The following is a 57,671-nucleotide window of genomic DNA, read 5'->3' as shown; positions in this document are numbered from 1 at the left end:
CAAAAGAAAATACAGGTTTCGTATTCGTAAGAACAGATTTGGAAGGGCATCCTCAAGTCGAAGCAGACGTTAATTACGTTGTGGCTACAGAAAGAGGAACAACATTAGAAAAACTGGGAGTAAAGATCACAACTTGTGAGCATATTTTAGCGGCTTTGGTAGGATGTGATATTGATAATGCCATTCTTGAAATGGATGCTTCCGAACCGCCGATCTTAGACGGTTCTTCAAAATTCTTTGTAGAAGCAATCGAAAGCGTAGGAGTAGTGGAGCAAAATATAGCAAGAGAATATCTTGTGGTAAAAGAAGTTCTTACTTACAGCGATCCCGCTACAGGATCTGAGATCACTATTATTCCTTCAGATACCTATGAAGTAACAACAATGGTAGATTTCGGGACTAAAGTTTTGGGAACTCAAAATGCTACGCTTAAAAATATTTCTGAGTTTAAAGAAGAAATTTCATCGGCAAGAACATTCAGCTTCTTACACGAGCTGGAAATGCTTTTGGATCACGGTTTGATCAAAGGTGGAGATATTTCCAATGCGATTGTTTATGTAGATAAAGATCTTACACCGGAAACTACAGAAAAACTAAAGAAAGCTTTTGGTAAAGATAACGTATCGATAAGACCAAACGGAATTCTTGATAATTTGAACTTAAACTATCCCAACGAAGCTGCAAGACACAAATTACTCGATGTGATTGGTGATCTGGCTTTGGCAGGAGTGAAAATAAAAGGAAAAGTAATTGCCAACAAACCGGGACATTACGTAAACACACAGTTTGCAAAAAAACTGAACCGTCAGTGGAAACTGCAGAAAAAGAAAAATGTTCCAGATTTTGATTTAACAAAAGAACCGGTTTTCGATATCAACGGAATCATGAGACTGATGCCTCACAGACCGCCGTTCTTATTGATTGATAAAATTCTTGAGCTTTCAGATTCTCACGTTGTAGGTCTTAAAAATGTTACAATGAACGAACCTTTCTTCGTTGGACATTTCCCGAAAGAACCCGTAATGCCTGGAGTTTTACAGGTAGAAGCTTTGGCACAGACCGGAGGAATTCTTGTTTTGGCAAGCGTTCCGGATCCGGAAAATTACTCTACGTACTTTATTAAAATAGATAAAGTAAAATTCAAGAGAAAAGTAATTCCGGGAGATACGCTTATTTTCAAGATTGAATTGATAGAGCCTATCAGAAGAGGAATTGTTCATATGCAGGGTTATGGTTACGTAGGAGATACAGTAGCGGTAGAAGCAGAACTTATGGCCCAAGTTGCAAAAAATAAAGTTGATTAAATGATTCATCAATTAGCAGCCGTAGATAAACGTGCGAAAATCAGCAAAAATGTAATCGTAGAACCTTTTACTACAATTGCAGGGGACGTGGAAATTGGCGAAGGAACATGGATTGGTCCCAATGTTACCATTATGGATGGTGCAAGAATCGGTAAAAATTGCAGAATTTTTCCGGGAACGGTAATTTCTGCGATTCCTCAGGATTTGAAATTTGATGGTGAAGATACGCAGGTAATTATCGGCGATGAAACAACGATCAGAGAATGTGTAACGGTAAACAGGGGAACAAAAGCTCTCGGTTTCACCAAAATCGGAAAAAACTGCCTTATTATGGCAACTTCCCACATTGCTCATGATTGCGTGATCGGAGATCATGTAATCATCGTAAACGGTTGTGGTATTGCAGGTCATGTGGAAATCGGGGATTATACCGTGATGGGTGGTCTGTCGGCTGTTCATCAGTTCGGGAAGATCGGAAAACACGTGATGATTTCGGGAGGAACTCTGGTAAGAAAAGATATTCCACCTTATGTAAAAGTAGCGAGAGAGCCGATGTCTTATGCAGGAATTAATTCAGTAGGTTTAAGAAGAAGAGGATTTACCAACGAAAAAATCTTTGAAATTCAGAAAATTTACAGAGCAATTTTCCAGATGAAGATGAATGTTTCTCAGGCTTTGCTTTACATCGAAAAAGAAATGCTTCCGACGGCTGAAAGAGATGAAATCCTTCAGTTTATCCAGAATTCTCCTCGAGGAATCGTGAAAGGATACGGAACAGGGAAGGAAAGAGAATAATAAAGAAAAGTTTAGCTCAGTTATCAATGAAAAGTCTGATTTTTGTTTTAATGTGTTTTACAGCATCTTTTTTGTCCGGACAACAGACAGAAGGATTAAAAACGGAAAAAACAGCCAAGACTTCTATTCTGGAAAGAAGACTGCCTTCAAAATCCAATGACAGCATTGCTAAACATAATCTTAATGATATTCTGAAACAGAATAATTCCGGCGGAAACTCAATTTTTGGAACCGCAAATCCCTATCATTCCGAGATCCAGACGAATGTGAACAGGCTGAATAATAATGTGAATTCATTCAATAATAATGTTTTCAACAGACTGCCAACTCAGGGAGAAGGAATACAATTTAACAAAAGAAAATAAAAAATATATAATAAATTAATGGCAACAAGTAACGATATCAGAAAAGGACTTTGCATCGAATACAGCAACGATATTTATAAAGTTATCGAATTCCTTCACGTAAAACCGGGAAAAGGTCCTGCTTTCGTTAGAACAAAATTAAAATCTGTAACCAACGGTAAAGTAATCGACAATACTTTCTCTGCAGGTCACAAAATTGAAGAAGTAAAGGTAATTACCAGAAAATTCCAGTATCTTTATGATGATGAGAACGGATTTCACTTCATGAATAATGATGACTTCTCTCAATTATATTTAAATAAAGAAATGATTGAAAACTCAAACCTTATGAAAGCAGGTGAAGAAGTAACCATCATTTTGAAAGAAGTGGACGAAACTCCGCTTTCTGCAGAACTTCCGCAATCTGTTTACCTTGATGTAATAGAAGCAGATCCGGGAGTAAAAGGAAACACAGCAACCAACGCTCTTAAAAATGCAATCGTAGAAACAGGAGCAAGAGTAATGGTTCCTCTGTTCATTGAGCCGGGAGACAAAATCAAAGTAAGCACAGAAGACGGTTCTTACTTAGAAAGAGTAAAAGAATAATTATTCACAAATAATATGAGGCTGGAAGTATAACAACTTTCAGCTTTCATTTTTTATGGCAGCCTTGTAGTTTACCCTGAGCTTGTCGAAGGGGCAGTCGGGCTGCGATTAAAGTTGGAAAAACAAAGCCGTGTCAGGATTTTAAGACACCGTTGAAAATTTAAAACATCATTTAAAAAAATATGACGTTTCATCAACCCCAAAAACTGAAAACCATTGCCGAACTTATCGGGGCAAAATTTGTAGGTTCAGAAGACTTCGAAGTATTGGGAACGAACGAAATTCACATGGTAAAAGCCGGTGAAATCGTTTTTGTTAACCATCCGAAATATTACGATAAAGCATTAAATTCTGCTGCGACGATTATTTTAATTGATAAAGAAGTGGAATGTCCAGAGGGAAAAGCACTGTTGGTTTCCGAAGACCCTTTCAGAGATTTCAATAAAATCAATACCCACTTTACAAGAATTTATAACTTCACCGAAGAACTTCATGATGTCGAAATAGGAGAGGGAACAAAAATTCATGCTTCTGCGGTTATCGGAAATAATGTGAAAATAGGAAAAAATACCCTGATTTTTCCTAATGTTGTCATTGGCGACAGAACCGTAATTGGCGACAATGTAGTGATTCAGTCCAATACTGTTCTAGGAGGCGATGCTTTTTATTACAGAAAACTGAACGGCAATTTCGACCGCCTGATTTCGGTAGGAAACGTAGTGATCGAAAACAATGTAGAGATCGGAAACGGTTGTACAATCGACAGAGGAGTTACAGATTCTACCATTATCGGAGAAGGTTCCGTTCTGGATAATCAGATCCAGATCGGGCACGATACCGTTATCGGAAAAAAATGTCTTATCGCTTCTCAGGTCGGTATTGCAGGATGCTGCGTTATCGGTGATGAGGTTACCTTATGGGGACAGGTCGGCATTGCTTCAGGAAATAAAATCGAGAGCGGAGCTGTATTATTAGGGAAAACCGGAGTAAACAGAGACCTCGAAAAAGGAACTTACATCGGGATGTTTGCAGAAGATTTTAAAACGTATCTTAAAAAAGAAGTCAAACTGAGAAATCTCAAATAAACAAATTAGTTAGATTTATCTTTAATCAAAGAAATTTAATTAAATTTGTGTGCATTTAAAAAAGTAATAAATAAATTAAATAAATAATAAAATGTCAATTTTAGTAAACAAAGATTCTAAAGTAATTGTACAAGGATTTACAGGGAACGAAGGTACTTTCCACGCAAGCCAGATGATCGAATACGGAACTAACGTAGTAGGTGGTGTTACTCCGGGAAAAGGAGGAAGCGAGCACTTAGGGAAGCCTGTATTCAATACGGTAGCAGATGCTGTAGAAAAAGCCGGAGCTAACGTAAGTATCATTTTCGTACCGCCTGCATTTGCTGCTGACGCTATTATGGAAGCTGCTGAAGCAGGAATCAAAGTAATTGTATGTATTACTGAAGGTATTCCTGTAGCGGATATGGTGAAAGTAAAATCTTACATTGCTGACAGAGACTGCAGATTAATCGGTCCGAACTGCCCGGGAATCATTACTTCTGAAGAAGCTAAAATTGGGATTATGCCAGGTTTCGTTTTCAAAAAAGGTAAAGTAGGTATCGTTTCTAAATCAGGAACTCTTACTTACGAAGCTGCAGATCAGGTAGTAAGAGCGGGTTACGGTATCTCTACAGCAATCGGTATCGGTGGAGACCCGATCATCGGAACAACTACAAGAGAAGCTTTGGAATTATTCATCAACGATCCTGAAACTGAAGCGGTTGTAATGATCGGAGAAATCGGTGGAGGTCTTGAAGCTGAAGCAGCAAGATGGTACAAAGCAAGTGGTTCTACAAAGCCAGTTGTAGGTTTCATCGCAGGACAGACTGCTCCAAAAGGTAGAACAATGGGTCACGCAGGTGCAATCGTAGGCGGAGCAGAAGATACAGCTCAGGCTAAGATGGAAATCATGAGAGAAAACGGAATTAACGTGGTAGACTCTCCTGCAGACATCGGTGCTACTGTTGCAAAAATTCTAGGATAACATAAAACATAACGATATGAAAAAATTTTTATTAGCCTCTGCATTGGCACTTTCTACCATGTCTTTCGCACAGATCGATTTTGGCAGCACAAGATTCGGTGTTACTGTAGGAGGAAACTATTCCCGAGTGAAGAATGCTCACAATCCTTCCGGACCGAGATATACCGTTCAGGCAGGAGTATTGGCTTTAATACCGATAGGTTCAGCCAACCAGTTTTTCATACAGCCTGAAGTAGTTTACTTTGGAGCAGGAGAAACAGGAAAGGATAAGGATGCTAAAAACTATCCCGGTTATGATGCGGTATACGCAAATAACTATCTGAGTGTACCGATCTCGTTTAAAGGGTATTTTTCTGAATCTGAATCTGAATTTTTTGGGTTAATAGGTTCCAGATTTAATTTTTTATTAAGTCAGAACGTTAAAAACGCACCTAAGATCTACTACACAAAAGATCAGATTGATCCGAATTATCCTAATGTAAACGGTAAAGCGAGTTCATTTAACTTTGGAATAGGACTAGGAGTAGGATATAGTTATAAAAGACAGCTTGAACTTACGGCAAAATATGATTTCGGAGTTACGAATACATATCCTGGCCTTGATCAGGAGCCGAAAGGGACCAATAAAGGAAAGTCTGAGCAGGTTCTTAGTGTAAGCTTAAGCTACATCTTCAAATAAAAATTGATTCTAATCAAAACATAAAAACTCCCGAAACTTAATGTTTCGGGAGTTTTTTTATTTAAAAATTCTGTTTAAAACTTATCCTTTAATCCATTTCCAGATTTCCTTCAGAGTCGCTTTATTTCCGTACATTAAAATTCCTACACGGTAAATTTTACCTGCCAGAAATATCATAAAAAGAGTCGTTCCTAAAAGCAAGCCAATAGACAGCGCAATCTGCCACGCCGGAACTCCGTAAGGAATTCTCGCGATCATTGCCACAGGAGACGTAAACGGAATAATAGAAAGCCAGAATCCTAAAGGACCATCCGGATTATTCATTAGCGTAAAACTTCCGTACATTCCAAGCATTAAAGGCAGTACAGCAAACAAGGTGAACTGCTGTGTCTCTGTTTCGTTATCTACAGCAGAACCGATTGCGGCATAAATTGAACTGTAAAAGATATATCCCAAAAGGAAAAATGTTATAAAAACGAAAATAATTAATGGGAAATTCAGTTCCAGTAAACTGTGTGAAATCTGGGTTCCCATCTGTAAAATATCAAATTTTTCAGCAACACCTTCATTTCCGGGAATATTTTTAGGAATAGCAGAAAATCCGGTATTCAGCACCAAAGCTCCGATAACCGACATGGTGATCCAAACGATAAATTGAGTAAGTGCAACCATTGTTACCCCCAGAATTTTACCCATCATCAGTTCAAAAGGTTTTACCGAAGAAATAATAATTTCCACAACACGGTTGTTTTTCTCTTCCAGTACGCTTCTCATCACCCTAACTCCGTAAATAATGATAAACATAAAAGTAACGTACATTAAAAGCATACTCAGAACACTTTTCACGCCGAAAGCAAGATCAGAATCTTCTTTGTTATTTTCCGAGACGTTAATTGTTTTTAAATTGAAACTTTTATCCAGATTATCAAGCTGTAGCTCAGCAATGCCCAGTTTCTTTATTTTTTCTTTTTTGATGACTTCGTTAATGTCCGAAACAATCTTCTGCTTCGTATCGAACCCGATTTTATTGTTGATGATAAGTCTCGTATTCTTTTCCAGTTCATCAAAATTCTGATCTTTCAGTTCAGGCAGAACCAAAATCCCGTCTAAAGATTCATTGTTCTTAAGATTATTGATTTTTGACTTTTCATCTGCCGCAGAAACAAAAACATAGTTCAGTTTATCATTCGATTTCAGTTGATTTTTAAACAGACCGTTTTTGTCAACTACTTCAATAATGCTGTGAGATTCATTTGCCTTAAACATCAAACCGATAACAGCACCAAAACCCAGTAAAAGAATCGGAGCTAAAAGCGTTAATATGATGAAAGATTTTTTCTTAACCTGCGTAAGAAATTCTCTTTTTGTAATTAAAAAAATGTTATTCATAATTAAGAATTATTGCTTACCGCATTAATAAACACCTCGTTCATACTCGGAATTTTTTCATCGAATGACCTTACTTTTCCTACTTTTATCAGATCCAGAAGAATATGATTCTGGTCGGCTTCATTTTTCAGATCAAAAGAAAGTAAATTGTTTTCATTACTAATATTGAAAATTTCATATTTATTTCTGAAAGCCTCCAGTTGAGAATCATTGACATCAGAAACCGTGATCCCAAAAATATTTTTCTTGAATTTCTCGCGTACATCGAAAACCCTTCCGTCGATAATTTTTTTTGAGTTATTAATCAGAGCCACATAATCGCACATTTCCTCAACACTTTCCATTCGGTGAGTAGAAAGGATGATGGTAGTTCCGTTATTCTTAAGATCAATAATCTGGTCTTTAATTAAATTGGCATTCACAGGATCAAAACCCGAAAAAGGTTCATCAAGAATCAATAAATGCGGACGGTGAAGAACAGTAACCACAAACTGGATTTTCTGCGCCATTCCTTTTGACAGCTCAGACAGCTTTTTCTTCCACCATTGGTCGATGTGAAGTTTATCAAACCATTTTTTTGCCTCAGTTAAAGCATCATTCTTTTTCATGCCTTTCAACTCTCCGAAGTAGAGAAGCTGATCTCCAACCGTCATGTTTTTATACAGCCCGCGTTCTTCAGGCATATATCCGATATCTTTGATGTGATCCGGATTAAGCTTTTGTCCGTTGATCTGTATTTCTCCGGAATCCGCCTGTGTAATCTGATTGATGATCCGGATAAAAGAAGTTTTTCCGGCTCCGTTCGGACCTAAAAGCCCATAAACACTTCCTTTCGGAACATGGATGCTGAAATCATCCAAAGCTACCTTTTTACCTGCGTTATAGGTCTTTCTAATATGTTCAGCTTTTAGCATTAATTTGTTTTTATAATTAGGATAAAAATGTTCCGAAAGTTACGGAATAATTAAGCTAAAAGAAAAAATCCTGATGATTATCAGGATTTAAATTATTGTTTCATAATCTGCGTGACTTTCATTGTATTGTCACTCAGAATATATCGGATTAAATATTTACCCGGCTTTAATTTTTCAATATTAATCTCTCCGGAATTCATGTTGACTGAATAACTTGCAACCTGCGTACCTAAAATCGAATAGAAAATCACACTTCGGATTTTCAGGTTAGGATCTTTAGCCTTTACGATAAGGAAATCCTTTGCCGGATTAGGATAAGCAACAAGCACTCCGTCATCAGACTTCTGAGAGAAGGAAGCCGGCTCTTTAATCTGCGCTTTCATATTGTTGGAAAATCCAACAAATGCGCCTAAAAAGATAAACAAAAGTAAAAGTTTTCTCATCAAATTATAATTTCTAAGGGATATTTTAACAAAAATAATTAATTCTGCAATTCTACGCAATAGTTTTTTATATAAGTTGTAGTAAATTTGCATTAAATTTCATTCAAAAAGTATTCCAAAATGATACATTCAAGAAATAGAAGGCTGAGAGTAAACGAATCTGTAAGAAGTCTGGTAAGAGAATGTTCTCTTACAACCAACGATTTTGTAATGCCGATCTTCGTAATGGAGGGCGAAAATAAAGAAGAACCGATCCCGTCGATGCCGGGAATTTTCAGAAGGAGTATTGATCTGACGGTGAAAGAATGTAAGGAATTATTTTCTTTAGGTGTAAAAGCGGTTAATCTTTATATGAAGGTTTCAGAAGACCTGAAGGACAATACCGGAAAAGAAGCATGGAATAAAAACGGACTGATGCAGAACACGATCAGGGCGATCAAAGATGCGCTTCCCGAAATGGTAGTAATGCCCGATGTTGCTTTAGATCCGTATTCTATTTACGGTCACGACGGAATTATCGAAAACGGAAAAATTGTAAATGATGCTACAAACGATGCTTTGGCAAGAATGTCAGTGTCACACGCAGAAGCCGGAGCAGACATTGTGGCACCAAGTGATATGATGGATGGCAGAGTTCAGGTCATTCGTGAAGCATTGGAAGACAGCGGATTTACCGATGTGGGTATTTTAAGCTATGCTGCAAAATATGCAAGTTCTTTCTACGGACCTTTCAGAAGTGCATTAGACAGTGCACCGAAAGATAATATGGAAATTCCTAAGGATAAAAAAACATATCAGATGGATTTTCATAATTCCAGAGAAGCGTTGAACGAAGTTTTTAAGGATATTGAAGAAGGAGCCGACATTATCATGATTAAACCGGGACTTCCGTATCTGGATATTGTTTCTAAAGTACGTGAAGCGATTGATCTTCCGATTGCGGTTTACAACGTGAGCGGAGAATATGCTATGGTAAAAGCGGCTGCGCAAAACGGATGGCTGGATAATGACAAAACTATCATCGAAAGCTTAACCTGCTTTAAAAGAGCCGGAGCAGATATGATTTTCACGTATTTCGCGAAAGAAGCTGCAATGATTTTGAACAGATAATTTTTTCAAATTATACTTTAAATAAAAAACATTTCGGATCGAAATGTTTTTATCAATAGAAACGGGCTTTAGCCCGTTTTTTATTGATGAACTCCAAATTAGGCTTTAACCAAAACTTATTTTGAAACCAAAGAAAATGAATGACGATTATAAACTTTGGCTAAAACCCGATTATAAGAATATCAGGAAATATTAAAATCTTTTCCTTTCGTAAATTTTGCAGCAAAAGGAGCCTGATTTCCTGTATATTTCAGGACAAAATTCTTTTTTGTGTCCGTATCAACATTGGCTTTCACTTCAACATCCTGTGTCTGGAAACTCACATCAAGATTTACTCCCGCGTCTTTTTCAAGATTAATTTCCACACTTTCTGCATAAAATAAAGAAGTACTCAGATAATTAAATTTGATATTCTTCCTGTATGATCTGGATTCGTTTTGTGTAAATTCAGAATATTTTCTAAGGATTTCTATTCCGGGAGAATCTATGTTGGTGATTCTGGATTTTGTAACCCCATTTACCTTTACAGAAAAATCTTTCGCATTTTTAATGTCGCCTTTAATTCCGATATTGAAAAGAGAGGGAAGAGCAAGTCCGAATTCAATCATGCTGTCTTTCGTAAATTCAAAATCAGGAATCAGAGCCGGAAATTTCTGAACATTCATCAGTTGATTTTTAACCGTACTTAACTGGTCGCTGCCAAATAAATAGCCTATGAGATTATTATTCGTGGTTCTCCAGTTTCTTCCGTTCCATTCGTAGATTTCACAAAGCAAAGTATCGGTGGAAGAATGCGGAAGCAGATCCATATCCTGCCATTTGAAAACTTCTTTCGCATAAGGTCTTCGGTTGATGATGTTTACACCAAGATCTAAAGCTAAAAGCTCGGTAAGCTGTTGATTATTTTCCATAGTAATAATAAGTGTTGATGAAAGTCTAAAATTATGGAAATAAAATAAAGTTTTTAAAAATTTTGAGTTAAATATTATTCGAAGAATCTTTAAACGATGTATTAAAATTTCACAAAACTTTCAAGTCCATTTTGTAATCTAAAATTTGAATTCAAAAAAACTTTATCTTTGCCCTTATGATTTTACGCGGAGAAAACTTAATCAAAGAATACGGTCCTAAAAAAGTAGTAAAAGGCGTTTCTGTACAGGTTCAGCAGGGAGAAATTGTGGGTTTGCTTGGTCCGAACGGAGCAGGAAAAACCACTTCGTTTTATATGATTGTCGGTTTGGTTAAGCCTACTTCCGGAAAAATTTTCCTCGACAAACAGGAAATTACAACCGATGCGATGTACCGCAGAGCTCAGAAAGGTATTGGTTATCTGGCTCAGGAAGCGTCTGTTTTCCGTAAACTTTCCGTAGAAGACAATATCATGGGCGTTTTACAGTTAACCAAGCTTTCAAAGCGCGAACAGCAGATGAAATGCGATGAGCTGATTGAAGAATTTTCCTTACAGCATGTCCGTAAAAACCGTGGAGACCTTTTGTCAGGAGGGGAAAGACGTAGAACAGAGATCGCAAGATGTCTTGCCACTGATCCGAGTTTTATTCTTCTGGATGAACCTTTCGCTGGAGTAGACCCGATTGCGGTAGAAGATATCCAAAAAATCGTAAGAAGTCTTACGGATAAAAACATCGGAATCCTCATTACCGACCACAACGTACAGCAGACTCTGGCAATTACCAACAAAACATACATCATGTTCGAAGGAAGAATCCTGAAAGAAGGACTTCCGGAAGAACTGGCAAACGATCCGCAGGTAAGAGAAGCTTATTTAGGAGAAAACTTCGTTTACCAGAGTATTTTTGATAAGCCGAACAAGAAAAGCTATGCTTACAATATCTGGGCTGGAAATTTCGATTCTAAAACCCAGTTTCAGAATTTTGTGGATGAAAATTTTGCGCAGTTTGATGATCTCAGATTGCTGTATGGCTTTGAAGACATCAGTTTTGCCTCATTGGGGAATTCCGAAATTCAGCATATTTTCAATGATGTGGTGGATAAAAATGCCAACAATTCTTTTGTGTTTCAGAAGAAAGAGATTAATTCAATGTATTCTTTAGAGCAGGCAGAATCAGACTCAAAAGCAGCGAGTAAACCTGAGTTGCATTACCTTACAACTTACGTATTCGAAAATTAAATTAAAGCAATTATTTGCTGAAAAATAGAATAAAACGTACCTTTTTCTCTGTAAAACGGTACGTTTTTTATTTAAAATCATCGTATGGCAAAACCTTTCAACAGAACTGTCACCTTATTCGGAATCTATAAACAGCTTGTTCCTTTCATCAGACCGTATCGTTTGATGATCTACGGAACGCTATTTCTAACCTTTTTAGGAGCTTTGGCGGCGCAGGTCAATCCTTTGGTTTTAAAATACACGGTAGATGAGGTAACCAAACTTACACATCTTCCGCATCCGATGTCGGAAGGAATTCATATTCTCGTTATCATCTCCGTTATATTATTGGGAAAAGAACTGCTGAACATCTTCATCAATTTCGGACAGAAATTCTATGGCGAAAAGATCAGAATTAATGTAAGTTCTATTCTCGCACAATCTGCCATCGACAAAATTTTAACTTACAGAGTTGCCTATTTTAATGATGAAAACCACGAATCCGGAAAATTGCAGATCAGAATAGACAGAGGAATTGAAAGTCTAACACGACTGGTGCAGAACTTTTTTATCGATATGCTGCCTTTGTTTTCCAACGCGATTATTGCTTTAATCATCATGTATCTGCAAAATGTATATGTGGGAATTGTTTCCACCATCATTGTTCCGATCTATTTTTATGTAAGCTCATTACAGGCGAAGAAGTTAAGCGGAGTACGACGAACTCTGCGAAACCAGCGTGAACAGAAAACTTCAGGACTTTTAAATTTAATCAACTCCATCATGGTGATTAAAAGTTTTGTCCGCGAAAAATTCGAAGGAAAAAAACAGTACGACTTGCAGATGCAGTTGATGGAGAGTCAGATGTTTACAAGAAAAACAAATTTTATTTATGATGGTTTAAAAACATTCATTGAACAGTTCGGAGTGGTTTTGATAATCCTTCTGACGGTTTACCTAGTTCTCGATCAGCAGATGACCATCGGAGCGATTATGCTTCACATCATGCTTTTCAATAATGTTTCGGCTCCCATTCGACAACTGCACAGAATTTATGATGATATGAATGATGCGATGATTTATGCAGAAGGTTATTTTGATATTTTAAATGCAGACGACGAAAAAGAACCGAACGGTAATTTTGTAGAAAAAGAAATCAAAGGAAATTTTGAACTGAAAAACATCAATTTCACGTATCCAAACGGGACACAGGCTTTACACGATGTTTCCATGAAATTTGAAAACGGAAAAACCACTGCTTTGGTCGGATTAAGTGGCGCAGGAAAATCAACGATTATCAATCTTCTGTGCAAATTTTACCTTCCCGATTCCGGAGAAATTCTTTTGGATGGGGTAGATCTCAATCATTTCGACAATACTTTTCTGAGAAACGATCTGGGATTGGTACTTCAGAAGAACCATATTTTTCAGGGAAGTATCGAAGACAATATCCGATACGGAAATATGAATGCTACTTTCGAAGAAATTGAGGAAGCGGCTAAAAAAGCCTATCTGCATGAACAGATTTTAGATTTACCCGAAAAATATAATCACGATGCAACGCAACTTTCGGGAGGACAACAGCAGAGAATTGCCATCGCCAGATTATTCTTAAAAAATCCTCCGATTATTTTCCTTGATGAACCAACGGCGAGCCTCGATGCCATCGCCACAGAACAGATCAAAAATTCTCTGGATGCGATAAAAGAAGGCAGAACCGTAATTATTATTTCCCATTCTTTATCGCAGATTTTAGATTCAGATAAAATTTATGTGATGAAAAAAGGCAGAGTTGTGGAAAGCGGAACGCACGATGAACTGGTACAGATCAACGGAACCTACAGAGAAATTTTTGATGCCTCTGCAAGAAGTTTAAATCTGGATAAATTGGTTAATACTTATAATGATAAAAGATAAAAGATAAAAGATAAAAGATAAAAGATAAAAGATAAAAGATAAAAGATAAAAGATAAAAGATAAAAGATAACTTTGCTAAAACACTAAAACACTAAAACACTAAAACACTAAAACACTCCGACCTTCATACCCAATGAACTATCATTACCTCAAAAAACTCGACCGCGTCACCGCAATTCTTACACAATTACAGTCGAAACCGCTTGTAAGAGCGCAGGATCTGGCTGCAAAATTTGATGTGAGTGTAAGAACCATTTACCGCGACGTAAAAACACTGGAAAATGCCGGAATTCCGATCATTGGTGAAGCAGGAAGCGGTTATTCTCTGATGGATGGCTACAAATTGCCACCTGTTATGTTTACCAAAGAAGAAGTTCTGAGTTTCATCACCGCCGAAAAACTGATGCAGAAATTTTCACATCAGAGTTTGGGAAATCATTATCAGACCGCGATGGAAAAAGTGCGTTCCGTTTTAAAATTTTCCGACAGAAATTTAATCCAGAATATTGAAAATCAGATTGATATTTTTCAGTATCATGCCGAAACCGAAGATACCATAAAAGATGTTCTTCCGACAATTTTAGAAAGTATTGGAGAAAAACGGCAGTTACTTATAGAGTATAAAACTGTTGATGATAAAATTTCAACGAGAACCATCGAAGCTGTTGGCGTTTTCTTTGAATTCAATTATTGGTACATCATGGCTTACTGTACCTTGAGAAATGACTTTCGGCAATTTCGTATTGACCGGATTTTAAAGATTTCGAAAACCCATAATCCGTTTTTAGGAGAGTATGGGCAGATTAATGATTACAGACAAAGCAGCAACGGCAATAAAACACGCGTAAGACTTTTGGTGGAGAAAAAGATCATGACTTTTCTGGTCAATTCCAAAAAATACTACGGTCTAACCAAAGAAATTGATGCCGAAAACGGAATGGTAGAACTCACTTTCGAAACAGAATCCATCAAAGACGGATTTCCGCGCTGGCTGATTACTTTTGCAGATTATGCAACAATTTTAGAACCCGAAACCCTCAAAGTACAACTCAATGATTTGTTGTCAAAGATTGCGGACAAGCATCAATAAAAACCCCAACAATTGCTATTGAGGTTTCAATAATTTAAAAATGATAAACTTAAATTTTTATTTTTTGCCGCAAAAGAAGCAAATGATTAACACTTTAGTTATTTTAAGCTTAATGATTAATATAAAAAGAACACATAAGTTAACAAAAATCAAAGATTCCTTTTGCAAACCTTTTGAAATATCTTAATAAATTCTATAAAGTCTTTTGCGGTTAAATTTAAAATTAGCTTAAACAAACTTCATGTTTAAAGAAGAACGGATCCGCAGATCATAAAAGTTCGTTAAAATTTAATCTATGAGACGCATCTCCGCTCTTTTTCCTTACTGCGGTTTCGTGAGAGAATCAATGATTTCAGTTTGAACAAAGGCATTAACGAACCGAAAATCTCTCCCAAAAAAAAGGCGGTTCAATTCCCAAAGCTCTTAAATAAACATACCCTTGTCCACGGTGATGAATTTCATTATCAACAAAATACAGAATATTCTGATACACAGGGAATTCATACTGTCCGAATAAATTAAAAGTCTCCTGAAAACGCTCCTCCGAAATCTGCGCAAAATAATGATTGATCGTTTCCGTTTCTTCGTCCCACTTTTTCAGAAGCTCCTCCTTCGTTTTCGGCACAAAACCTTCTTCATTGTAAGCTTCCATATTCTTGTCGACAATCCCCTTCAAAGCAGGTCCGCCAATGCTGATTAACTCAACCGCTAACTTTGCGAACGGTCTCATTCCCGCAATCGAAAATTCAAATAAATCCTTTTCAGGAAACGCTTCGATCACTCTTCTCGTTAAATTTCTGTGACCCTGCCAATGTTCTAATAATTGTTCCGAAGTCATAAACTGTTTTGTGATGGTTGCTGTAGTTGTCATAGTTTTAATGTTGTTTGTTATTGTTGATACAAAGATAAACCGCGGTGATGACAACAGTTTGTCAGTAGGATTTTCAGGATAAAAATTTTTTTCTTTTTAAAATAATTTTTAATATTTCTCCGTTAGATAATCATACTTAAAGCAATGTTAGGTAGATAAATAATTTGAGGGTGACCGGTTTTTAATCGGTCATTTTTTATTTAAAAACAAAAAATCCAGGTTAATATAACAGTTAGCATTAGCGATGTCATCCTGAGCGCGAAGCAGTCGAAGGATCTTTATTTTTTAAGAAGCTGTTTCCAGCTTTCCGCACTCGCTATTTACAAAGTTTGGGCTGCGGCGGCTTTGCCGCCGCAGCCCAAACTTTGTAAATGAGCTCAGACAAATGCTGCAATCTGGGCTAGGTCGCAGCCGGAATCACAAATGTAAAGTTCCTTAAACTCAAAATTTGTAAACCTAATTTTAAAAAACTAATTTAGTCCTATGAAAATTTATACAAAAACAGGAGATAAAGGTCAGACCGCTTTGTACGGCGGAACAAGAGTTTCAAAAGCAAGTGCAAGAGTCGACAGTTACGGAAATATAGACGAGCTGAATTCCTTCATCGGAATCGCCAAAAGCCATATTGAAGATGAAGAAGTGTTAAGACAACTGAAAAAAATCCAGTTCGATTTATTTACTGTAGGTTCCGAAGCGGCAACTCCCGTGGATAAACTCATGTTGGCAAACGGAAAATCGCGGCTTCCTTTAATCATTTCAGATGCCGAAATCGAAGAACTCGAAAACTGGATGGATGCTTTTGACGAAAAATGCGAACCGCTCCAGTATTTTATTCTTCCCGGAGGCGGAAAAGCAGCAACATTTTTACATGCAGCACGTACAATCTGCAGAAGAGCAGAACGTTCTTTGGTATTCTTAAACGAATCGGAAGAAGTACGTCCGGAACTTATTAAATACCTGAACAGACTTTCCGACTATCTTTTCGTTCTGGCAAGATACATTTCAAAAATCAACAACGAACCGGAAGAATACTGGAACCCGAATGAAAGATAAAGTACTGCTTTTCATCAACGGAGATCCTCCCAAATCTTTTCCCAACATTGAAGAATACCGTCTCATTGCCTGTACAGACGGTGCTTTTCATTATCTTAAGAACCTGAATTTCCCTTTAGATAAGCTGGATTTTATTTCCGGGGATTTCGACTCGCATTCCGGCTCGGATGAAAATATATATGAAGACAAATTCATTTATACGCCCGATCAGGATAAAACGGATTTTCAGAAAGCTTTGGAAATTATTGCAGAAAAAGACTTTAAAAAAGTAGATGTTTTCGGTGGAAGTGGAGGAGAACAGGATCATTTTCTGGGAAATCTTACCGTGGCTTTTGGTTTTAAAGATCAATTCGATATCAAATTCTATGATGAATTTTCCGAGTATTATTTTATTCCGAAACAATTTGCTGTAACAGGAGTGAAAGACAAAATGATTTCTTTGTATCCGTTTCCTGCAGTTGAAAATATTACGACCAAAGGTCTGAACTGGGCTTTAACCAATGGAAATTTAGATATTACTTCCAGAATCGGAACACGAAATTTTGCTGTGGAAGATGAAGTTTCTATTCAATATGAAACAGGAGATTTGCTGATTTTTGTTGGGAAAAACTATTTGTAGTGTAAACACTAATTGCACGAATGTTTTCACAAATTGCACAAATTTATTTTTGTAATTAAGAATAAATAATGAACTAATTGAATCAATAGGAAAGTACTTTGCTCAGTTTTCTAATTGCTAATGTTTTCACAAATTGCACGAGCTTGATTTTATAAAAAAAATAATAAAGTTATCCGCATCAATAGGAACGGGCTTTAGCCCGTTTTCAAATTAAAAAACATCAACTGGCTTTAGCCAAGACATAAAATATCAAACCCGAACATCGGTGTAGATTCGTGAAATATGTGAGAAAATAAAAATGAAAAACCTCATCAAAATATCATTCCTGGCCATCACATTACTCTGTGTTTTCTCCTGCAAGACACAGCAATTTTCCACACCCGAATTTGGAAAAAGAGAAGCAGGAAAAGATATTCAGATTAAAAAAGTCAACAATTTCAGAACGGTTGGAAACATCAGAAATATTGACGGAAGAACCCTGAAAGAAGGAAAACTGTACAGAAGCGGAAATTTATATAAACTGAAAAATACTTCTTTTAAACAAATTGAAAATTTAGGCATCAGAGAAATTATCGATCTTCGGAATTCAAAGGAAATTGCAAAGAAGCCCGATCATCTTCCGGAAGGAATTGTTTACAAAAATTATTCAGCGTTTGAAGACAAAGGCGATCAGTTGGATCAGGCAAAGAAATTGGTCTTAAAAGGAAAAGTCAACGGTGCAGATGCGGACAAAAGAATGCATGATTTTTATAAAGACTACGTTACGGAAAACCCAGAAATCATAAGAAAAATTATCACAGAAATTTTAGAATCAGATCAGCCTGTTTTATATCACTGCACCGCAGGGAAAGACAGAACCGGAATCACAACCGCTCTCATTCTTACGATTTTAAAATTCGATAAAGAAACCATTTACAACGATTATCTTTTATCCAATAATTACAGGAAAAAATTAATCGATAAAAGACTTCATCTCGCCCATAACCTGCATTTTATCTACCCGAAAATGGACATTACAGTTCTCGAGAAATTAAGCTGGATAGAAACCGCTTATCTGGATGCCGCTTTTAATGAAATTAACAACAAATACGGTTCTATAGACCGATATATTCAAGAGGTTTTAAAAATTTCTGAAAATAAAAGGCAGGAATATATTCTCAAGTTTACATATTGATAATCTAGCTTTATTTTCTTCAATAAAATCCATTAAAATTTATAATAATTTTAACGCTAAAAAACCAAACTTTTTTAGCAATTTTGCATTCTTAATTCACTTGTTTAGAAATGAAAATAAAGTACTCGGAACTTATTGATCAGACGTTGTATTTCCCGACCGAGGAATTCAATGTTTCTGAGAACAATTTGTTGTTTCACGACATTCCTTTAATGGATGTTGTTGAAAAATTTGGCACCCCGCTAAAAATTAGCTACCTGCCGAGAATTTCTCAAAATATCCAGAAGGCAAAAAGCTGGTTCAGGGAAGCCTTTGAGAAAACCGATTATAAAAAGAATTATAGATATTGCTATTGTACAAAATCCAGTCATTTTAAATTTGTATTGGAAGAGGCTTTAAGAAACGACATTTCCATAGAAACTTCTTCAGCCTATGACATGGATATCGTAAAATCTCTTTACAAAGAAGGAAAAGTAACGAAAGATATAGAAGTAATCTGCAACGGTTTCAAAACAGACGATTATCTGGCGAAAATTTCGGAGATGATTAACAGCGGTTTTGAAAATATTACCCCGATTCTGGATAATTACCGTGAGCTGGATAAACTTACAGAAAGCATTGATACCACTTTCGATATCGGAATCAGAATCGCTTCTGAGGAAGAACCGAAGTTCGAATTTTATACCTCAAGATTAGGAATCGGATACAAAGATATCATTCCTTACTACAGCCAGAAAATTGCAGAGCATCCGAATGCAAGACTGAAAATGCTTCATTTCTTCATCAATACCGGAATCAAAGACACAGCCTATTACTGGAACGAATTGTATAAATGTCTTCGTGTATACGCGCGTCTGAAGAAAATTGCTCCGGAAGTCAACTCTCTGAATATCGGAGGAGGTTTCCCGATCAAAACATCTTTGCAGTTCGATTACGATTATCAGTACATGGTGGAAGAGATCGTTTCTCAGATCAAGAAATTCTGTGAAGAGGAAGGAGTGGAAGAACCGAATATTTATACAGAATTCGGAAGTTTTACTGTTGGTGAAAGCGGCGCCAATATTTATAAAATCATTTCCCAGAAACGTCAGAACGACAGAGAAAAATGGAATATGATCGATTCTTCTTTCATGACGACGCTTCCCGATACATGGGCAATTTCCAGACACTTTATCATGCTTCCGTTGAATCGTTGGGACGATACGTACGAAAGAGTTTTCTTGGGTGGATTAACTTGTGATTCGGATGATTATTATAATTCTGAACAGCATACCAACGCGATTTATCTGCCTGTTTTCAGCGATACAAAACCTCTGTATATCGGATTTTTCCATACAGGAGCGTATCAGGAAACCATCGGAGGATACGGCGGAGTTCATCACTGCTTAATGCCGCAGCCGAGACACATTTTGATTCAGAAAGACGAAAACGGTGAGTTGCAGTATGAAATTTTCCGTGAAAAACAGGAACCGGAAGATGTGCTGAAACTTTTGGGTTACAAATAAATATTTAAACACAAACAGCACAAATTTTTGCACTAAAAACACAAGTAATAATTGTGAAGTTTTTGAAAACTATTCGTGCAATTAGTGTTTAATAAAAACAAAAGCTCTCAGATGTTGAGAGCTTTTCCTGTTTAAAAATATTTTGAAATCTTATCCAGTTCCAGTTCGGCATAATCCGAAACCACAATATTTGCCAACGTATAATCCTGATTTTTAGAATGCGGACTTCTGTATGCGGCACAAAAAATATTTGCCCGATGTGAGGCTAAAATCCCATTCGTGGAATCTTCAATCACCATACAGTTTTCTACCGGTTCATTGGCCATTTCTGCGGCAAGAAGAAAAACTTCAGGATGAGGTTTGGATTCTTTCAGGTCGGCTCCGCTTATCTTTCCTCCAAAATATTGTTCAAGCTCAAATTTTTCAAAAACCATATTGATGGTTGCCATCGTTGCGGAAGAAGCGAGAATCAATTTGATCCCGTTGTCGTAATAATGCTTTATCAGTTCTCTTACGCCTGAAATCAGATCAAATTCTTCATCATTATAAAAGTATTCCTTAAAATAATCTCTTTTGGTTTTTGCAATGTCTTCGTACGTCTGTTTTAGATTAAATTCTTGAATCAGAGTTTCACAGACTCTTTTGGTAGAAGCTCCGGTAAATGAAGCGTATAACTCTTCCGAAACGTCGTTTCCAAGATCGTTAAAAGTTTTAAAATAGGCTTTTCTGTGCAGAGGTTCCGTATCCACAATCACGCCATCCATATCGAACAGCACAGCTTTTAAAGGCATATCTGAATTTTTTTACTAAAATAATAAACGTTTCAGAATTGAAGCAAATATTTTTCGATTACTTTTTAAATTTCGCGATCCAGTCTGCCATTTCAGCCAACACTTTTGGGGAAATTGTCTGTTCAATTTCCGAATATTCTGAAAATGCTCCGGTTGTAGCTTCCTGAAACAAATGATTCAATCCGGAAATTTCCTCCGTTCTGAAATTTTTGTTTCCTGCTTTCGTCAGCGATTTTTTAATGGCTTCCAGATTTTCTTTCGCCGGAACCTGAAAATCTAAACTTCCGTTCAATGCCAGAACAGGGATTTTTAATTTTGAAAGATATTCATCAGGATTAAATTTCACGAAATACGTAAACCAGCTTTTAGAAATCTGCTGCTCCATATTTCCGATGGCTTCCTCATTCATCTGATCTTTAAAATTTTTAAGTAAAAACTCATGAAGATCCTTTTCATAACGGTTTCCGGAATAATTTTTAATAAAACCGTAAATGCCGGAATTTATTTTTTTATTGGCTTCAAGCTATGCTTCACTTTGTCCCATTAATTTTCCGGCAAGATAATTCTGCTGTACCAGAAGTTGGTCTATAGAAGTTCCCGGAGCCGCCATCAGAACCGTAAACTTTACATTTTTATTGCCCGCTGCAACCATCGGAGCGATCATTCCACCCTCAGAATGTCCCAGTAAACCGATGTTTTTATAACCTTTAGACATTAAATAATCCACTGCCGAATTTATATCTGTCGAAAAATTATAGGTAGTATCATTTCCTGAACCTTGCGAAGAACCTCCGATTCCTCTGTCGTCAATTCTTAATGTGGCAATGCCCTGTTTTGCAAAATAATCGGCAATAACGGCGAAAGGTTTATGTTCAAAAATTTCTTCATCACGATTTTGACTTCCGGAACCGGTGATCAGAATGACAACAGGCTGGTTTTTATCAAAATTTTTAGGCTGTGAAATCGTTCCGGCTAACGTATTTTTGTCTTTCGGATTCTGAAAGGTGATGTCTTCCGTATCATAATTGAAAGGCGGTTTTGGTGTTTGAGGACGGTTGATGACGAAGTTTTCAGTATTGGGTATAAAAGTAAGAGGGACACTGAAATTTCCCTGTCTGAAAGTTCCTTCAATTTTTCCGTTGCTGAATTTTCCTTTATAACTTACACCAAGTGCCTGTTGTTCAAAACTCAGTTCACCGTCTGTAAAATCTGTTTTGTCGACCGGAATATCTTTTGCTCCCTGTTTCGGGCTGTCTACAGTGGAAGAGTAGCTGTTTCCGTCTTTTTTGATATTCAGGATAAAAGGCAATTTCATTCCCTGGACATCAATATCTCCTTTCCACGATCCGACAATATTCTGTGCGTTAATTAGTTGGATGAAAAATAAAGAGAATGCGGCAAGTAATGTTGTTAATTTCATGGAATTAAATATTGATAAGAATTTTTGAAATAATTTCTGCGATAAGAAGAGCAACGGCAAAACCAGCAAAATGCTGCCATTTTTTAGCATTCACGGACGTTTTAAACCCGTTAACCAGTAAAGTGATGTAATATACCGTAATCATTAAAAGGACACAGCTGATGACAAGCAGCAAAGCCAGATCTAATGGTTTCAGTTGAAGATGCTGAATATCATTCCGCTGATTTAAAATCTGATCTCCGATTCTGGTAAGAATAGGGCTTGAAGTAATAACCGCACCAATATACATCGGGAATCTGGAAACCGTGGCAGTATTAAAAATATCAATTGAACGGGTTTTCCTGTTAATAATTTTTCCGGCGATCAGAAGGGTTACAAAAATACAGGCGACATTGATGCCGTTTTCTTTTAGACTGGTCAGAAAATCTGTTTCACTCTGATGAATATCGAGAACACCGTCGTAAGTAACATCTAAAAAAGAACCGAGTAAAGCACCAGTCAGCGTTAATAGAATTCCGGTTATAAAAAGCTGTTTCTCACTGTAAATCCCAAAAGGGTTAAAAATCAATTTCCAGTTCATGGTTTATTTTTTCAGGGTTTCAATTTTTCCGATCAGATCGTCGAGTTTATTTCTCATGGTGGGGTAGGAAAGTCCTGCCTGTTTCGCCATTTCCTTAATGCTTCCGCTCGACAGAAAAAAGCTGAGGATAAATTCCTGCTCTTCCCGCGTAAGCTGCAGGTATATTCTTGAGATAACCTAAATTTTTAACGTTTTGGAGCTTTACCTTCGGGCGGGGGTTTCGAAGCCAAATATTCAGATAATATACAAATTCTTTAATAGAAGTGCGAAATCGGAATTTTACACTTGGACTCGCCTGTTGCAAACCTTTGTTATGTGAAATATGAATTAATTGTCAAGTTTCTTTGATAAGAATTGTATAATTTTCTTTAAAGATTCAGGCGAACGTTCTTCGATATGTTTTATAACGATTTCAATTATATCATATCTAGATTTATTTCTATTCCTTAGTTCCGTGTCAATTCGATTATACAATTTTTTACCGTTATTGTCTTTTTCTGATTCACCAGAATTTTTATAATCTGAAAGAATTGTTCTTAGACTAGTTTGTTGGAAAATATAATCCTCTAATGTTCTATATAGTTTTTGGTCAGTCTTTAAAAAAAGGTTTTCTTTTAAAAATTTTTCCAGACTTTCTATAGGTAGGTAGTTTATAGGAATATTATTTGAAATATTATTTTTAGCAATGTAATTTTGAGCTGCAGTTTGAATATCAGCATCAAGGATAATCATAATTTTTGCATTTCGCCCCATAAGATTACTGACCACTACGTCTTGAGCTAATTCTATAACATTAGAATATCCTCCACATGGTAATACATGTATTAGTTTATTGTTAATTAAAGAGTTATTTCTCAATAATCTATTGATAATTATTGAAGCTAAATCATCTTCAACTAGAATTACATGATCATATCCCGCTTGATCATATAATATCTTTGTAGCATATGCAGGATAGCAAGGATTAATAATTTCTATAGAATTGTCAAAATGCCTATCAATGAAAAAAATATTCGAGGGTGCTATAGAACTAATAATCTCTAAGGAATGGGTTGAAAAATAAATTGCATAATTGAAATTATCAGACATCTTCTCTAGAAATTGAACTAATCTTTTTAAAGAAGATGGATGAAGTGCTAGTTCTATTTCGTCAAGCATTAAAAGACAAGGAATATTCAAAGTTGTTCTATCAGAATTCCTAATATTTAATGAATTTAAAATACTAATTAGGAGATTCTCCCCAGTTGACATATGAAACTGACTAATTTTCTTATTCTCCTTTTCGTAATAAAAAATATCGCCATTGATATTTAGATTGTTAGGTAAATCTGAATTAATTACTTTAAATAATTTTGGATAAAAATCCTTATCATTATGTAATATTAAACCTAAATTTTCACGTATAAATTCTGGAGCAGATTTTAAATACTTTTCATCAATTAGTTCAAGTTTACGTAAAGTGTTGTAATTCGTATTTCTAAATCTATTCCCATAAATTAAACTTCCTTCAAAAAATCCTTTAATTTTAAAGTCTCCTTCAGTTTTTCTAGTCCATTTCCATTTATTATGTTCGAAAACTTTTTTATAATAACGTTTTCCTCCATTAAGTTCGAATTGAATAAATGCGTCATTATCAGTATTTCCGAAAAAATCATTCATTTGCATGTAAAAGAAAACACTAGAAGCACATGAACTTATAGTGCTTTTTCCAGATCCATTTTGTCCAGTAATTGCATAAAGCCCTTTTTCTGTGGGAAGTTCTAATTCAATAAAATCAATTGATTTTATTTTATTGATACTCATTTTAAGTTTCATTAGTTTTTTATAAAAAGTATTTTGTTATATGTTTTTTGATGATCTATTGCACCTAACTCAAATATTAACGCAATGCGCAATACAAATCATAAACATCAAATATATAAAAAGTAACCATATAAAAATTATATTTTCATAAAATAAGGACTATTAAATCTTCAATCTCTCTCCACCCGCCAACTTCTCCAAACTTCTTTGTATCTTTGCCGAAATCATTTAATTTTTACATAAAACATGAAAACATACGCAGGAATTCCTGAGGAAAATGCATCGTTAGAAAACTCGAAAGTAATGTTGGTTACTGTTCCTTACGACGGAACTTCAACATGGGGAAAAGGAGCTGATAAAGGTCCTGAATTATTCCTTGATGCTTCCGAAAACATGGAACTGTATGACATCGAAACGCAGACAGAACCATATTTAGAAGGAGTATATTTAGCAGGAGAAGTTTCTGAAAATTCTTCACCGGAAGCAATGACAGAAGCCGTTTACCAGAAAACAAAAGAGCTTTTGAATAATGACGGAAAACTATTCACCCTTTTCGGAGGAGAGCACTCTGTTTCTATCGGTTCGATTCGCGCGGTAGGAGAGAAGTTTGAGAATTTAACTGTTCTTCAGTTAGACGCTCACACAGATCTTCGTCCGGAATTCCACGGTTCTACTTCCAACCACGCATGTGCGGTTTTTGAAGCTAATCAGAAGCATAATCTGGTACAGGTGGGAATCCGTTCTATGGATGTGGAAGAAGTGGAATATTTACCGGAAGGAAGAGTGTTTTTCGCTCACGAAATTGCCAACAACGAAAACTGGGTAAATGACGTTTTGGAAAAAGTTTCAGGAAATGTGTACATCACGATTGATCTTGATGCTTTCGATCCATCGCTTTGTCCGTCAACGGGAACTCCGGAACCGGGAGGTTTACAGTGGTATCCGACTTTGGAATTATTAAGAAAAGTATTCGAAAAATGTAACGTTGTTGCTTTTGATATTGTAGAATTAATGGATTCTCCGATGGCAAAACCAAGCGCGTTCTTAGCAGCGAAGTTATATTACAAAATGCTTGCTTACTATCATATCTATAACAACAACTAAATTCCGCAGGAAACGGATTTTTTCTGCCGTAGATTCTTTGGAAATTTGTGAGGTAAATTCAATGTTATGTCTACACAGAATCAGATAGATTACGAAAGAATTGCCAAAGCGATAGACTATATCCGGAGCAATTTTAAACTTCAGCCAAGTCTGGAGGAAGTGGCGGAGAAAATTCATTTAAGCCCGGCTCATTTTCAGAAGATGTTTTCTGACTGGGCAGGAACAAGTCCGAAGAAATTTTTGCAGTTCATCAGTCTGGAACATGCCAAAAGTTTGCTGAAGGAAGAAAAAGCGAGTTTATTTGATACGGCTTACGAGACAGGATTATCGAGTACAAGCAGACTGCACGATCTGTTTGTGAAAATAGAAGGAATGTCTCCGGCAGAATATAAAAACGGAGGAAAAAGCCTCAACATCAATTACAGTTTTTCCAAAAGTCCTTTTGGAAAAGTAATTGCAGCTTCCACAGAAAAAGGAATCTGCTACATGGCTTTTGAAACCGATCATCATAAAGCATTGGGAGATTTACAGGCTAAATTTCCCAATGCTTCTTTTTTCGAAAGGAAAGATGATTTTCAGAACAATGCCCTTTCAATTTTCAGTAAAGACTGGACGGAACTTAACACCATAAAGCTTCATTTAAAAGGAACGGATTTTCAGTTGAAAGTCTGGGAAAGTCTGTTAACAATTCCAATGGGAAAATTATCGACCTATGGAAATCTGGCGGATAAAATTGGAAATCCAAATGCTTCAAGAGCCGTCGGAACCGCAATTGGCAGCAATCCTGTTGCGTTTTTAATTCCGTGTCACAGAGTAATTCAGTCAACCGGAAAAATCGGCGGTTATATGTGGGGAAGCGAAAGAAAACAACTGATTATCGGCTGGGAAAGTTCAAAAATATACTCTTGATTTCAAACACAAATTGCACTAATTTTTTACGAATAGCTAATAATTTTGTTTGAAATTTTAAAAATAAAACTATTCCATCAATAGAAACGGGCTTTAGCCCGTTTAAAATAATCAATTGACCAAATTGGCTTTAGCCTAAAGCTTATTTTAATAAAAAAATCAACGAAATATTGTCATTTTGTGTGAATCTGGGATCATTTATTAGAGGTTAAAATTTAAAAATACTTAGCTTAGATTCCTACGGAATGACAAAGAACTTGAAACATTAATCACAAAACATTAAACTTTATGATGAGTTTATTCGAAGACGTATCAGATTATCCTTTAAATATCCTTCCCAAAGACGGAACCGTTCATTATTACGGAAAAGTGTTCTCCAAAGAAAAAGCTGATTTTTATTTCGATTATCTGTTTAACGAAATTCCGTGGGAAAATGATGAAGCCGTTATTTTCGGAAAATTAATCTTAACCAAAAGAAAAGTAGCATGGTTCGGTGAAAAACCATTTGAATATACCTATTCAAAACGGACAAAATATGCAAAATTCTGGACTCCCGAATTATTGGAGTTAAAGAAAAAATGTGAAGAAATTACAGGCGAAACCTACAATTCCTGCCTTCTGAATTTATACCATGACGGAAGCGAAGGAATGGCATATCACAGTGATGCCGAAAAAGATTTAAAAAAACACGGAGCCATTGCTTCCCTGACTTTCGGAGCGGAAAGAAAGTTCTTATTTAAACATAAAACAACAAAAGATAAAGCCGAAATATTTCTGGAAAACGGAAGTTTATTGGTGATGAAAGGGGCAACTCAGGACAATTGGTTGCACCGGCTTCCTCCAACGATAAAAGTGAAAACGCCGCGAGTGAATTTAACTTTCAGAACAATTGAGGAGTGATTCTTAATTGTTATAGCATTTTGTCATGCTGAAAGCATCTCAACATCTGTTCTTAATTTCGCTTAGATCCTTTCAGGATGACAAACTAGCTGTTGATTATTTTGATAAATGAAGATAAAAGTTACAGAAAATAATTTCAAATCTGCGCCATCTGCAAAATCTGCGAGAAAAAAAAACAAAAAAGCTGTTCCAACCGAACAGCTTTTAAATTTATTTCAAAACTTCAACTTCAATCGCACTGTCATCAAAAACTTTGATATACGCTTTCGTGTAGTCTTCCTTCGTTGCGAAATTCGGATTTTCCATAAACTTCTGTGGGTTGATCGCAAAAAGCGGGAACCACGTTGAAGAAATCTGAATCTGGATTTTATGTCCTTTTTTAAAAGTATGCACTACATCCTGCAATCTGAAATTCACCGCTGTTTTTTGGTTCGGAACCAAAGCTTCCGCTTTTTCTCTCGAATTTCTGAATCTTGCAGGCATAATTTCACTTCTTACCATCTGATGATAATTTCCATAGATCACCCCGTCTTTTTTCTCAGCAGGTTTAAAATCTTCAGGATAAACATCAATTAATTTTACCGCAAAATCTGCATCCGTAGAAGTGGAAGCAATGTTTAATTTTGCCATAATTTCTCCTGCAAAAGTAATGTCATCCGTTAAAACATCCGTTGTAAACGTTAAAACATCAGGTCTTCCTTCTGCAAATCTCTGGTCTTCAGACATATAATTTCTTGGCGTAAAACCGTTGAAATCTCTTAAATTATCAGAGCTTAAAACCGGATTATTAGGATCACTGTAATATTCTGAAGAACCTTGTCCTGCTCCGTTTTTCAAAGTTCCTTTCGATAAATAGAAATTCACTTTCTGTGCTTCTTTTGGCGGATACGTTGCAAACTCTCTCCATTGTTTTGCACCGGTGTCGTACATTAATGCTTCCGGTAAACCAGCATCCTGTTTTGTATTTCCTTTCAGATAATGATTAAAGAATTTTGTTTCCACATTCTTCTGGTAATACGTTGCAATACTGTCTCCGAAATAAATCTGGTTGTGGAAATGTTTTCCCTGTTCATACGCCCAGGCTCCGTGAGAGAAAGGTCCCATTACAATTGTGTTTTTCGCTTTCGGGCTTGTTTTTTCAATGGTTTTATAAATATTCAGTGGCCCAGAAAGATCTTCCGCATCAAACCATCCTCCTACAGTCATTACCGCATGATTTACGTTTTTAAGATGAGGCAACAGACTTCTTTTCTGCCAGAATTCATCGTAATTCGTGTGGTTCATTATTTCCGTCATGAAGAAATTATCCTTGTAGTACTTTTCGTAACCGTCTTTTAAGGTTCCCATGTCTCTGTAAAATTTCAGACCATCTTCAGAAGTGGCTTTAATCATCGAATCAGAATACCAAGCTTTATTTTCAGGCTTCGTTTTCTGAACGCCAAAAACCGGGAAAGTTCTGAAATAACCCATCATAAATCTTCCGTTGTGAAGAAAATCGTCATTCCAGAAATCTGAAATCGGCGCCTGTGGAGAAGAAGCTACCAAAGCAGGATGTTCAGCTAAAATTCCGACTGCGGTATAAAATCCGGGATAAGAAGTTCCGTATTGTCCTACTTTTCCGTTGTTGTCTTTGATGTTTTTCAATAACCACTCGATCGTGTCGTACGTATCTGTACTTTCATCAACGTCTTTTTTCGTTTTTCTTTCAACCTGCGGCGTCATATTGGTGAACGTTCCTTCACTCATGTATCTTCCGCGAACGTCCTGAAACACAAAAATATATTTGTCTTTCATCAGATATTGGTTCGGTCCCAGTTTGGTTTTATATTCGTTTTCACCATAAGGAGCAACGCTGTAGCAGGTTCTCTGCATCAGAAACGGATATTTGTTTTTGTTGGAAATATCCTTTGGAATGTACACCGAAGTAAACAGTTTTACGCCATCACGCATCGTGATATACATTTCCTTTTTAATAAAATTGTCCTTTACAAAAGTATCGGGTTGCTGTTTAGTCTGAGAATTTCCAAAAACAAACAGAAAAACAAACAAAATCGAAAAGTGAATCTTCATTGTTTAAAATTTGCAGCTAATTTAATCATAAAATGGTTTTTAGCACAAAGTTTTAACAACAGGTTGTCATTCTGACGAAGGAAGAATCTAAATTAAATATTATTTTATGGATCTTTTATTTTAAACTTTTTACCACAAAAGATGCAAAAGATTTAAACACTTTAGTTTTTTAAGTTTAATATTTAAATGGAAAAAAGATCACATAAGTTAAAAAAAATCAAAGATTTTAACAAAAGAAATTCAAATAAAGCTATTTCTTCTTCCCTCCAAATTTATTCAGTTTCATCACCAGAGAAAACATCACATATCTTTTCAATATCAAATCTTCTCTGTCTTCCACGCCGGAAGCGGAAATTGTTCTGGTGACACTTTGGTTTTGGTTGAGAACATCATATACTTTTATACGCGCAGTAAGCTGTTTTTTGAAAAAAGTATAACTTACACTAGAATTTAAAAAATAAAAATCTCTCTTGAAACCCGGTGCGATATTCGAACTCGTATTATATTCAAAATCATTTTCGAAAACAAGATTAGTCTGGAAGAAATAATTGGTAAGTTCCAGCCTGAAATTCTGAGACGTATTTTTGATGCTTTCAATGCTGTAATTTTTATATTCTGAAAAATTATAATTGATGCTGTAAGATGGTTTAATGGTAATTTTATCCTTCTTTTCGTACGTAACATTGATTCCCGGACTGAAATTGTAAGAATTACCTGTGAATTGCTGTCCGTTGATAAAACCTCTGTTAAAACTGTAACTAAATCCTGATCTTGGTCTTACATTCAGTTTATGGTCTTCCCATTTATACGTTTTTCCTAAACCTGCAATGAAATTGACGTTTTTATTTCCGCTGATGTTCGCGTAAGTCACAAACTGCTTTCCGGAATCATCGTAATACGAATAATTGGTTGTGTTATTGTTATTGTACACAAAACTGAAATTAAAATAATAGTTTAAATTTTTCTGAATATTATAACTGTTGAAATAAACATTCGTGGTGTTCGTCCATGAATTTTTAAGATCCGGATTTCCTTTGTACGTTACCAGAGGATTGGATTCATCCACATACGGAATCAGGTTGGCGGAAGAGGGAAGACTGAAATAGGATGAATTATTGATGCTTACATTAGAAGTCTGACTGAAATTGTAAAGCAGTCCGAAATTATATCTCGGAAGCGCAAAATTTCTCTGCAGCTCATAATTTTGTCCGTTGAAAGTGGAATGATAGTTCAGATCTGTAAGATTCAAACTTAAAGATGTCCACATTTTCAGCATTTTTTTATCTAAATTAAAACTGATCTCCGGCGAAAGCTGATTGCTTTTTTCATCCGAACGGTTGGATAAAGCAAGATTATACACCGTATATTTTCCTGTAGCGGCATCAAAATCATTTACGGTTCTTTCATTCACCGCATTTCTCGAATTATAATCCAGACTCATCGTCACACTTGCAGAGTCCGAAACAGGCTCCGTATATTTTGCATTAAATGAATAATTGTTATTCTGATTTTTACTCTGACTGAGCTGATTTCTTACATCTCTTTTGGCAACATTTTCCACTCCGTTTTCAAAAAATAAAGTACCGGAATTGATGAGGTTATTGTTTTTATTCTGCTGAATCGAAGTATTTACACTGGCATAAAAGCTTCGGTTTTTCTTTCTGAATTTTCTTGCGTAATGAAGATTAGGCGAGAAACTGTTGTTTTCAGAATCCGTTACGGTAGAAGACTGGCTTTTATTTAAAAGTTCATCATTCTTAAAAGTCGCTGAATTTCCCGTTCTGAAATTATTTGATTTTGTAAAAGAAAACGACGGCGAAAAAGAAATCGTACTGATTGTGTCCGGCTTTATTCTCAGCGTAGAATTCAGCGTGTATTGCTCTCTTTCGTTTTCTGCGCGGTTTTCAGAGTCTGTTTTTAAGTTGGAATCGGGAAGAAAAGTGGTTTTGGAAACTTTTGAAGCCGTTTCAAGATTGGTTGTATTGCGTTTGATTCCGATTTCCTCAATTTCGACTTCTTTGCCCAGTTTATCACTGTAATTCACCCCGATCATCGAAGATTTCTGAATTCCCAGCTTTGAATTTTTACCATTGTCATCATCCATAGAAACACCCTGCGAATTGATATTATTGGTATAACCCAGCAAACTGATCTTGGTTTTATCCTTGAAATAATTAATCAGCCCTTTTTCGTCATACCGTTTATCCGAACCGTAACCTGCAGAAATTTTTGAAACCCAGCCTTTGTTTTTCTTCTCATCAATATTGAAATTAATGGTTTTGTTCTGTGATTTCGGCGTTTTTCCCGTAAGTTCCTCTTCTTTGGTTTTGGTGGTGGTAATCTGAATGTTTTTAATAATATCGGCGGGAAGATTTTTTAACGCAATTTTTCCGTCTTTTTCGAAAAAAGGCTTTCCGTTCACCATGATCTGGTCAGCTTCTTTTCCGTTGACGGTAATTTTTCCATCGTTGTCGATTTCCACGCCGTCAATATTTTTGAGCAGTTCTTCAATACTACTGTCGGGACGAACTTTGATAGCTTTCGCGTTGTATTCAACCGTATCTTTTTTAATTTTAATTGGCGAAACGGTAATTTTTACCTCTTCAATATCCGAAATCTGGTTTTTATCTAACTGGATGTCTCCCAGATCAATAGATTTGTCGATGGTATCGAATTTTGTGGAGTAAGAAATTAATTTTTCTGCGTCAATCTGTAGAATTGTAGGCTCATCAAGTTCTTTGGTTTTTATTGCAAACAGACCTTCCCTGTTAGAAGCTGTATAATCGACTAATGAAGAGTCTTTCTGTTTTAAAAGATAAATGGTTGCATTCTCCACAGGTCTTTTCCCAAAATCTGTAATTTTTCCTTTAATGACGTACTTTTGTCCGTTCAGCATTAGAAAGCTAAACGAAAAAAGCAGCAACCATAAGATTTTCTTCATTGAATGTTTTTGAACGCGCTAAAATATAAAAAAACATCCCCGAAAAGGGATGTTTCTATTTTAAATATTGTTAAATCTTTACAATTAAGCTCTCAAATATCTTGAATAAGCATAACCTTCCTGTCCGTCTTCAGTTTTTACTTTCCACCAGTCGTCTGATGTCTGCTCAACCAAAGTTACAGAAGAACCTTTTGCTGCTTTACCTACAACTGCGGCATCCGTGGAAGGTTCCTGTCTGATGTTCAGATTAGATTCGTCCGTTGCAACTGTAAGAGCTGCACCTGCTGCCAAGCCTGAAACCTGTACATCAATATTGATGTCTGAAGCAGAATACGTAGAATCAATTGCTCCTAAAGCATTCCAGACCGCATCTTTCGCTGCTGTGTTGGAAGCACTTCCTGAAACGTAAAGAATTCCGTCCTGTTCCTGAACCTGAAGATTAGAAATCCCTGCAGACTGAGCTGCAGAAACTACACTTGAATATTTATCTTGTAATGTGCTCATCTCCGGATTATTTTACAGTATACTTATAATTTACTTTACCCACTTTCAAAGCATCAACAGATTCTTTTACTTTTCTTGCATCAGCAGAAGATACGCTTCCTGTAAGAGTAAGTTCTCCGTTTACTACTTCAACTTTTACCCCCGGAATATCTTTTACGGCATCCTGTACTTTTTGCTGTACCATCGGATCTACCGCGCTTTTAGTCTCCACAGGAGCTACAGCAGGTGCAGCAGGAGCTACAGTCGCCATATCCATTACTTCTTTAACACCGGTAATGGCTTTCAGTTGCTTAATCATTGCATCTTTTGCCTCCTGAGTTTCGAAAGTTCCGCTCAGGTGTGCAACTCCGTCCTTCACTTCTACAGAAGCACTAGGATTTGCTGTTACCACCGTAGTAGCCTGCGTTTGAAGATCGGCATCAGAAACTTTCTTTTTACAAGAAACAGCTCCGAAAGATACAGCTATAGCTAATGCAGCCATTGCGATCGTTTTTTTCATAGTTGTATATTTTTTTATGTTGTTAATACAAGTAAATGTAATAATAAAATTTGTACCAAAAGGATAAAATTCAAATAAATTTTTGTAAATTTTTCTACAATATTTTACTAATCAGATAATTAATTTTAAATCACGTTTAATTTAACATAATATTATCTCTTGGGAAAATGAAATCTTTCCGCCAATTGTAAAAATATTATATTTGCGAATCTTGAAACATATATATGAAAGGACAGAATAAACTTTTTATAGCAATTATTATCGCACTGGTTATTGGTGTGGGAATCGGTGGAGTTGTGCATACACAGGCTCCGGAAAGTGCAGAATCTTTTTCTAAAAATATAAAACTGCTGGGAACGGTTTTCATCCGTCTTGTTCAGATGATTATTGCTCCGTTGGTTTTCACAACTCTGGTGGTGGGAATTGCCAAAATGAGCGATATTAAAATGATCGGAAGAGTAGGGACGAAAGCGATGCTGTGGTTTATTTCCGCTTCATTAATTTCTTTGTTCATTGGATTAATGCTGGTAAACTGGCTTGAACCGGGACACGTAACCAAACTTCCGATTCAGGATGCTGCCTCCGCAGAAGAATTATTGAAAACAAGCAAAGGATTTTCCATGGAAGATTTTGTAAAACATATTATTCCTAAAAGTATTTTCGAAGCGTTTGCGACCAATGAAGTATTGCAGATCGTGGTATTTTCCATCATGTTCGGAATTGCCCTTGCGAATTTAGGCGAAGAATATTCTCAGCCTGTAATCAAACTATTCGACATTATAGCACACGGAATCCTGAAAATGGTAGGGTACATCATGTGGTTTGCGCCGCTTGGAGTTTTAGGTGCTATTGCTGCGGTAGTCGCGACCAATGGGTTTGAGATTTTTAAAGTCTATGCTATTTATTTAAGAGATTTTTTCTTTGCGTTAGGAATACTCTGGCTTGTCCTTTTACTGGTTGGATATTTAATTTTAGGCAACCGTCTTTTCGAATTGTTAAGAAGAATAAAAGAACCTTTGCTGATTGCCTTTTCCACGACGAGTTCAGAAGCAGTTTTCCCGAAATTGGTAGAAGAACTGGAAAGATTTGGCTGTAACAACAGAGTGGTATCATTTATTTTACCATTAGGATATTCTTTCAATCTGGACGGAAGCATGATGTACATGACATTTGCTTCTATTTTCATTGCTCAGATCTACGGAATTGAAATGACGGTAGGACAGCAGATTACGATGCTTCTGGTATTGATGTTAACTTCAAAAGGAATTGCGGGAGTTCCGAGAGCTTCTTTGGTAATTATTGTGGCAACCTGTTCCATGTTCGGAATTCCACCGGAAGGAATTGCTTTAATTCTGCCAATCGACCATTTCTGCGATATGGGAAGAAGTATGACCAACGTTCTCGGAAATGCTTTGGCAACCTCAGCAGTTTCTAAGTGGGAAGGACAGTTGGAAAATCATGGCGGGAATATGTAATTAATAAGTGAAAAGTCAATTTCACTTCGTTTTTGAGATTTGAATTATTAATGAAAAGATTCATGAGCAAAGCGAATTCATCATTGACGATTCGTATCTTATAAAAAATTCAAGCTTAGGCTGTGAGTGGTCAATAGTGAATTCTTAATTTTCATTATTGACCATTTATTTTTTAGGAAATTGAGATATTTGTAAGCAGAAAAGGATTCGTTATCTTGCTATCATTTGCTGAGTGAAACGCCATGGCGAACGAAGAATATTTTCAATTAATTTAAATACAATCTTTGCGATCTTTGTTTTAAGAAATAGATTCTTGACTCCGCTGCGCTTCGATCAGAATGACAGCTCCATTTAAAGAAATTTAATTCAAAAACTAACAATGATAAAAATTAAAATGATACTGCTATCATTTGCTGAGTGAAACACCATTGCGAACGAAGAATATTCTCAATTAATTTAAATACAATCTTTGCGATCTTTGTTTTAAGAAATAGATTCTTCACTCCGCTGCGCTTCGATCAGAATGACAGATTCTATTTAATGAAATTTAAGTAAAATGAGTATACTGCATTATAGAAATTTAATTAAAGAAGAAGTGATCATTTATTTTGCTATCATTTGCTGAGTGAAACGCCTTAGCGAACGAAGAATATTTTCAATTAATTTAAATACAATCTTTGCGAGCTTTGTTTTAAGAAATAGATTCTTCACTCCGCTGCGCTTCGATCAGAATGACAGATTCTATTTAATGAAATTTAACTAAAATGAATTTACAACGTCATAAAAACTTAATTACAGAAAACGGTTTTACCGTCATCAACAATATTTTTTCCGATGAAGAAATTGAAAAGATCATTGAGGTTATTCAAGATATAGATACTTCTAAAGAAACTTTCAGAAAGTCGGAAGATCTATTTGCCATCCGACAGTTTTTAAAGGAAATTCCGGAAGTAAAAGATTTGATCTTTAATGAAAATTTAAAAACAATTATTAAAGAAATTTTCGGCGAAAAATATTTTGCGGTAAAAAGCATTTATTTCGATAAACCTGAAAAATCAAACTGGTACGTTGCGTATCATCAGGATTTAACGATTTCAGTGGATAAAAAGCTGGAATTGGAAAATTTCGGACCATGGACAACGAAACAAAATCAGTTTGCCGTTCAGCCACCTTTGAATATTTTGGAAAATATTTTCACCATAAGAATTCATCTGGATGATGCGGATGAAAATAACGGAGCCCTGAAAGTGATTCCGAAATCTCATGCCAAAGGAATTTACAGACCGGAAACCATCGACTGGAATGTGGAAACTGAAACCATCTGCAATGTAGAAAAAGGCGGAGTTATGATTATGAAACCATTACTTCTTCATGGTTCCAACCGGACGACGAACGGAAAAAAAAGAAGAGTGATCCACATTGAATTTTCTGATATGGAATTGCCCGCAGAACTGAACTGGTCGGAAAGAATGAATTAATTTTTAACTACAAAGTTTTTATTCAGAACGAAGCGGGAAATCTTTTTTCTCCCGCAGATTACACAGATTTTCAAGATGTTTGTATTAAAAAGATCAGCAAGATTTGCTAAATCTGCGAGATTAAAAAACAAAACCTCTTTCAAGCCGAAAGAGGTTTATTATTTAGAGTAAATTTTAAAAATTATTTCACAGAAATCTCATCTACAAAAATATAAGCATCGCCGCCAGCTCCCTGATGCCACTCCGGAAGTTTCCCGAAATGATAGGCTTTTACCTTTACATATCGTGCCTGTGTAGGAAGAACTTCCGCAGAGAAATCCTTTACCTGAACCGTTTCATCTTTCGGATCTAAAATATTTTCAACTGTTTTCAGCAAAATAAAATCTTTTCCGTTGTTGGAAACGTAATATTCCACTTTTTTAGGCATTAAAATCCATGCACGGCTGTCCTGAAGATAGGTTGAAGATAACTGGGTAAACTGTTGAGGCGATTTCATATCGATAACTGCTTCAAAAGTCTGTCCCTGATAACCTAGCCATTCTCCTTTTCTCCAGTTGGCATCACCGTTGATTCCGTCAATTAACGATAATTTTCCGCTTGCTGTATATTGTGGAGTAGGAGTGGAATTTACGGTAATATCCCAATTATTCGGTCTTCTGTTGAAATTGGCTCTTACAATTGAACTTTTTTCACCATTTCTTTCCGCATACGCCGCAACCTGAGTGGTTTTAGTAATGGTGAAAGGAGTTTTATAAGCGGTAAACATTTTTCTTACGTTTGCATCACCCTCATCCAGTGTCATATAATAAATTTTGTCATCCGGGTTTAGCGCTGTGATCTCAACCTTTGTATTCAGGTCGAAAATTCTTGATGCAGAAATAACCGGAGATGCCGTTAATTCATCATATTTAAAATCTTTAAATGATTTTGCATTTTCAAAACCAAGTTTTTTAAGCTCTTCTCTGTTTGTATTCGGAGTAATCGTTCTTGTTGTTCCGTCTTCCAGATGAATTTTAACCTCATCAAAATATGGCTTCGTCGTCTGCCATTCCGGTAATCCGGGAGTTACAGAGTAAATTCCCATCGCGCTCAGAATATACCATGCGCTCATCTGTCCGCAGTCTTCATTTCCAATCAGTCCGTCCGGTGTGTTTTTGTAATAATTATCAAGGATGAATTTAATTTTTGCATCCGTTTTCTCAGGCTTTCCTACATAATTATAAAGATATGCGATGTGGTGGCTCGGTTCATTTCCCTGTGCATATTGTCCGATTAATCCGGTAATATCCACCTGTTCTCTTCCCATTGTTTTGTCCGGTGCAGAAAAAATACCATCAATAAATTGTTCAAACTTTTCTTTTCCGCCATGTGCCGCGATCAGTCCCGGAATATCCTGCTGAACAGAGTAGGAGTAATGCCACGAATTCCCTTCCGTGTAATTATTGTTAACCTCTCTTGGCTCAAAAGGTTCGTACCAGTTTCCGTTTTTTCTCGGCTGCATGAATCCGTTCTTTGGATTGTAAAGATTTTTCCAGTTCTGGGAACGTTTCATGAAATACTGATAGTCTTCTTTTTTGCCTAAAATTTTAGCCATTTGGGCAATACACCAGTCGTCGTAAGCATATTCTACGGTTTTGGAAACACTTTCATGCTCATCATCAATACTGATGAAATTATTCTGTTTGTAGGCATTTAACCCAAAAATATCAAGCATGGCAGAGTTTTTAGAAGCCTGAAATGCCTTTTCATAATCGAAACCTGTAATTCCTTTTGCCATCGCATCGGCAATAACGGAAACTGCGTGGTAACCGATCATGCATTCCGTTTCGTTGGAAGCCAGTTCCCAAACCGGAAGTTTTCCGCCCTGTTCGTATTGTTTAATGAAAGTATTGATGAAATCTGCCGTTCTTTTTCTGTCGATTAAAGTCATCAAAGGATGCGCTCCGCGAAAAGTATCCCAAAGTGAAAAAACCGAGTAATAATCGAATCCGTTTGCCATGTAGAATTTGTTGTCGCGCCCTCTGTATTTTCCGTCAACATCCATATTGATGTTCGGTTGTGTGAACACGTGATACATTGCAGTGTAGAAAATGGCAAGTTTATTTTTGTCGGAAGATTTAACCTCGATTTTAGATAACTCTTTGTTCCAGTCTGCAACAGCCTGTTTCTCAATAGCTGTAAAGTCATTAGATTTTCCTTCAGCCAACATATTTTTTGCTGCTCCTTCATATCCTGTAGGAGAAATTGAAACTTTTACAAGAATTTTTTCGCCTTTTTTGACTTTATTGGAAAACGCAATTTTTAATTGTGTTCCATGATAAAAATTTCCTGGTTGTATAGTAACTCTTTGTGAATCATGTTCTTGTATTACTTTTGATTCTAACATTGGTTTAGAAAACTCAATTCTTGCATAAATATACTGGTTTGTTGCCCACGCTTCACTTCTTCGGAAAACTTCAATCGTTTTATCATCAATGATTTTTACTTCGCCTTCCAGCAGTTTATCTCTGTGATTCAGATCTAAAATAATATTTGCATCTCCTGCATTGTTGAAGGTGTATTCGTGGTAGCCGACTCTTTTAGTTGTCGTTAAACGGACGTCAATGTTATGTTTGTCTAATTTAACAGAATAAAATCCTGCTGTGGCTTTTTCGTTTTTATGAGAAAATTTGGATGAATATTCTTTCGGCGTTAAACCCGGTTTTCCCATAGTAGGCATCAGCATAATATCACCATAATCCGAAACCCCGGTTCCGTTTAAGTGTGTGTGAGAAAATCCGTAGATCACAGAGTCGGAATAATGATAGCCGCTGCAGCCGTCCCAGCTTCCGTCGATTCTTGTATCGGGAGAAAGCTGAACCATCCCGAAAGGAACAATGGCTCCCGGAAAAGTGTGGCCATGACCGCCGGTTCCTATAAACGGATTCACATACTGCGAATAATTCTGGGCTTTGATACAAAGGGAAGTAAGAAAAAAAAGTAAGATGAATTTTTTAGAGTTCATTGGTTTGGTGATGTAATTTTTACTAGATATAGATTTCAACAAATCTAACAAAATTTCATTAATAATGAGGAAATACACTTTGCGCCGAATTAATAAGGACTTATGAAACCTTTTTATGATTAAATGAAGGGAAATGATTTATTTTTAATAAGCTTGCTTTTACTAAATTTTTTTTCTCAAAAGAAAATATCTATCAGTCTCTTTACTTATTCTAAATAGCTAAAAATTACGTAAATTTGTAAACAATTTATTTAGTTTATGTTGACGAAAGAAAAGGTTCAGGATTTCCTTAAAGAGATAGAAGTTGACGATTTGGTGAATAACCTACAAATCATGGGCAACGATGTATATATTGATATGACGGCACATTCACCAGCAATGCACGAAAAAAAGAAGCTTGAAGCAGCAATGAAGCAGGCTTTTGCAAGTGAATTCGGTGAAGAGATCAATCTGAAACTAAAGATCGTTTCTCCGGAGCCGAGCGAAATTCAGCAGAGCCAGATCAAAGGAAAACAAATTCCCGGAATTCAGAATATTATTGCCATTGCTTCAGGAAAAGGAGGAGTTGGTAAATCTACCGTTGCTGCGAATATGGCGGTAACTTTAGCAAAAATGGGCTTTAAAGTAGGATTGTTAGACGCAGATATTTATGGTCCTTCAGTTCCTACAATGTTCGATACAGAAGGCGAAAAACCAATTTCTGTAGAAATTGACGGTAAAAACCTGATGAAGCCTATTGAAAATTATGGTGTTAAAATGCTTTCGATTGGGTATTTTTCAGGAGCGAATCAGGCAGTAGTCTGGAGAGGTCCGATGGCTTCAAAGGCATTGAACCAAATGATCCGCGATGCAGCTTGGGGAGAACTCGATTTCTTACTTATTGATCTTCCTCCGGGAACAGGAGATATTCATTTATCTATCATTCAGGAAGTTCCTGTAACGGGAGCCGTAATCGTAAGTACCCCTCAACACGTTGCTTTGGCAGACGTAAGAAAAGGGATTGCAATGTTCCAGATGGAAAGCATCAATATTCCGGTTCTCGGATTAATCGAAAATATGGCGTACTTTACACCGGAAGAATTACCAGACAATAAATATTATATCTTCGGACAGCAGGGAGCGCAATATTTAGCAGATGATCTTGGAATTCCGGTTTTAGGAGAAATTCCTTTAATCCAGAGCATCAGAGAAGCAGGAGATGTAGGAAGACCGGCTGCTTTACAGGAAGGATCTAAAATTTCCGAAATCTACACAGCAACTGCCCGAAAAATGGTAGAAAGCCTTGTAGAAAGAAATAAAAACCTTCCCCCTACAGAAGCGGTAAAGATTACAACAATGGCTGGCTGCTCACCAAAAGCAAAATAATGATTTTTCAAAAAATCTGAAAAACAGAACTGAACTGAAAAAAATATGGAAACAAATATAACACACGAAGATACCGTAACAAGAGTTTTAGAGGCGCTTGAAAGCATACGTCCGTTTCTTAACAAAGATGGGGGCGATATCGAGCTTATCGATGTGAAAGATAATCTGGTCTATGTAAAGCTTTTAGGCAACTGTTCCGGATGTTCATTAAACTTTTCAACCTTAAAATTAGGCGTTGAAAATACCATTAAACAGTATGCTCCGGAAATAGAGAAAGTACTTAATGTAGAGTAGAAAGACAAAAAATATATTTCATAAGACAGATCTTTTAAGGTCTGTCTTTTTATGTGTATAAAATTCATTAATATTTAAAAATTGTAAAATAAATTTTTGTAAAATTTGAATGGTCACAAAAAAAATAAATAATCAGACCGTAAATATCCCAAAAGAAGGAATTTGCTAAAATAATAGGATAATCTAAGGAAGTTAAATTATCTGTAAAATCTTATAATGCAGGTTTTTAAATCTGTAATTTTTTATTTTTAAGAAAATTTTAAATATTATTAAGAAAATTTTATAGTATTAATTCTACCTGTTTGTGAATATTATATGTCTTATTTTTGTATAAAATTCTTTACAATGTTACGTGGAGATGTGTGCTTGTAATATACTTTTATCCTTACCTTTTAAAGATTTCATGTTTTTTTAACGGCTGTATAAAAAAATGAAAATTATAAGTTTGAAAAATTTCAGAATTATATTAATAGTATATTATGTCTCTAAAACTCTTCTAATCAGGAAGAAATATTATAAAGAAATGATATTGGTCTGTAAGTTGTATTGAAATTTTAAAATTTAATGAAAAAGTGATTTTCTGTAGAGAAAATTGATTTAAAACGAACACTATGAAGAACATACTCATTGCTGACGGTCATTATGTTGTAAGAATGGGAACCTCAATTATTTTAGAAACCAAACTCGGATATCAGTGTACCATAGACTTTGCCGAAACTTATCCTGAAGTTAAAGAAAAAGTTTGCGAAAAAGTATACGATCTTTTAATTATTGATATTGATATTCCACAGAGTATTTTTAAAGCAATGGTGAAGGAACTGAAAAAGAAGCAGAAACATTTAAAAATTCTTATATTTTCCGGGTACGACGAGAATGTCGGAATTCAGTACATAGAAGAAGGAGCAGCCGGATATCTTAATAAAGGAGCCACAGAAGAAGAGATTATTACCAGTGTAAAATCAATATTAGAAGAAGGATATTATTACACGGTAGATATGATGAAAAAGCTCGTTACCCATTCTACCGATGTGCACTCTGTAGAAAGGCTTTCGAAAAGAGAATTCCAGATTTTTAAACTTCTCGCCGAAGGAAACGGAAATATTGAAATTTCTAACAGTCTAAATTTGAAAATGTCCACCATCAGTACTTACAAAAAAAAGATTTTTGAAAAACTTAAGGTAAAAAATGTTGTGGATCTTGTAAGAATTTATGACGATTTACATTAAAAATAAAAGCCGCGGCGAAAGAATTTCGCCGCGGCTTTTATTTAAGATAGATTTTAATTTCATATTCCTGAAATATGTGTAATATTTTATCAAAATTTGATCTTAGGAGTTTTTTACTTCGTTCATGATTATACCATGTAATCTCAGTAATGGTTTTTACCCCGAAATCTCCCCGAAAACAATCATATAAAGCATACAATTTTCTGCCAAAATATCCTCCAATTCCATTTACCTCTTCTCCGAAGGAGCAAAAAAATTCATCTAAATTATTAAAATCATTTCCATCAAGCCTGAGGATTAGATTTTCTTTTGCGGGTTGAGGTTTCATACGATGTAATGCGAAAACCAGCCAGCCCTGTAACTCATCTTTATCGAGTTTTTTCCAGGAATTTCTTTCGGTAATTTCATTGTTGAGAAACATTTTCCAGGATTTATGAAATCCTTTTGGATGAAACCAGACTGTTCCGCTAACAGTAATGTTGATCTTTTTAGACTTTATTATTTTAATTCCGCTGATAAAAGTGCTTGTTACAATGGATTTATCTTTATCCAGTAAATGAAAAAAGCCCTGATTATCATAAATCTTGGTAGCTTTTTCGATTTCAGTCTTGAAGTTGTCGATATTCTCAATACCGATTAATCTTATTTCTCTATATCCAAGATTTGTCTTACTGCTTTCGAGATTTTTAACCTCATCAATGTAGGTAATAATTTTACTTTCTTTTTCTAATAAAAATGCAAACATGATTATTGATTGATTTTTAATATTTCAATGCAGTTTTGAAGATCTGCAATCCATTGTGGATTAATATTTTTGTCATCCCTCACTTTATCATAGACAGCCATAAGATCAGGAATATACTGCTCTCCGTGTTTTATATTTAAGAGAGTATCAAATAAAATGCTTTCGTAGCTTTCGCTTTTAAGTTCCTGCAAAATTACAGCTTTTGCCCTCTTATCTTCTCTGTTTGCAAGCCCTTTTATAGCTTCATGCCTTATCTGATGGTCTTTAGAAAAACAATTCTTATACAAAACATGTCTGATATCTTCATTATCACATTCGATTTGTGTTCCGAGACCAAAAGTAGCCCAGTCTCTCACTCTCAGGCTTCTGTCCTGTGCCAGTTTTATCATCATTGTTACGGCTTTATAATTCTCAACTCCGAGTAGAGAAAAAGTAAGTGCATATCTTATTTCTTTAGATTCTGAATTTTTAAATTGTTCTAAAGTTTTGAAATGCTTTGTTTTTAAATGCTGGTTGTTGTGACCAATGGCAAAAAGGCATGTACAAATAAGATTTTCATCAGATGTTGTTCTTAAAATTTCAAAGATTTTATCAAAAAGAGACTCAACAAAGTTTCCACGTTTATTTCCTAATTGGCATAGAATATCAATCCCGATTTGTTTAAATTTTACATCATCAGAATCAAGCATATCAAAACATTCCGAAATCATTTCATCATTTACATATGTTCTTAATTTTATAATCTGATTCCAGTAGTTATTATTGTGTTTAGCCTTAAAAGCTTTTGTAATTAAAAAATTAATGTCCGGATTATCCATCTTAAATTTCAGATAAATTTTCAATAATCTCTTTAATCACCCTTAAAACCTCAGTAGACTTTTCCCGGATGATCAGCTTATTTTTTTTATTTACAATCAGTTCCGTGAAATGATTGTCTTCCGTGTTGATGTCAACAATATAAGCTCCATATTTTAACGAAGTTTCAGCAATGGCAAGAGGAAGATTTGTCGCTCCTGAAGTTCCGATAATGAAAAGCACTCCGCTGTTTTTTGCCACTTTCAGCGAACTGAATTTCTTATTGGTCTTTTCATCATAATATTCATCAAACCATAAAATATTCGGGCGCATCCAGTGTCCGCAATGGGAGCAGGTAAGCAGTTCAATATCTTTTGCTGTAAGATCTTCATCAATGTTTTTGCCTTTAATTTCTTCCGGAAGATGTACAATTTCCTTACATCCGTTCGAACATTTAATTTCACGGTTATTTCCATGAATTTCATAAATTCGATGATTTCCGACGCGTCGGTGAAGATTATCTATATTTTGAGTAATCAGATGAAACCTATTCTGCAGCATCTTTTCAATTTCGGCTAAATGAAAATGACTCTCATTGGGTGCTGCATGTTCAAACATTTTTTTCCTGAAAAGAGAATATTGCAGAACTTCTTCGGGATTTTGCTTAAAATATTTCAGTGTCCCGAATTCTTCAGGCTTATGAAACTGAGTTCCTTTTACCCAGATTCCGTCTGTTCCGCGATAGGTAGGAATTCCGCTGTCGGATGAAATTCCAGCTCCCGTTAAAAAAGTGAAAAGATTTCGTTTTTCTTTATGGTAAACCTGATGGATGATTTCTTCTAATTGCGTTTTCATGGTATTTCAAAGTTTAAAACTACTGAATTTCTTTAAAACAAAAAAGCCCCGAAAATTCGAGACTTATTTAATCAACTAAATACTATATAATCTACTTTACAATAACTCTTTTCAGATGTCCTTCGGAAGTTTTTATAAGATACACTCCTGTGGAAAGCATCGAAGTATCGATTGTTAAAGCATTTTTCTCTTTTCCGATCAACTTTCCGGACATATCATACAATTCATAGTCCTGCGCTCTGTTGAAATACAGAATATTTCCTTTTGTTACGGGATTCGGGAATACATTGAAGGTTGCTTTTTCAGATTTTACCTCTCCGATTGCCAAAGTCGGGGCATTGGCAATTTCATACATCGATAATGTACCGCTGATTTCATTGGCAACAATTACATATCCTTTTCCGGTCGTTGTATTTTCTGAGGCAATGTAGATAAGTCCTTCAGGTCCGTTATCGCCTCCGTATGCAGAAGTCATTCTCGAATGTTTGTAATCCGTAAAAGCAGGATTGTTAGGATCGGTAATATTATAAACCATCACACCGCCGGTTCTTTCCAGTGTGATGAAAGCGTACGTTTGTCCGTTAATATTTCCTAACGCCACTCCTTCCGGTTCAGGACCTTTTGCACGGCTTCTGCTTTTAACAGTATTGGACTCATTATCTGCATTAAAGATCAATGGATGATTGGCAGCAATATATCTCTCAAAACGGTCTCCGCTGTCGTAGACGATCTGTTTCGTATCTGCATTGAAGATCGAGAATGAACGTGCTCCCAAAGCTGCAATTTCCTCAAAATCTGCATCTCCGTCTGTATTTCCGGTTGCATTGGAAACTCTGAATCTTCCTAAATTATAAGAAGCTTTTAAAACAGAAGCCTGTGGGAAAATAGCGGGATCTAAAGCATAATCATTCGCACCTACTGTAGTTCTTTCACTGAATCCTGTAAGGTCTTTTTCGTCGCCTTCATTGGCAGTGACGATATAATTAGTTCCTCCAACTTTATAATTCTGAATGCCATCCGGAGTAAAATAGGTTTTTACAGGCCAGTTTGCAATTAAGATCTCTCCGTTGTTATCAGAAGCATCAAAACCGTTTCCGGGAATGCTCATGTCTTTTTTACCCAATCCCCAAATTCCTGTAATGGTTTTTGTGGCTAAATTAACTTCAGCAACTGCATTGTTTTCCTGAAGTGTAACCCATGCTTTCTGACTGTCTGAGCTAATTGTGATGTATTCAGGTTCTAAATCCTGAGAAAGCGTATTGTTTGTTCTTACTTTTCTTACACCGGTTGCCGCTAATGCAGAAACCTGAGAATCAAAAGCATTAAAATTAAGCGTCGTAACATTGCTTTGCGTAAGATTCGCAATTCCGCCTGAAATATCAATAATGCTGATTGTTCCTTCTGGATCTACGGTATAAGCATCGTTCGGCTCGCCTTCATTGGCGGTCATTACTTTTGTTCCGTCCGGTGAAAAAGTAATCATATCCGGTAAAGCTCCTACGGTAACCTGCTTCAGGAAATTTCCGTTGATATCAAAGAAAACTACAGAACCGTTCAGTTGCGGATTGGTATTTGGAGAAGCCGCAGCAATAATTCCGTTTTTCACGGCGATGCTTGTAATTCCGCCGTAAGGAGCCATATTAATGGTATTAACAACTGTTGGCGAAGTAGGATTGCTGAAATTGATAATATCAAAAACATCGGTGATGGAACTGATGGTAAATAATCTCTGTGTGGCAGGATCATGAACCACAATTTCCGTAGAACTGGTATTGGTTCCCGAAGGATCAAAACTTCCGATATAATTTAAAGAGATCTGATGAGTTGGAACCGGAGCGGGTTTATCATTATCAACAATATAAACTGTTGCATTGCTGTCTCCCGAAATGATTGCCCCGACCGGATTTTCAAGGCTTACTACAAAATATTCAGCCTGCTGTTCTTCCAGCGAATCATCGGTGATCGGGATGTTTACGGTATAACTCGTTGTGGAAGGAGTAAGATTAATTGTCTGATTCGTTAGTGTAAAGTCGCCGCTGTTTGCTGTGCTGAAAGGAGCAGGTTTCACCACCAAATTCACTGTTGAATTTGACGGATTCGTAACATTTATTTTAAATGCTAAAGTACCGACATTTTCATTGACTTTAATAAAATTTTTATCCAGAGAAATTGAGGTTCCTGCGGTGGTAAAAGTGGTGGAAGTAACTGCTGTAACCGCATTATCACTGGTGTCTTCTACCATATTGGGTTTTAAAGCCAGATAATACGTTTGGTTCGGGGTTAAAACTACAGTCGGGATTACTGTAATTTTATTGCTGGAAAACGCAGTTGTAAAGGGAACCTGAGAACCTGAAGCATTTCCAAGACGGAAATCGACAAGCATTTGTGCATTAGAATCGTTGATCGCGGAATTGTCTGTTAATCTTACACTTTCATTAAAAGAAATCGTGGGATTTACAGTCGTTAAAGCATTATTTGCGTTGTTTGAGGGAAGGTAAGTTACGGTGGGAGGAGTAGTATCGGCTGCGCTAATGGGGGTTGCATCTACGGTAAAATTATCGAAACGGTTGTTTCCCACAGTTCCTCCTGAACCTTGTGAGAATTCAACTTTAAGTTTAAAATTAGGATTGTTGGCTACTCCGGAAACGGCTGAAAAGTCTAACGTAATGAGCTGCGGATTGGCATCTAAAGGAGAAACCGTCTGAAAAGTAACGAAATTCGTTCCGTCCACAGAATATTTCCACGTCTGCGTTCCTGCTCCGGAACCGGATCTTCTTGTCGTAAATTTCACTACAACATTATTGTATCCTGTTGTTGGCAAATTGAACTGAAGGTTTCCGTTGATCGGGAAATTATAGCGTAAATGCGTTCCTGAAACATCTCCGTTTCTCGCATTTAAATTGTCGACGTTGAAGTTTTGCCCTGTTCCATTGGCAAAATCTACCTCAGTAGTTCCATTGGTTACGGCAGTCATCGAACCTCCCAATAAAGTGGAAGTCGGTGCAGTGATGGAAGCTGCTGAAGCATTGTTGTTGAAATTCCAGTAATGGATAAGAGCGTTCTGCCCGAAAACCGCTCCCTGAAGAAAGAATGCGGCGACAACAGAACTTTTTAACAAGTAGTTGTTAATCATTTTTACTTACTTTAAATTTATGCAAAAATGAAGGTTCTACTTTGCAAAGATTTTAAGCAAATTTTAAAAAATGATTAATAAATAAAAGATAAAAATAAATTTAAGTTAATAATGAGATGATAAGGCAAGGAAAAAATAAATCGATTTCAGTTGAAATGATTTTAGAACGGATGATTCCCAAAAATATTTTATTTTGAGACCTGACCGGAAAAACGCAGATTTTTACCCGTGAATTTATTTCCTTCCATGGGATGCTTCTGCATATAAAAAAATCCTGAAATTGCCGTCAGAACCAGTAAAATAAAAGCTACCAGAAAAATTCTTTTTAACATTTCCTTCATATCGCAAGATTTTTAATGTCCTTAATTTCTAATGTTGAGGTGGGATATCCTTTTAAGACGGCATTGATCATTGCAATACCCACTTCATGTAAAGTTAATGATTTTGAGGGTAATAAAACAGGGAAAACCCAAATAAACGGCTTAAAAAACCATTTTACATTTTCCTGACCTTCAACAGGTTTCATAAATCCCGGTCGGAAATTGTATGCTGCCCTGAATCCTAATTTTCTAAGTGCATTTTCCGTTCTGCCTTTTACTCTTGCCCACATCATTTTTCCGCTTTCTGTTTTGTCCGTGTGCGCTCCTGAAACATAGTTGAAAACCATATCCGGATTCTGATTGAGAACGGCCTTTGCGAAATGAAGCGTTGTATCATAGGTAATCTTCGTATATTCCTCCTCGCTCATTCCTACACTGCTGATTCCCGCGCAGAAAAAGACGGCATCATATCCTTTGAAATTTTCATCATTCAGATCTATCTTTAAAAAATCTGAAACTATATATTCTTTTAATTTGGCGTGTTTTTTACCCGACGGTTTTCGGCTTACACTGAGGATTTCAGAAATGTTCGGATTCTCTAGACATTCCATTAAAACGCCTTCACCTACCATTCCTGTTGCTCCCGTGAGAATTATTTTTATTGAATCCATTTCTTTACTGTTATTACTGTTGTTGACGTTTTCAGGAATATTTTTACTTTATGTGGTATCAAAAATTATACAATTTTTTTGCGTTTTTTGAAATTTGGGTATTATTTAACCTAATTGATAAGGGTTTGATAGTTTCGGCGGCGGCGAAGCCGCCGCCGAAACTATCAAACTAACTCGTAAACCTTTGCCAAAATAAAAAACCGGTCAGGATATGACCGGTTCTATGATTTATTAAAGTAAATCTTACTTTTTCTCCTGTAGCTTAGTATAAATATTGTGGATTAATCCATCCGCAACAGATATTTTCGGAACAAAAATCCTGTTGATTTCCGACCATGACATCACGTTATTGAAGATCTGTAAAGCATGAACCAAAACATCGGCTCTGTCTTCGCGGAGATTATATTTTGTCATTCTTTCATCAACCGTAAGATCATCAAACTCCTTATATACCTTTTTAAGATGAGAAAGCGACATCGGTTTACCGTCTTTCGTTTTGCTCATGGAGAAAACTTTGTTGATATTTCCTCCTGAACCGATGGCAACAATCGGCTTTTTGCTGTTGATATTTTTTCGGATTTCTTCCTTCATATCTTTCCAGTTGTCGGGCGTTACCAGATTGTTCAGCAAACGGATGGTTCCGATATTAAAAGACTTTTCGTACTTCATTTTTCCGTTTTCGTAGAAAGTAAGCTCTGTAGAACCTCCGCCGACATCAATATACAAATAAGCAAATTCTTTATCCAGTCCTTCGGCCACATGATTTTCAAAAACCAGAGTAGCCTCTTCATCACCGGAAATAATTTCAATATTAATTCCTGATGTCTTTTTAACCTCTTCAATAATTTTCTGTCCGTTTGAAGCATCACGCATTGCACTCGTGGCACATGCTCGGTAATGTTCAACATCATAAATTCTCATCAGATCGCTGAAAATCTTCATGGAATCGATTACCATTTTTTCCCTTTCTTCGCCGATTTTTCCTAAGGTAAAAACATCCATACCTAATCTCAGTGGTATTCTCAAAAGATTAAGTTTGATGAATTCGGGCTGTTTATTGTTAATTTTTACTTCATTAATCAAAAGTCGGGCTGCATTACTTCCTATATCTATGGCTGCGATCTTCATTTTTTCTTTGTTTTGGCTTTTAAATATCGATAGGTTTCAATCTGAGAACGGCATTCTTCCTTCGGATTGTGAATGTACTCGTTGCTCAGTTTTTTGTCTAAAATACGTGCTTTTACATTATCTTTCAACTGTATGTCGAGAATATCTTTCAGTTCTTTCTTCAGATTTTTATCCGTAATCTTTGCGGCAGCTTCAATTCTGTAATCTAAATTTCTCGTCATCCAGTCTGCGGAAGAAATATACATATCTTCGGCTCCTTTGTTGTAAAAATACATTACTCTGGCGTGTTCCAGATATTCATCTACAATGCTTATTGCCTTTATTTTTTCTTTAAAATCTTTCTGATTGACAGCGCAGTAAATTCCTCTTACAATCATTCTGATGACAACTCCGGCTTGTGCTGCTTCATATAGCTTTTCAATCAGGGAACGGTCACTTACCGAATTGGCTTTAACGATCATTTCTGCGTGTCTTCCCACTTTGGCTTCTTCAATTTCTTTATCAATGTGATGTACAATCTTTTCACGCATGAACTGCGGACATACGAGAAGATTTTTGCAGGTTTTTAAAATCGGAAGATAATCGTCTTTCGGTTTTTTCAGAACATTGAATACCTTATTAATATCTGCCATAATTCCGCGGTCCGCAGTCATTAATAAATGATCTCCATAAATTCTCGCAGTTTTCTCATTGAAATTTCCGGTACTTACGAAACCGTACTGGATTGTTTTATTATGAGATCTTTTTTTAATGACACATAGCTTTGCGTGAACTTTTTTATTCGGAATTCCAATGAGTACAGTGATGCCTTCCGGTTCCAGCATTTCCTTCCACTCCAGATTAGATTCTTCATCAAATCTTGCCTGAAGCTCAAGCATTACCGTCACTTCTTTACCATTTCTTGCCGCATAAATTAAAGCATTGATGATTTTCGAGCTGCTCGCTAAACGATAGGCTGTGATCTGAATCGACTTTACATCAGGATCCATTGCTGCTTCACGAAGAAGATCAATTACAGGATTGTATTTGTGATAAGGGAAGGTAAGAAGAACATCATGTTTCAGAATAACATCCGTTACTCTTTCCGTGTTTTCAAAAGCAGGGTGGGTAAAAGAACTTCTTTCAACAGGTTTTTCATACTTCTCAAAAACATCAGGGAAATCCATGAAATGTTTAAAATTATGAATTTTTCCTCCGGGAATAATGCTGTCTTTTTTCGTCAGGTTTAATTTTCGGATCAGCATTTCAAGAAGTGCCTTATCCATATCTTTATCGAAAACGAAACGGGTTGGTTTTCCTTTTCGCCTGTTTTTTAAGCCTTTTTCAATTTTTTCGGCAAAATTAGTCCGGATATCATTATCGAGTTCCAGCTCGGCATCTTTCGTTACTTTAAAAGCATTGGCTGCAAATTCATCATATCCGAAATAAGAGAAAATATGGGGTAAATTGAAGGTGATGACATCTTCCAAAAGCATTACATTTTTCTCTTCCACATCTTCGGAAGGAAGCAAAACAAATCTTCCTACAAATCTTGAAGGAATTTCAATAATGGCGTAATTACTGGAATATTGCCAGTCTTTTTTCCTCATCGCAACACCCAGATAAAGACTTTTATCCCTCATATAAGGCATCGGTGTATTCTCATGAAGCAGAATAGGAATGACGTTGGATTCTACCACTTCATCAAAATATTTTCTTACAAACTCTTTCTGATTAGCAGATAAATTTTTAGCTGTTTTAATATAAACATGATGTTCCGCCATTTCAGCAAGAATTTTCTTCCAGGTTTTGTCAAAATTCTGCTGCTGTCGCATCACAATATCATTGATCTTCTGGAGAATTTTGGAAGGCGGCTGATAAAAAGATTCTGCAATTACTTTTTCTTTGAAATCCATGGCGCGCTTTAAACCTGCAACCCGCACACGGAAAAATTCGTCTAAATTGTTGGAGAAAATTCCTAAAAAACGGATTCTTAAATGTAAAGGGACTTTTTCGTCCATGGCTTCCTGTAAAACCCTCTCGTTGAAGGCAAGCCAGGTAATATCTCTCGGATTGAAATGTAATGACATTCTCTAGTGTATAATTTATCAAAAATAATAATTCGTGGTATCTTTTGAAACCTTTTTGCGTTAAGCTTTAATTAAATTTTAGAGCCAAAAAGATTCTGAAACCGGATGATTTTTGTAATCCATTAAAGTTATTAAAACTATCTGAAAAATTGCAGTTCCGTTCTGTATTTTTAATTTAAAATAAATGAATTATATAATAAATAGCCGTTAAGTGACAAAATTGATATGGTTTAACAAGTATTAAAACGTTTTGTGACAAAAATTCAAATCATTTAAAAAGTAAAGTTTAGGTTTATTTTAAACTGTATTTCTAAAATTTTCAAGCTGAAAAATAAAATTATTTTTTCCTGTTTCAGATTGTTTCTGTCAATTTGTCACAAAATTTTGAATGGTATAAATATTGAGAAATACTGAGTGTAAATTAAAATTAAAAATTAGAAAAAATATAAAAATATTATGAGTAAAATAATTGGAATTGACTTAGGAACAACCAACTCTTGTGTTGCTGTAATGGAGGGTAAAGACCCTGTTGTTATTCCTAACGCAGAAGGTAAAAGAACAACGCCGTCTATCGTTGCGTTTACAGAAGATGGCGAAAGAAAAGTAGGAGATCCTGCAAAAAGACAGGCGGTAACAAATCCAAAGAAAACAGTATATTCAATTAAAAGATTCATCGGAACTCACTTTAAAGAAGATGCGAAAGAAATTTCAAGAGTACCTTATGAAGTAGTTTCCGGACCAAACGATACCGTAAAAGTAAAAATCGACGACAGAGAATATACTCCACAGGAAATTTCTGCAATGACGCTTCAGAAAATGAAGAAAACTGCTGAAGATTATCTTGGTCAGGAAGTAATAAGAGCGGTAATTACGGTTCCTGCATACTTCAACGATGCACAGAGACAGGCTACGAAAGAAGCGGGTGAAATCGCAGGTCTTAAAGTAGAAAGAATCATCAACGAGCCTACTGCTGCTGCATTGGCTTACGGTTTGGATAAAAACCATAAAGATCAGAAAATCGCGGTATACGATTTAGGAGGTGGTACTTTCGATATCTCTATCCTAGATTTAGGAGATGGTGTATTCGAAGTATTGTCTACAAACGGAGATACACACTTAGGAGGTGATGATTTTGATGATGTAATCATCAACTGGATGGCAGATGAATTCAAATCTGAAGAAGGAGTTGACTTAAAGTCTGATGCAATCGCATTACAGAGATTGAAAGAAGCGGCTGAAAAAGCAAAAATCGAGTTGTCTTCTTCTCCACAAACTGAAATCAACCTTCCATATATCACAGCTACGGCTACAGGTCCTAAACACTTAGTGAAGACTTTAACGAAAGCTAAATTCGAGCAGTTATCTGCGGATTTGGTAAGAAGATCTATGGAGCCGGTTGCTAAAGCATTGAAAGATGCAGGTTTATCTACTTCAGATATCGACGAGGTAATCTTGGTAGGAGGTTCTACAAGAATCCCGATCATCCAAGAAGAAGTTGAGAAATTCTTTGGTAAAAAACCGTCTAAAGGAGTTAACCCGGATGAGGTTGTAGCAATTGGTGCGGCAATTCAGGGAGGTGTACTAACCGGAGACGTAAAAGACGTTCTTTTATTAGATGTTACGCCACTTTCTTTAGGTATCGAAACAATGGGTTCTGTTTTCACTAAATTAATTGAAGCAAACACTACGATCCCAACTAAAAAATCTGAGGTATTCTCTACAGCTTCTGACAACCAGCCAGCTGTAAGCATCAGAGTAGGACAGGGAGAAAGACCAATGTTCAACGACAACAAAGAAATCGGTAGATTCGACCTTACAGATATTCCACCTGCACCAAGAGGAGTTCCTCAAATTGAAGTAACATTCGATATTGATGCAAACGGTATCTTAAGTGTTTCTGCTAAAGATAAAGGAACGGGTAAAGAACAGTCCATTAAAATTCAGGCTTCTTCAGGTCTTTCTGACGAGGAAATCGAAAGAATGAAGAAAGAAGCTCAGGAAAATGCTTCTGCCGATGCTAAGAAAAAAGAAGAAGTTGAAATCTTCAATAAAGCAGACGGATTGATCTTCCAGACTGAAAAGCAACTGAAGGAGTTTGGTGAAAAATTATCTGCTGATAAAAAAGCAGCTATTGAAACTGCTCACGGAGAACTGAAAACAGCTTTCGAAGCTAAAAATGCAGATGATGTAAAAGCTAAAACAGAAGCTTTAGATGCAGCTTGGATGGCAGCTTCAGAAGAATTGTACGCAGCAGGACAACAGCCGGGAGCTGATGCAGGAGCACAAAACGGAGGAAATGCAGGAGGTGCAGAAGATGTACAGGATGCAGACTTCGAAGAAGTCAAGTAAGTACTGATTACTATCAATTAACAATAATTAGCAAATCGCTGTAAATATACTATTTACAGCGATTTTTGGTTTTTAGCCATTTTTTGTTTTGCTTGTTTTTGATTGATTTTTACCCTATTTTTGTATCATATCTGTACCGAGCGTTAAATACAGAATATGTGCGCCTTATTAGGTCTTATTATATTTTAACTAAGTTTAAATATCTATAGAATCAAAAAAAATTGTAATGGGTTTTAGTAAATTGAAAATTCCAAAAATTTGCGAGTTCTGCGAAAAACCGTTCGAAGCTAAAACAGTTACCACAAGATTTTGCAGTAAATACTGTTCGGAAAAAGAAGGGAAAAGACAAAAGCGAATTGCAAAAGATTTGGAGGAAAAACAATCGCTTTTAGAAAAGTCTGTTAAGAAAATTGCAGAAATACAAACTCGCCCCTATATTTCAGTTAGTGAAGCGGTAGTTCTTTTCGGAATTTCAAAAGATACCATTCGTAGATTAATTAAAAATGGAAAGATTCCTGCACATAATTTTGGAGAAAGACTTACTAGGGTAAGTAAATTAGATTTAGAATTAATGTTCACTTCGGTTGAACTTCCACCGAAAAAAGAAGAGAAATCAAAACCTAATTTCGAAGTTGGGAATTGCTACACGATTACGGAAATCAGTGAAAAATTTCATGCTGATCCGGGAACCGTAAATAATGTAATTAGGAGAAACAAAATACCAACAAAGAAAGTGGGAAGTTTTGTTTATGTTCCAAAAGATGAAATCGATAAAATATTCGCAAACAGATGAAAGAATTAACCAAAACAAAAGTCACCGTTCGGCTTCGAAAAGCGGAGGATAGAAAGGAATGGTACATTTATTTGGAAAGTTATCCTGTTCGGGTTGCCGGAAAGAAAGTTCCTCAGCGTATTAGAGAATATCTCAACAGAAGTGTAACCACAGTGGATTTTGATAAAAAAAGAGTAGCAAGAACTACAGAAAGTTCCGTTTCTTACAAACCAAAAAGAAATGACAATGGAATCATTATTTGTAAGAGTGATAATGATATTGAAACCATGTTGTATGCCGATGCAGCAAGAAAATTACGGCAAAAGGAATACGACAACGCTGATCTTTATAGTGAATTAGATACTATTCAAGCTGAACAGAAAGAAAAGTCTCAGGAAAATTTTATCAAGTTTTTTGAAGCTGTAATAAAGAAGCGACATAAAAACAGTTCAAGTTCAATTATTATAAATTGGGAAAGATCTATCGAATTTTTGAAAGAGTTTGCTGGAGAAACGATAGTGTTTTCTCAAATTGACTTTAAATTTTGTGAGGATTTTAAATCGTTTCTACTGACCGCTAAAAGAGGAGGAAACAAAGATGGAATACTTTCACAAAATACTGCATCAACGTATTTTTCTGTTTTCAAAGCAGCATTGAAACAAGCTTTCATTGATGGCTATTTTACCACAGATATTTCTGCAAAAATCAAAAGCATTCCTTCTCAGGAAACCAGAAGAGAATACTTAACCATTGAAGAATTGAATACATTAGTAGAAACACCTTGTGAAAACGATGTATTGAAACGTGCTGCACTTTTCTCAGCATTAACAGGTTTGCGACATTCCGATATTCAGAAATTGAAGTGGAATGAAATAAGTTTTGAAGGTAATCAGCCACGAATCAACTTCACGCAAAAAAAGACAAAAGGAGTAGAATATATGCCGATTTCTCAGCAAGCTTTAGAGATTTGTGGAGAACCGAAATCTCCCAATGATCTAGTTTTTGAGAATTTAACGAATCCGTCTTGGATTAATCGTCCATTGAAAAATTGGGTAGCAAAGGCAGGAATTAATAAAAATATTACGTTCCATTGTTTTCGTCACACGTTTGCCACTTTGCAATTATCCAATGGAACGGACATATATACCGTTAGTAAAATGCTTGGTCACACGAATGTTAAAACGACTCAAGTTTATGCAAAAGTGATAGATGAAAAGAAAAACAAAGCAGCTGAAGCTATTCAATTAAAAACACTCTCAAAAAATAGAAAATGAAACAGGATTATCGAGATATTTTAATTCAAAATCTTGCTATTATTATTGGTGGAGTAATTACAGGTTTAGGAGTAAGGTTGATAGTGCTTGAAAAAGGAGCTGATGAATTTACTGCAAATAGTATTTTTTGGGTTATCAATTTCGTATTTATTTTATTGTATTTGGCTTTTGTTACTTTTGGGATTTCTCTTATAGAAATATTCAAACAAATAAAAAAGAAATTTTATAATAAGAATAATGTTGAAAAACAAGAAGCTGTTCCAAATGATGTTAGTATAGATAATTTTGAGAAATTAGAATTGAATGAAGAACCTTTACAAAATCTCCCAACTATTATTGAAGAAGAAAAACTAACTTCTGAAGTTGAAAATGAAATTTCAAATACATTATTGGAAGCTGAAAAGCCAGTTGAACTTTCTGATATTGAAAAAATAAGAATTCAAGCGAAATCTGACAACGAAAAGATCCTTCAGGGAAAGTTAGATTTTATTGTCCAATACACAAAACAAAAATTTGCACCGTACGCTTCTGATGAAGAAATTCTTAGATTTTGCACGTATCTTGTAAATTTCCTTAAGGATGGTAAAATTGAGAATGTAAATCCAATTAAGGTAGAAGTTCTTGGTACTATTGATTTAAAGCATTTCGGATGGAATGTCTGGAATCATTACAAGGGAAAAAATGAAAGAAAAGATGTTGCGAAGTTTTTAAAGACAGTATTCCCCTATACTTTTAATGATACGGTGCTGCCAACAATAGAAAAACAACTTACTTCAAGAAAAAATGAAGGATTAATAAAAATTGAAGATAACCTGCTTCAATAAAGGAAAATACAATTAATATTGATTAATAAACCTCCTATGATATCAGTATGATTTAAACATTCTTTATCATACAAAAAACACACACAGAACATAAATTATCATTGCACCATAACAATCATAAACGATACTTATGGATGCGCACGAAATCAACTTTGAAAATCTGCCAAGAGCAGTCGCACATTTGGCAAATGAAATTGCCGAAATCAAATCAATTGTAGAGCAAAAACAAGTTTCTACAGTTCCTACCAAAAAAATTCCTATTGACATTTCCGAAGCTTGTAAAATAATAGGTAAAGCAAAACCGACTATTTATACGCTTGTTCGGGAACGGAAAATTCCATGTTACAAAAACGGAAAGAAACTCTATTTTTTTGAAGAGGAAC

The 57,671-nt window shown here is 35.9% G+C and carries 51 protein-coding genes and 1 pseudogene (2 of these 52 running past the window's edge); 28 read left to right on the top strand and 24 right to left on the bottom strand.

All coding sequences use genetic code 11. From position 1 onward, the window contains the following. The 7 genes from H6W52_RS02335 to H6W52_RS02305 form a co-directional block, all read left to right on the top strand. Nucleotides 1-1,304, top strand: the 3' portion of a protein-coding gene (locus H6W52_RS02335) for a bifunctional UDP-3-O-[3-hydroxymyristoyl] N-acetylglucosamine deacetylase/3-hydroxyacyl-ACP dehydratase (RefSeq protein WP_116096025.1). It extends 94 nt beyond the left edge of the window; 1,304 of the gene's 1,398 nt are visible here — the last part of the coding sequence; its start codon lies beyond the left edge, outside the window; its stop codon occupies nt 1,302-1,304. Continuing rightward, a complete protein-coding gene (lpxA, locus tag H6W52_RS02330) occupies nt 1,305-2,099 on the top strand; it encodes an acyl-ACP--UDP-N-acetylglucosamine O-acyltransferase (protein WP_076395592.1) in 795 nt (264 codons plus the stop codon). Between the two features lie 26 nt (nt 2,100-2,125). Next, a complete protein-coding gene (locus tag H6W52_RS02325; RefSeq protein ID WP_228457502.1) occupies nt 2,126-2,464 on the top strand; it encodes a hypothetical protein in 339 nt (112 codons plus the stop codon). Between the two features lie 18 nt (nt 2,465-2,482). Then, a complete protein-coding gene (gene efp, locus H6W52_RS02320) occupies nt 2,483-3,049 on the top strand; it encodes an elongation factor P (protein ID WP_087709289.1) in 567 nt (188 codons plus the stop codon). A 182-nt stretch (nt 3,050-3,231) separates the two neighbouring features. After that, nucleotides 3,232-4,134: an LpxD N-terminal domain-containing protein gene (locus H6W52_RS02315; protein WP_116096029.1), complete on the top strand. Its 903-nt coding sequence runs from the start codon at nt 3,232-3,234 to the stop codon at nt 4,132-4,134. A 91-nt stretch (nt 4,135-4,225) separates the two neighbouring features. Continuing rightward, complete coding sequence (gene sucD, locus H6W52_RS02310; protein WP_047488432.1) at nt 4,226-5,098, top strand: succinate--CoA ligase subunit alpha; 873 nt, start codon at nt 4,226-4,228, stop codon at nt 5,096-5,098. A 16-nt stretch (nt 5,099-5,114) separates the two neighbouring features. After that, entirely contained in the window at nt 5,115-5,777 is a 663-nt protein-coding gene (locus H6W52_RS02305) for a porin family protein (protein WP_116096031.1), read from the top strand. An 81-nt stretch (nt 5,778-5,858) separates the two neighbouring features. Here H6W52_RS02305 and H6W52_RS02300 read toward each other — a convergent pair whose 3' ends face one another. The 3 genes from H6W52_RS02300 to H6W52_RS02290 all read right to left on the bottom strand — a co-directional run bounded on the left by H6W52_RS02300 (nt 5,859) and on the right by H6W52_RS02290 (nt 8,523). Next, on the bottom strand, nt 5,859-7,166 hold the full coding sequence (locus tag H6W52_RS02300; RefSeq protein WP_116096033.1) for an ABC transporter permease: 1,308 nt from the start codon (nt 7,164-7,166) through the stop codon (nt 5,859-5,861). Nucleotides 7,167-7,168: 2 nt separating this feature from the next. After that, nucleotides 7,169-8,080 carry an ABC transporter ATP-binding protein gene (locus H6W52_RS02295; protein WP_116096035.1) on the bottom strand — a complete coding sequence of 304 codons (912 nt, stop codon included), beginning with the start codon at nt 8,078-8,080 and terminating at the stop codon, nt 7,169-7,171. A 92-nt stretch (nt 8,081-8,172) separates the two neighbouring features. After that, nucleotides 8,173-8,523 carry a T9SS type A sorting domain-containing protein gene (locus H6W52_RS02290; RefSeq protein ID WP_076395580.1) on the bottom strand — a complete coding sequence of 117 codons (351 nt, stop codon included), beginning with the start codon at nt 8,521-8,523 and terminating at the stop codon, nt 8,173-8,175. Nucleotides 8,524-8,643: 120 nt separating this feature from the next. Here H6W52_RS02290 and hemB point away from each other — a divergent pair, with 120 nt between their 5' ends. Beyond that, on the top strand, nt 8,644-9,633 hold the full coding sequence (gene hemB / locus H6W52_RS02285; protein ID WP_076395578.1) for a porphobilinogen synthase: 990 nt from the start codon (nt 8,644-8,646) through the stop codon (nt 9,631-9,633). Nucleotides 9,634-9,815: 182 nt separating this feature from the next. Here hemB and H6W52_RS02280 read toward each other — a convergent pair whose 3' ends face one another. Beyond that, a complete protein-coding gene (locus tag H6W52_RS02280) occupies nt 9,816-10,544 on the bottom strand; it encodes a hypothetical protein (RefSeq protein WP_116096037.1) in 729 nt (242 codons plus the stop codon). Between the two features lie 176 nt (nt 10,545-10,720). Between H6W52_RS02280 and lptB the strand changes: the two are divergent. The 3 genes and pseudogenes from lptB to H6W52_RS02265 form a co-directional block, all read left to right on the top strand. Further along, nucleotides 10,721-11,446 (top strand): annotated as a pseudogene (lptB, locus tag H6W52_RS02275) (LPS export ABC transporter ATP-binding protein); the annotation flags it as partial. A 501-nt stretch (nt 11,447-11,947) separates the two neighbouring features. Beyond that, nucleotides 11,948-13,678: an ABC transporter ATP-binding protein gene (locus tag H6W52_RS02270; protein ID WP_116096286.1), complete on the top strand. Its 1,731-nt coding sequence runs from the start codon at nt 11,948-11,950 to the stop codon at nt 13,676-13,678. Nucleotides 13,679-13,811: 133 nt separating this feature from the next. Then, on the top strand, nt 13,812-14,768 hold the full coding sequence (locus tag H6W52_RS02265; RefSeq protein ID WP_116096041.1) for a helix-turn-helix transcriptional regulator: 957 nt from the start codon (nt 13,812-13,814) through the stop codon (nt 14,766-14,768). 370 nt (nt 14,769-15,138) lie between these two features. On the opposite strand, the gene H6W52_RS02260 is transcribed toward H6W52_RS02265, so the two are convergent. After that, nucleotides 15,139-15,639 carry a DinB family protein gene (locus tag H6W52_RS02260; protein WP_087709278.1) on the bottom strand — a complete coding sequence of 167 codons (501 nt, stop codon included), beginning with the start codon at nt 15,637-15,639 and terminating at the stop codon, nt 15,139-15,141. Nucleotides 15,640-16,122: 483 nt separating this feature from the next. Here H6W52_RS02260 and H6W52_RS02255 point away from each other — a divergent pair, with 483 nt between their 5' ends. The 4 genes from H6W52_RS02255 (at nt 16,123) to H6W52_RS02240 (ending at nt 19,990) form a co-directional block, all read left to right on the top strand. Next, the gene (locus tag H6W52_RS02255) at nt 16,123-16,692 is read left to right on the top strand and encodes a cob(I)yrinic acid a,c-diamide adenosyltransferase (RefSeq protein ID WP_116096043.1); all 570 of its coding nucleotides are present in this window, start codon (nt 16,123-16,125) and stop codon (nt 16,690-16,692) included. After that, nucleotides 16,682-17,311, top strand: coding sequence for a thiamine diphosphokinase (locus H6W52_RS02250; RefSeq protein WP_116096045.1), 630 nt, complete (start codon nt 16,682-16,684; stop codon nt 17,309-17,311). Before H6W52_RS02255 ends, H6W52_RS02250 begins: the two co-directional genes overlap by 11 nt. 298 nt (nt 17,312-17,609) lie before the next feature. Further along, the gene (locus H6W52_RS02245; RefSeq protein ID WP_116096047.1) at nt 17,610-18,485 is read left to right on the top strand and encodes a tyrosine-protein phosphatase; all 876 of its coding nucleotides are present in this window, start codon (nt 17,610-17,612) and stop codon (nt 18,483-18,485) included. A gap of 110 nt (nt 18,486-18,595) precedes the next feature. Next, nucleotides 18,596-19,990: an arginine decarboxylase gene (locus H6W52_RS02240; RefSeq protein ID WP_116096049.1), complete on the top strand. Its 1,395-nt coding sequence runs from the start codon at nt 18,596-18,598 to the stop codon at nt 19,988-19,990. 131 nt (nt 19,991-20,121) lie between these two features. Here H6W52_RS02240 and H6W52_RS02235 read toward each other — a convergent pair whose 3' ends face one another. The 6 genes from H6W52_RS02235 to H6W52_RS02210 form a co-directional block, all read right to left on the bottom strand. Then, the gene (locus H6W52_RS02235) at nt 20,122-20,781 is read right to left on the bottom strand and encodes an HAD family hydrolase (RefSeq protein WP_116096051.1); all 660 of its coding nucleotides are present in this window, start codon (nt 20,779-20,781) and stop codon (nt 20,122-20,124) included. A 58-nt stretch (nt 20,782-20,839) separates the two neighbouring features. Continuing rightward, entirely contained in the window at nt 20,840-21,190 is a 351-nt protein-coding gene (locus tag H6W52_RS02230; protein ID WP_116096053.1) for an alpha/beta hydrolase family protein, read from the bottom strand. A 114-nt stretch (nt 21,191-21,304) separates the two neighbouring features. Then, nucleotides 21,305-22,201: an alpha/beta hydrolase gene (locus H6W52_RS02225; protein WP_157967228.1), complete on the bottom strand. Its 897-nt coding sequence runs from the start codon at nt 22,199-22,201 to the stop codon at nt 21,305-21,307. A 4-nt stretch (nt 22,202-22,205) separates the two neighbouring features. After that, nucleotides 22,206-22,781: a hypothetical protein gene (locus tag H6W52_RS02220; RefSeq protein ID WP_116096057.1), complete on the bottom strand. Its 576-nt coding sequence runs from the start codon at nt 22,779-22,781 to the stop codon at nt 22,206-22,208. Between the two features lie 3 nt (nt 22,782-22,784). Continuing rightward, nucleotides 22,785-22,955 carry a DUF2089 family protein gene (locus H6W52_RS02215; protein WP_116096059.1) on the bottom strand — a complete coding sequence of 57 codons (171 nt, stop codon included), beginning with the start codon at nt 22,953-22,955 and terminating at the stop codon, nt 22,785-22,787. A gap of 153 nt (nt 22,956-23,108) precedes the next feature. Continuing rightward, nucleotides 23,109-24,596: an ATP-dependent nuclease gene (locus H6W52_RS02210; protein WP_116096061.1), complete on the bottom strand. Its 1,488-nt coding sequence runs from the start codon at nt 24,594-24,596 to the stop codon at nt 23,109-23,111. 234 nt (nt 24,597-24,830) lie between these two features. On the opposite strand from H6W52_RS02210, the gene speB reads away from it, so the two are divergent. The 3 genes from speB to H6W52_RS02195 all read left to right on the top strand — a co-directional run bounded on the left by speB (nt 24,831) and on the right by H6W52_RS02195 (nt 27,497). After that, a complete protein-coding gene (gene speB, locus H6W52_RS02205) occupies nt 24,831-25,688 on the top strand; it encodes an agmatinase (protein ID WP_087709204.1) in 858 nt (285 codons plus the stop codon). A gap of 66 nt (nt 25,689-25,754) precedes the next feature. Then, a complete protein-coding gene (locus H6W52_RS02200) occupies nt 25,755-26,597 on the top strand; it encodes a bifunctional helix-turn-helix domain-containing protein/methylated-DNA--[protein]-cysteine S-methyltransferase (protein ID WP_116096063.1) in 843 nt (280 codons plus the stop codon). A 291-nt stretch (nt 26,598-26,888) separates the two neighbouring features. Next, entirely contained in the window at nt 26,889-27,497 is a 609-nt protein-coding gene (locus H6W52_RS02195; RefSeq protein WP_116096064.1) for an alpha-ketoglutarate-dependent dioxygenase AlkB family protein, read from the top strand. Nucleotides 27,498-27,707: 210 nt separating this feature from the next. Here the strand turns inward: H6W52_RS02195 and H6W52_RS02190 are convergent, their stop codons facing one another. The 4 genes from H6W52_RS02190 to H6W52_RS02175 form a co-directional block, all read right to left on the bottom strand. Continuing rightward, entirely contained in the window at nt 27,708-29,567 is a 1,860-nt protein-coding gene (locus H6W52_RS02190) for a CocE/NonD family hydrolase (protein ID WP_116096066.1), read from the bottom strand. Between the two features lie 250 nt (nt 29,568-29,817). Further along, complete coding sequence (locus H6W52_RS02185) at nt 29,818-32,508, bottom strand: outer membrane beta-barrel protein (RefSeq protein WP_116096068.1); 2,691 nt, start codon at nt 32,506-32,508, stop codon at nt 29,818-29,820. A gap of 84 nt (nt 32,509-32,592) precedes the next feature. Continuing rightward, complete coding sequence (locus H6W52_RS02180; RefSeq protein ID WP_076395538.1) at nt 32,593-33,012, bottom strand: SH3 domain-containing protein; 420 nt, start codon at nt 33,010-33,012, stop codon at nt 32,593-32,595. Between the two features lie 7 nt (nt 33,013-33,019). Continuing rightward, nucleotides 33,020-33,511 carry a BON domain-containing protein gene (locus H6W52_RS02175; protein WP_087709183.1) on the bottom strand — a complete coding sequence of 164 codons (492 nt, stop codon included), beginning with the start codon at nt 33,509-33,511 and terminating at the stop codon, nt 33,020-33,022. A gap of 224 nt (nt 33,512-33,735) precedes the next feature. Here H6W52_RS02175 and H6W52_RS02170 point away from each other — a divergent pair, with 224 nt between their 5' ends. Both H6W52_RS02170 and H6W52_RS02165 read left to right on the top strand, forming a co-directional pair. Further along, nucleotides 33,736-34,986, top strand: a complete 1,251-nt coding sequence (locus H6W52_RS02170) for a dicarboxylate/amino acid:cation symporter (protein WP_116096070.1) — start codon at nt 33,736-33,738, stop codon at nt 34,984-34,986. A 764-nt stretch (nt 34,987-35,750) separates the two neighbouring features. Beyond that, nucleotides 35,751-36,464, top strand: coding sequence for a phytanoyl-CoA dioxygenase family protein (locus tag H6W52_RS02165; RefSeq protein WP_116096072.1), 714 nt, complete (start codon nt 35,751-35,753; stop codon nt 36,462-36,464). 181 nt (nt 36,465-36,645) lie between these two features. Here H6W52_RS02165 and H6W52_RS02160 read toward each other — a convergent pair whose 3' ends face one another. Continuing rightward, nucleotides 36,646-39,468, bottom strand: a complete 2,823-nt coding sequence (locus H6W52_RS02160) for a GH92 family glycosyl hydrolase (RefSeq protein WP_185216439.1) — start codon at nt 39,466-39,468, stop codon at nt 36,646-36,648. Between the two features lie 258 nt (nt 39,469-39,726). On the opposite strand from H6W52_RS02160, the gene H6W52_RS02155 reads away from it, so the two are divergent. The 3 genes from H6W52_RS02155 to H6W52_RS02145 all read left to right on the top strand — a co-directional run bounded on the left by H6W52_RS02155 (nt 39,727) and on the right by H6W52_RS02145 (nt 42,353). Continuing rightward, nucleotides 39,727-40,833: an Mrp/NBP35 family ATP-binding protein gene (locus H6W52_RS02155; protein WP_116096076.1), complete on the top strand. Its 1,107-nt coding sequence runs from the start codon at nt 39,727-39,729 to the stop codon at nt 40,831-40,833. A gap of 45 nt (nt 40,834-40,878) precedes the next feature. Further along, a complete protein-coding gene (locus tag H6W52_RS02150; protein WP_076395525.1) occupies nt 40,879-41,127 on the top strand; it encodes a NifU family protein in 249 nt (82 codons plus the stop codon). A 611-nt stretch (nt 41,128-41,738) separates the two neighbouring features. After that, nucleotides 41,739-42,353: a response regulator transcription factor gene (locus H6W52_RS02145; protein WP_116096078.1), complete on the top strand. Its 615-nt coding sequence runs from the start codon at nt 41,739-41,741 to the stop codon at nt 42,351-42,353. 37 nt (nt 42,354-42,390) lie between these two features. On the opposite strand, the gene H6W52_RS02140 is transcribed toward H6W52_RS02145, so the two are convergent. From H6W52_RS02140 to ppk1, 8 genes are all read right to left on the bottom strand, one after another. Continuing rightward, a complete protein-coding gene (locus H6W52_RS02140; RefSeq protein ID WP_116096080.1) occupies nt 42,391-43,098 on the bottom strand; it encodes a barstar family protein in 708 nt (235 codons plus the stop codon). A 2-nt stretch (nt 43,099-43,100) separates the two neighbouring features. After that, nucleotides 43,101-43,916, bottom strand: a complete 816-nt coding sequence (locus H6W52_RS02135) for a hypothetical protein (protein WP_123891929.1) — start codon at nt 43,914-43,916, stop codon at nt 43,101-43,103. 1 nt (nt 43,917) lies between these two features. After that, nucleotides 43,918-44,748: an SIR2 family NAD-dependent protein deacylase gene (locus tag H6W52_RS02130; RefSeq protein WP_116096084.1), complete on the bottom strand. Its 831-nt coding sequence runs from the start codon at nt 44,746-44,748 to the stop codon at nt 43,918-43,920. A 91-nt stretch (nt 44,749-44,839) separates the two neighbouring features. Further along, complete coding sequence (locus H6W52_RS02125) at nt 44,840-47,881, bottom strand: choice-of-anchor I family protein (protein WP_116096086.1); 3,042 nt, start codon at nt 47,879-47,881, stop codon at nt 44,840-44,842. 188 nt (nt 47,882-48,069) lie between these two features. Beyond that, a complete protein-coding gene (locus tag H6W52_RS02120; protein WP_157967229.1) occupies nt 48,070-48,222 on the bottom strand; it encodes a hypothetical protein in 153 nt (50 codons plus the stop codon). After that, entirely contained in the window at nt 48,219-48,872 is a 654-nt protein-coding gene (locus H6W52_RS02115; protein ID WP_087709170.1) for an NAD-dependent epimerase/dehydratase family protein, read from the bottom strand. The genes H6W52_RS02120 and H6W52_RS02115 overlap by 4 nt, the downstream gene beginning before the upstream one ends. A gap of 243 nt (nt 48,873-49,115) precedes the next feature. Continuing rightward, on the bottom strand, nt 49,116-50,000 hold the full coding sequence (locus H6W52_RS02110; protein WP_116096090.1) for an exopolyphosphatase: 885 nt from the start codon (nt 49,998-50,000) through the stop codon (nt 49,116-49,118). Beyond that, entirely contained in the window at nt 49,997-52,069 is a 2,073-nt protein-coding gene (gene ppk1 / locus H6W52_RS02105; protein ID WP_116096092.1) for a polyphosphate kinase 1, read from the bottom strand. Before ppk1 ends, H6W52_RS02110 begins: the two co-directional genes overlap by 4 nt. A 456-nt stretch (nt 52,070-52,525) precedes the next feature. Between ppk1 and dnaK the strand changes: the two genes are divergently transcribed. The 5 genes from dnaK to H6W52_RS02080 all read left to right on the top strand — a co-directional run. After that, entirely contained in the window at nt 52,526-54,418 is a 1,893-nt protein-coding gene (dnaK, locus tag H6W52_RS02100) for a molecular chaperone DnaK (RefSeq protein WP_116096094.1), read from the top strand. 241 nt (nt 54,419-54,659) lie between these two features. After that, nucleotides 54,660-55,211 carry a helix-turn-helix domain-containing protein gene (locus H6W52_RS02095; RefSeq protein ID WP_228457504.1) on the top strand — a complete coding sequence of 184 codons (552 nt, stop codon included), beginning with the start codon at nt 54,660-54,662 and terminating at the stop codon, nt 55,209-55,211. Next, nucleotides 55,208-56,464: a site-specific integrase gene (locus H6W52_RS02090; protein WP_185216435.1), complete on the top strand. Its 1,257-nt coding sequence runs from the start codon at nt 55,208-55,210 to the stop codon at nt 56,462-56,464. The genes H6W52_RS02095 and H6W52_RS02090 overlap by 4 nt, the downstream gene beginning before the upstream one ends. Continuing rightward, nucleotides 56,461-57,288, top strand: a complete 828-nt coding sequence (locus tag H6W52_RS02085; protein ID WP_078704778.1) for a hypothetical protein — start codon at nt 56,461-56,463, stop codon at nt 57,286-57,288. The genes H6W52_RS02090 and H6W52_RS02085 overlap by 4 nt, the downstream gene beginning before the upstream one ends. Nucleotides 57,289-57,418: 130 nt before the next feature. Continuing rightward, nucleotides 57,419-57,671: the 5' portion of a helix-turn-helix domain-containing protein gene (locus H6W52_RS02080; protein ID WP_078704777.1), read on the top strand. Its footprint extends 86 nt past the window's final position; only the first 253 of its 339 coding nucleotides appear in the window; the start codon lies at nt 57,419-57,421; its stop codon lies beyond the right edge, outside the window.

This window comes from Chryseobacterium sp. C2(2020), assembly GCF_014218915.1.
Lineage (GTDB): Bacteria > Bacteroidota > Bacteroidia > Flavobacteriales > Weeksellaceae > Chryseobacterium > Chryseobacterium mucoviscidosis.
Note: the sequence above shows the minus strand (reverse complement) of the source record. Positions and strands in the feature narration are given on the sequence as shown.

Bases quoted from the DNA above. Each gene is read 5' to 3' on its own strand.
- ppk1 (WP_116096092.1), bottom strand. From the start codon at position 52,069: ATGTCATTACATTTCAATCCGAGAGATATTACCTGGCTTGCCTTCAAC.
- H6W52_RS02270 (WP_116096286.1), top strand. From the start codon at position 11,948: ATGATCTACGGAACGCTATTTCTAACCTTTTTAGGAGCTTTGGCGGCG.
- H6W52_RS02235 (WP_116096051.1), bottom strand. From the start codon at position 20,781: ATGCCTTTAAAAGCTGTGCTGTTCGATATGGATGGCGTGATTGTGGAT.
- dnaK (WP_116096094.1), top strand. From the start codon at position 52,526: ATGAGTAAAATAATTGGAATTGACTTAGGAACAACCAACTCTTGTGTT.
- H6W52_RS02305 (WP_116096031.1), top strand. From the start codon at position 5,115: ATGAAAAAATTTTTATTAGCCTCTGCATTGGCACTTTCTACCATGTCT.
- H6W52_RS02160 (WP_185216439.1), bottom strand. From the start codon at position 39,468: ATGAACTCTAAAAAATTCATCTTACTTTTTTTTCTTACTTCCCTTTGT.
- H6W52_RS02290 (WP_076395580.1), bottom strand. From the start codon at position 8,523: ATGAGAAAACTTTTACTTTTGTTTATCTTTTTAGGCGCATTTGTTGGA.
- H6W52_RS02280 (WP_116096037.1), bottom strand. From the start codon at position 10,544: ATGGAAAATAATCAACAGCTTACCGAGCTTTTAGCTTTAGATCTTGGT.
- H6W52_RS02085 (WP_078704778.1), top strand. From the start codon at position 56,461: ATGAAACAGGATTATCGAGATATTTTAATTCAAAATCTTGCTATTATT.
- H6W52_RS02325 (WP_228457502.1), top strand. From the start codon at position 2,126: ATGAAAAGTCTGATTTTTGTTTTAATGTGTTTTACAGCATCTTTTTTG.
- H6W52_RS02155 (WP_116096076.1), top strand. From the start codon at position 39,727: ATGTTGACGAAAGAAAAGGTTCAGGATTTCCTTAAAGAGATAGAAGTT.
- H6W52_RS02225 (WP_157967228.1), bottom strand. From the start codon at position 22,201: ATGAAATTAACAACATTACTTGCCGCATTCTCTTTATTTTTCATCCAA.
- H6W52_RS02260 (WP_087709278.1), bottom strand. From the start codon at position 15,639: ATGACAACTACAGCAACCATCACAAAACAGTTTATGACTTCGGAACAA.
- H6W52_RS02295 (WP_116096035.1), bottom strand. From the start codon at position 8,080: ATGCTAAAAGCTGAACATATTAGAAAGACCTATAACGCAGGTAAAAAG.
- H6W52_RS02175 (WP_087709183.1), bottom strand. From the start codon at position 33,511: ATGAAAAAAACGATCGCAATGGCTGCATTAGCTATAGCTGTATCTTTC.
- H6W52_RS02150 (WP_076395525.1), top strand. From the start codon at position 40,879: ATGGAAACAAATATAACACACGAAGATACCGTAACAAGAGTTTTAGAG.
- H6W52_RS02090 (WP_185216435.1), top strand. From the start codon at position 55,208: ATGAAAGAATTAACCAAAACAAAAGTCACCGTTCGGCTTCGAAAAGCG.
- H6W52_RS02190 (WP_116096066.1), bottom strand. From the start codon at position 29,567: ATGAAGATTCACTTTTCGATTTTGTTTGTTTTTCTGTTTGTTTTTGGA.
- H6W52_RS02145 (WP_116096078.1), top strand. From the start codon at position 41,739: ATGAAGAACATACTCATTGCTGACGGTCATTATGTTGTAAGAATGGGA.
- H6W52_RS02300 (WP_116096033.1), bottom strand. From the start codon at position 7,166: ATGAATAACATTTTTTTAATTACAAAAAGAGAATTTCTTACGCAGGTT.
- H6W52_RS02265 (WP_116096041.1), top strand. From the start codon at position 13,812: ATGAACTATCATTACCTCAAAAAACTCGACCGCGTCACCGCAATTCTT.
- H6W52_RS02250 (WP_116096045.1), top strand. From the start codon at position 16,682: ATGAAAGATAAAGTACTGCTTTTCATCAACGGAGATCCTCCCAAATCT.
- H6W52_RS02255 (WP_116096043.1), top strand. From the start codon at position 16,123: ATGAAAATTTATACAAAAACAGGAGATAAAGGTCAGACCGCTTTGTAC.
- efp (WP_087709289.1), top strand. From the start codon at position 2,483: ATGGCAACAAGTAACGATATCAGAAAAGGACTTTGCATCGAATACAGC.
- H6W52_RS02170 (WP_116096070.1), top strand. From the start codon at position 33,736: ATGAAAGGACAGAATAAACTTTTTATAGCAATTATTATCGCACTGGTT.
- H6W52_RS02200 (WP_116096063.1), top strand. From the start codon at position 25,755: ATGTCTACACAGAATCAGATAGATTACGAAAGAATTGCCAAAGCGATA.
- H6W52_RS02185 (WP_116096068.1), bottom strand. From the start codon at position 32,508: ATGAAGAAAATCTTATGGTTGCTGCTTTTTTCGTTTAGCTTTCTAATG.
- H6W52_RS02140 (WP_116096080.1), bottom strand. From the start codon at position 43,098: ATGTTTGCATTTTTATTAGAAAAAGAAAGTAAAATTATTACCTACATT.
- H6W52_RS02130 (WP_116096084.1), bottom strand. From the start codon at position 44,748: ATGAAAACGCAATTAGAAGAAATCATCCATCAGGTTTACCATAAAGAA.
- H6W52_RS02315 (WP_116096029.1), top strand. From the start codon at position 3,232: ATGACGTTTCATCAACCCCAAAAACTGAAAACCATTGCCGAACTTATC.
- H6W52_RS02180 (WP_076395538.1), bottom strand. From the start codon at position 33,012: ATGAGCACATTACAAGATAAATATTCAAGTGTAGTTTCTGCAGCTCAG.
- H6W52_RS02110 (WP_116096090.1), bottom strand. From the start codon at position 50,000: ATGAAGATCGCAGCCATAGATATAGGAAGTAATGCAGCCCGACTTTTG.
- sucD (WP_047488432.1), top strand. From the start codon at position 4,226: ATGTCAATTTTAGTAAACAAAGATTCTAAAGTAATTGTACAAGGATTT.
- H6W52_RS02165 (WP_116096072.1), top strand. From the start codon at position 35,751: ATGAATTTACAACGTCATAAAAACTTAATTACAGAAAACGGTTTTACC.
- lpxA (WP_076395592.1), top strand. From the start codon at position 1,305: ATGATTCATCAATTAGCAGCCGTAGATAAACGTGCGAAAATCAGCAAA.
- H6W52_RS02210 (WP_116096061.1), bottom strand. From the start codon at position 24,596: ATGAAACTTAAAATGAGTATCAATAAAATAAAATCAATTGATTTTATT.
- H6W52_RS02135 (WP_123891929.1), bottom strand. From the start codon at position 43,916: ATGGATAATCCGGACATTAATTTTTTAATTACAAAAGCTTTTAAGGCT.
- H6W52_RS02230 (WP_116096053.1), bottom strand. From the start codon at position 21,190: ATGAATGAGGAAGCCATCGGAAATATGGAGCAGCAGATTTCTAAAAGC.
- H6W52_RS02115 (WP_087709170.1), bottom strand. From the start codon at position 48,872: ATGGATTCAATAAAAATAATTCTCACGGGAGCAACAGGAATGGTAGGT.
- H6W52_RS02195 (WP_116096064.1), top strand. From the start codon at position 26,889: ATGAGTTTATTCGAAGACGTATCAGATTATCCTTTAAATATCCTTCCC.
- speB (WP_087709204.1), top strand. From the start codon at position 24,831: ATGAAAACATACGCAGGAATTCCTGAGGAAAATGCATCGTTAGAAAAC.
- H6W52_RS02120 (WP_157967229.1), bottom strand. From the start codon at position 48,222: ATGAAGGAAATGTTAAAAAGAATTTTTCTGGTAGCTTTTATTTTACTG.
- H6W52_RS02125 (WP_116096086.1), bottom strand. From the start codon at position 47,881: ATGATTAACAACTACTTGTTAAAAAGTTCTGTTGTCGCCGCATTCTTT.
- H6W52_RS02245 (WP_116096047.1), top strand. From the start codon at position 17,610: ATGAAAAACCTCATCAAAATATCATTCCTGGCCATCACATTACTCTGT.
- hemB (WP_076395578.1), top strand. From the start codon at position 8,644: ATGATACATTCAAGAAATAGAAGGCTGAGAGTAAACGAATCTGTAAGA.
- H6W52_RS02240 (WP_116096049.1), top strand. From the start codon at position 18,596: ATGAAAATAAAGTACTCGGAACTTATTGATCAGACGTTGTATTTCCCG.
- H6W52_RS02220 (WP_116096057.1), bottom strand. From the start codon at position 22,781: ATGAACTGGAAATTGATTTTTAACCCTTTTGGGATTTACAGTGAGAAA.